Annotated in this window: 46 protein-coding genes (2 of these 46 cut by a window edge); 23 read left to right on the top strand and 23 right to left on the bottom strand. The window is 61.6% G+C overall.

The features are described from left to right. Positions 1 to 227, bottom strand: partial view of an acylphosphatase gene (locus CRI93_RS06765; RefSeq protein ID WP_098061867.1) — the 5' portion only. It extends 70 nt beyond the left edge of the window; 227 of the gene's 297 nt are visible here — the first part of the coding sequence; its start codon is at positions 225 to 227; its stop codon lies off the left edge, out of view. 132 nt (positions 228 to 359) lie between these two features. Between CRI93_RS06765 and CRI93_RS06760 the strand changes: the two genes are divergently transcribed. Beyond that, a complete protein-coding gene (locus tag CRI93_RS06760) occupies positions 360 to 749 on the top strand; it encodes a hypothetical protein (RefSeq protein ID WP_141491601.1) in 390 nt (129 codons plus the stop codon). A 17-nt stretch (positions 750 to 766) separates the two neighbouring features. Here the strand turns inward: CRI93_RS06760 and zapE are convergent, their stop codons facing one another. Continuing rightward, complete coding sequence (zapE, locus tag CRI93_RS06755; RefSeq protein ID WP_098061865.1) at positions 767 to 1801, bottom strand: AFG1/ZapE family ATPase; 1035 nt, start codon at positions 1799 to 1801, stop codon at positions 767 to 769. Between the two features lie 199 nt (positions 1802 to 2000). Between zapE and CRI93_RS06750 the strand changes: the two genes are divergently transcribed. The 9 genes from CRI93_RS06750 (at position 2001) to CRI93_RS06710 (ending at position 15184) form a co-directional block, all read left to right on the top strand. Then, positions 2001 to 3386: an RtcB family protein gene (locus CRI93_RS06750; RefSeq protein ID WP_098061971.1), complete on the top strand. Its 1386-nt coding sequence runs from the start codon at positions 2001 to 2003 to the stop codon at positions 3384 to 3386. Positions 3387 to 4079: 693 nt separating this feature from the next. Then, on the top strand, positions 4080 to 4394 hold the full coding sequence (locus tag CRI93_RS06745) for a DUF4783 domain-containing protein (protein WP_176521744.1): 315 nt from the start codon (positions 4080 to 4082) through the stop codon (positions 4392 to 4394). 116 nt (positions 4395 to 4510) lie between these two features. Then, the gene (locus CRI93_RS06740; RefSeq protein ID WP_098061863.1) at positions 4511 to 8620 is read left to right on the top strand and encodes a sensor histidine kinase; all 4110 of its coding nucleotides are present in this window, start codon (positions 4511 to 4513) and stop codon (positions 8618 to 8620) included. Between the two features lie 120 nt (positions 8621 to 8740). Further along, complete coding sequence (bcp, locus tag CRI93_RS06735) at positions 8741 to 9220, top strand: thioredoxin-dependent thiol peroxidase (RefSeq protein WP_098061862.1); 480 nt, start codon at positions 8741 to 8743, stop codon at positions 9218 to 9220. A 135-nt stretch (positions 9221 to 9355) separates the two neighbouring features. After that, positions 9356 to 10918, top strand: a complete 1563-nt coding sequence (gene gatB, locus CRI93_RS06730) for an Asp-tRNA(Asn)/Glu-tRNA(Gln) amidotransferase subunit GatB (protein ID WP_245850375.1) — start codon at positions 9356 to 9358, stop codon at positions 10916 to 10918. Positions 10919 to 10968: 50 nt separating this feature from the next. Next, positions 10969 to 12381 (top strand): peroxiredoxin family protein, encoded by a 1413-nt coding sequence (locus tag CRI93_RS06725; RefSeq protein WP_176521743.1) that lies wholly within the window; start codon positions 10969 to 10971, stop codon positions 12379 to 12381. 88 nt (positions 12382 to 12469) lie between these two features. Beyond that, positions 12470 to 13027 carry a class I SAM-dependent methyltransferase gene (locus tag CRI93_RS06720; RefSeq protein ID WP_098061859.1) on the top strand — a complete coding sequence of 186 codons (558 nt, stop codon included), beginning with the start codon at positions 12470 to 12472 and terminating at the stop codon, positions 13025 to 13027. A gap of 46 nt (positions 13028 to 13073) precedes the next feature. After that, positions 13074 to 13844: a triose-phosphate isomerase gene (tpiA, locus tag CRI93_RS06715; RefSeq protein WP_098061858.1), complete on the top strand. Its 771-nt coding sequence runs from the start codon at positions 13074 to 13076 to the stop codon at positions 13842 to 13844. A gap of 338 nt (positions 13845 to 14182) precedes the next feature. Beyond that, positions 14183 to 15184 (top strand): beta-ketoacyl-ACP synthase III, encoded by a 1002-nt coding sequence (locus CRI93_RS06710; RefSeq protein ID WP_098061857.1) that lies wholly within the window; start codon positions 14183 to 14185, stop codon positions 15182 to 15184. A 209-nt stretch (positions 15185 to 15393) separates the two neighbouring features. On the opposite strand, the gene CRI93_RS06705 is transcribed toward CRI93_RS06710, so the two are convergent. Both CRI93_RS06705 and idi read right to left on the bottom strand, forming a co-directional pair. Continuing rightward, the gene (locus CRI93_RS06705) at positions 15394 to 15735 is read right to left on the bottom strand and encodes an FmdB family zinc ribbon protein (RefSeq protein WP_098061856.1); all 342 of its coding nucleotides are present in this window, start codon (positions 15733 to 15735) and stop codon (positions 15394 to 15396) included. Between the two features lie 176 nt (positions 15736 to 15911). Continuing rightward, a complete protein-coding gene (gene idi / locus CRI93_RS06700) occupies positions 15912 to 16523 on the bottom strand; it encodes an isopentenyl-diphosphate Delta-isomerase (RefSeq protein ID WP_098061855.1) in 612 nt (203 codons plus the stop codon). Between the two features lie 422 nt (positions 16524 to 16945). Here idi and CRI93_RS06695 point away from each other — a divergent pair, with 422 nt between their 5' ends. Continuing rightward, positions 16946 to 19795, top strand: a complete 2850-nt coding sequence (locus CRI93_RS06695; protein WP_098061854.1) for a UPF0182 family membrane protein — start codon at positions 16946 to 16948, stop codon at positions 19793 to 19795. A 609-nt stretch (positions 19796 to 20404) separates the two neighbouring features. Here CRI93_RS06695 and rlmN read toward each other — a convergent pair. The 5 genes from rlmN to CRI93_RS06670 all read right to left on the bottom strand — a co-directional run bounded on the left by rlmN (position 20405) and on the right by CRI93_RS06670 (position 25410). Beyond that, positions 20405 to 21463 carry a dual-specificity RNA methyltransferase RlmN gene (rlmN, locus tag CRI93_RS06690; RefSeq protein ID WP_098061853.1) on the bottom strand — a complete coding sequence of 353 codons (1059 nt, stop codon included), beginning with the start codon at positions 21461 to 21463 and terminating at the stop codon, positions 20405 to 20407. A 137-nt stretch (positions 21464 to 21600) separates the two neighbouring features. Then, positions 21601 to 22386, bottom strand: coding sequence for an ABC transporter permease (locus CRI93_RS06685; RefSeq protein WP_098061852.1), 786 nt, complete (start codon positions 22384 to 22386; stop codon positions 21601 to 21603). A gap of 18 nt (positions 22387 to 22404) precedes the next feature. Beyond that, entirely contained in the window at positions 22405 to 23364 is a 960-nt protein-coding gene (locus tag CRI93_RS06680; protein WP_098061851.1) for an ABC transporter ATP-binding protein, read from the bottom strand. 18 nt (positions 23365 to 23382) lie between these two features. After that, positions 23383 to 24327: a heme o synthase gene (gene cyoE / locus CRI93_RS06675; protein ID WP_098061850.1), complete on the bottom strand. Its 945-nt coding sequence runs from the start codon at positions 24325 to 24327 to the stop codon at positions 23383 to 23385. A 66-nt stretch (positions 24328 to 24393) separates the two neighbouring features. Then, positions 24394 to 25410 carry a COX15/CtaA family protein gene (locus CRI93_RS06670; RefSeq protein ID WP_098061849.1) on the bottom strand — a complete coding sequence of 339 codons (1017 nt, stop codon included), beginning with the start codon at positions 25408 to 25410 and terminating at the stop codon, positions 24394 to 24396. A gap of 185 nt (positions 25411 to 25595) precedes the next feature. Here CRI93_RS06670 and glmM point away from each other — a divergent pair, with 185 nt between their 5' ends. Continuing rightward, positions 25596 to 26999, top strand: a complete 1404-nt coding sequence (gene glmM, locus CRI93_RS06665; protein WP_098061848.1) for a phosphoglucosamine mutase — start codon at positions 25596 to 25598, stop codon at positions 26997 to 26999. Between the two features lie 264 nt (positions 27000 to 27263). Here the strand turns inward: glmM and CRI93_RS06660 are convergent, their stop codons facing one another. The 5 genes from CRI93_RS06660 to CRI93_RS06640 form a co-directional block, all read right to left on the bottom strand. Beyond that, the gene (locus CRI93_RS06660; RefSeq protein ID WP_098061847.1) at positions 27264 to 29957 is read right to left on the bottom strand and encodes an AAA family ATPase; all 2694 of its coding nucleotides are present in this window, start codon (positions 29955 to 29957) and stop codon (positions 27264 to 27266) included. 43 nt (positions 29958 to 30000) lie between these two features. Continuing rightward, positions 30001 to 30423, bottom strand: coding sequence for a PIN domain-containing protein (locus tag CRI93_RS06655; RefSeq protein ID WP_098061846.1), 423 nt, complete (start codon positions 30421 to 30423; stop codon positions 30001 to 30003). A gap of 3 nt (positions 30424 to 30426) precedes the next feature. Continuing rightward, positions 30427 to 30645, bottom strand: a complete 219-nt coding sequence (locus tag CRI93_RS06650; protein WP_098061845.1) for a hypothetical protein — start codon at positions 30643 to 30645, stop codon at positions 30427 to 30429. Between the two features lie 191 nt (positions 30646 to 30836). After that, positions 30837 to 32081, bottom strand: a complete 1245-nt coding sequence (locus CRI93_RS06645; protein ID WP_098061844.1) for a metallophosphoesterase family protein — start codon at positions 32079 to 32081, stop codon at positions 30837 to 30839. A 45-nt stretch (positions 32082 to 32126) separates the two neighbouring features. Then, on the bottom strand, positions 32127 to 32912 hold the full coding sequence (locus CRI93_RS06640) for a DUF481 domain-containing protein (RefSeq protein WP_098061843.1): 786 nt from the start codon (positions 32910 to 32912) through the stop codon (positions 32127 to 32129). 351 nt (positions 32913 to 33263) lie between these two features. Here CRI93_RS06640 and CRI93_RS06635 point away from each other — a divergent pair, with 351 nt between their 5' ends. Together CRI93_RS06635 and CRI93_RS06630 are read left to right on the top strand one after the other, a co-directional pair. Next, positions 33264 to 34706: a glycine--tRNA ligase gene (locus CRI93_RS06635; RefSeq protein WP_098061842.1), complete on the top strand. Its 1443-nt coding sequence runs from the start codon at positions 33264 to 33266 to the stop codon at positions 34704 to 34706. 268 nt (positions 34707 to 34974) lie between these two features. Beyond that, the gene (locus tag CRI93_RS06630) at positions 34975 to 37689 is read left to right on the top strand and encodes a TonB-dependent receptor plug domain-containing protein (protein ID WP_098061841.1); all 2715 of its coding nucleotides are present in this window, start codon (positions 34975 to 34977) and stop codon (positions 37687 to 37689) included. A 281-nt stretch (positions 37690 to 37970) separates the two neighbouring features. Here the strand turns inward: CRI93_RS06630 and CRI93_RS06625 are convergent, their stop codons facing one another. The 3 genes from CRI93_RS06625 to CRI93_RS06610 all read right to left on the bottom strand — a co-directional run bounded on the left by CRI93_RS06625 (position 37971) and on the right by CRI93_RS06610 (position 40812). Beyond that, the gene (locus tag CRI93_RS06625) at positions 37971 to 38309 is read right to left on the bottom strand and encodes a BrnA antitoxin family protein (protein WP_098061840.1); all 339 of its coding nucleotides are present in this window, start codon (positions 38307 to 38309) and stop codon (positions 37971 to 37973) included. 151 nt (positions 38310 to 38460) lie between these two features. Next, positions 38461 to 39489, bottom strand: coding sequence for an alcohol dehydrogenase (locus tag CRI93_RS06615; protein WP_098061838.1), 1029 nt, complete (start codon positions 39487 to 39489; stop codon positions 38461 to 38463). Between the two features lie 138 nt (positions 39490 to 39627). After that, positions 39628 to 40812, bottom strand: coding sequence for a CaiB/BaiF CoA transferase family protein (locus CRI93_RS06610; RefSeq protein WP_098061837.1), 1185 nt, complete (start codon positions 40810 to 40812; stop codon positions 39628 to 39630). 204 nt (positions 40813 to 41016) lie between these two features. Here CRI93_RS06610 and CRI93_RS06605 point away from each other — a divergent pair, with 204 nt between their 5' ends. The 5 genes from CRI93_RS06605 (at position 41017) to CRI93_RS06585 (ending at position 45535) form a co-directional block, all read left to right on the top strand. Further along, the gene (locus tag CRI93_RS06605; RefSeq protein WP_245850373.1) at positions 41017 to 41499 is read left to right on the top strand and encodes a single-stranded DNA-binding protein; all 483 of its coding nucleotides are present in this window, start codon (positions 41017 to 41019) and stop codon (positions 41497 to 41499) included. A gap of 51 nt (positions 41500 to 41550) precedes the next feature. Then, positions 41551 to 42084: a single-stranded DNA-binding protein gene (locus CRI93_RS06600; protein ID WP_098061835.1), complete on the top strand. Its 534-nt coding sequence runs from the start codon at positions 41551 to 41553 to the stop codon at positions 42082 to 42084. Positions 42085 to 42370: 286 nt separating this feature from the next. Beyond that, complete coding sequence (locus CRI93_RS06595; RefSeq protein ID WP_098061834.1) at positions 42371 to 43909, top strand: acyl-CoA dehydrogenase family protein; 1539 nt, start codon at positions 42371 to 42373, stop codon at positions 43907 to 43909. A 249-nt stretch (positions 43910 to 44158) separates the two neighbouring features. Then, positions 44159 to 44875, top strand: coding sequence for a phosphoribosylformylglycinamidine synthase subunit PurQ (gene purQ / locus CRI93_RS06590; protein ID WP_098061833.1), 717 nt, complete (start codon positions 44159 to 44161; stop codon positions 44873 to 44875). 6 nt (positions 44876 to 44881) lie between these two features. Further along, a complete protein-coding gene (locus CRI93_RS06585; protein ID WP_098061832.1) occupies positions 44882 to 45535 on the top strand; it encodes a rhomboid family intramembrane serine protease in 654 nt (217 codons plus the stop codon). 17 nt (positions 45536 to 45552) lie between these two features. Here the strand turns inward: CRI93_RS06585 and CRI93_RS06580 are convergent, their stop codons facing one another. The 6 genes from CRI93_RS06580 to CRI93_RS06555 form a co-directional block, all read right to left on the bottom strand. After that, positions 45553 to 46251, bottom strand: coding sequence for an HAD family hydrolase (locus CRI93_RS06580; RefSeq protein ID WP_098061831.1), 699 nt, complete (start codon positions 46249 to 46251; stop codon positions 45553 to 45555). A gap of 168 nt (positions 46252 to 46419) precedes the next feature. Next, positions 46420 to 47565, bottom strand: a complete 1146-nt coding sequence (locus CRI93_RS06575; protein ID WP_098061830.1) for a hypothetical protein — start codon at positions 47563 to 47565, stop codon at positions 46420 to 46422. 85 nt (positions 47566 to 47650) lie between these two features. Beyond that, the gene (locus CRI93_RS06570; RefSeq protein ID WP_098061829.1) at positions 47651 to 48937 is read right to left on the bottom strand and encodes an aminotransferase class I/II-fold pyridoxal phosphate-dependent enzyme; all 1287 of its coding nucleotides are present in this window, start codon (positions 48935 to 48937) and stop codon (positions 47651 to 47653) included. A gap of 559 nt (positions 48938 to 49496) precedes the next feature. Further along, the gene (locus CRI93_RS06565; RefSeq protein WP_141491600.1) at positions 49497 to 50150 is read right to left on the bottom strand and encodes a DUF5683 domain-containing protein; all 654 of its coding nucleotides are present in this window, start codon (positions 50148 to 50150) and stop codon (positions 49497 to 49499) included. A 44-nt stretch (positions 50151 to 50194) separates the two neighbouring features. Then, entirely contained in the window at positions 50195 to 51157 is a 963-nt protein-coding gene (locus CRI93_RS06560; protein ID WP_098061827.1) for a ParB/RepB/Spo0J family partition protein, read from the bottom strand. A 75-nt stretch (positions 51158 to 51232) separates the two neighbouring features. Continuing rightward, on the bottom strand, positions 51233 to 52171 hold the full coding sequence (locus tag CRI93_RS06555; RefSeq protein WP_098061826.1) for an AAA family ATPase: 939 nt from the start codon (positions 52169 to 52171) through the stop codon (positions 51233 to 51235). 347 nt (positions 52172 to 52518) lie between these two features. On the opposite strand from CRI93_RS06555, the gene CRI93_RS06550 reads away from it, so the two are divergent. From CRI93_RS06550 to CRI93_RS06535, 4 genes are all read left to right on the top strand, one after another. Beyond that, entirely contained in the window at positions 52519 to 54630 is a 2112-nt protein-coding gene (locus CRI93_RS06550; protein ID WP_098061825.1) for an ATP-dependent helicase, read from the top strand. Positions 54631 to 54669: 39 nt separating this feature from the next. After that, positions 54670 to 55125, top strand: a complete 456-nt coding sequence (locus tag CRI93_RS06545; protein WP_098061824.1) for a GNAT family N-acetyltransferase — start codon at positions 54670 to 54672, stop codon at positions 55123 to 55125. A 99-nt stretch (positions 55126 to 55224) separates the two neighbouring features. Beyond that, positions 55225 to 56472 (top strand): ABC transporter permease, encoded by a 1248-nt coding sequence (locus CRI93_RS06540; protein ID WP_098061823.1) that lies wholly within the window; start codon positions 55225 to 55227, stop codon positions 56470 to 56472. 61 nt (positions 56473 to 56533) lie between these two features. Further along, positions 56534 to 57671, top strand: partial view of an ABC transporter permease gene (locus tag CRI93_RS06535; protein ID WP_098061822.1) — the 5' portion only. 92 nt of this gene lie beyond the right edge of the window; only the first 1138 of its 1230 coding nucleotides appear in the window; the start codon lies at positions 56534 to 56536; its stop codon lies off the right edge, out of view.

The raw sequence follows: 57671 nt of genomic DNA, 5'->3' as shown, positions 1-57671 counted from the left end.
ACACGTGCCGGACGCGGTCCGTCGTGCACGGCATCGAGAAGCGTTTCGAGATTAGCGCGCGGCCCCTCGGCCTCCAGCCGAACCGAGCCGTCGGGCTCATTGCGCACCCAGCCGGTAAGCCCGTGCCGCTGTGCGGTGGTGCGGGTAAAGTGACGAAAGCCCACGCCCTGTACGCGTCCGGTAACGCGTGCAGACAAGCGCTGTGTTGGCGTATCCGAATGACTCATAATGCGAAACCAAGTTGGTCCAATGGATGATGACCGACAGCGCGAAACGATTTGCGCTCTGGACAGCTTCGTTGTATCATAACGAACGGTATTCCTTTTCGTTGTATGCATTCACTGCTCGCATCCCCTACTATGACTGCTTACGCTGCGCGTCTTGGCTGGATATGCAGGGCTGTGCTGGTGGGCGCTCTGCTCGTGCTGGGCGGATGCGGCTCCTCGGCCCCCGACACCGCTATGCCTGCTGACACCCCAAGTCCTGCTGATGAAGACGGCCCCAACCCCGAACAGCTGGTAAGCACCACCGGCACCGTTGTCTTTATGGAGATGGAGGGCGGCTTCTGGGGCATCATTGCCTCCGACAGCACGCGCTACGACCCGGGCGGCTCGCTCCCCGATTCGCTGCAGACCGACGGACTTGCGATTCGCTTCCGAGGCGAGGAAAAGCCCGGCCAGCCCTCCATTCGCATGTGGGGCACGCCCATCGACCTGCTGGAGGCCATGCCTGTTGATGGAGCTGAGTAACACCTCTTACGGATTCGCTATCGTTGTTTTGTGGGCTGTTTTGGAGATGCGCGGGCCACGTGCTCAACCGTGCAGAGCGCATGCAAGCGTGACACGGTACGCGTAAACTTCTTGGCGATGGCCTGCGCCAGTCCAGCAAACTGCTCGGGCGCAAACCAGTCGTCGGGCGGTGTACGGGCGGTCATGTAGAGCACCGGGGCGGCGTCGTGCGTATACAGCGCATCGACAATGCGGAGCAGGCGCAACGCATCATCGGTCGAGTCGAGCGCTACGTCCTCCACCGCCAAGCAGTCGGGGGCCACCAATTCGTCAACGAGCGCGTCGTGAGCCGTGGTGCGGCTGCGCTCGCGAAGCGCATCGAATGAGAGGCGGAGTGCAGTATCGTGCGTCTGGCACGCCGCATCCAGCCGCTCTCGCGTGGCATCGGGGGGCCCAACCCAGATGGTGCCGGTCTGATTATGCTGCACCGCCCTATCACGGCGGTAATCGGGGCCCTCTACGGGCTGTAAGGCATAGCGCTGTCCGAAAGCGTTGCGCAAGAAGTGCTCAAAGCGTGTGGGTCCCACATTGGTTTTGGCAAACGCCTCGGGCCGCACGTTGCTGGAGGCGAGCAGGTAGACGCCGACATCGTCGAGCGCCTGCAAGGTATGCACCAGACGGGCCTCGTTGGCGGGGTCGTCGATCTCCACTTCATCGAGACACAGCAGCGTGCATTGATCGGCAATCGACCGGGCTACCGCCTGGGGCGAGGCCGTCTGCTGAAAGAGCGTGCGGCTGTGCACAAAGCCACAGGGCGTTGCAGGATGCAGCGCCTGGTACGCAGCCGCCATCAGATGCGTCTTGCCAGTGCCTACCGGTCCCACCAGATAAAGCCCGCGCTGCCGAACGGTGCCCGCATGGCGATTCCAGATCGTCCGCATCCAGCTATCATCCCACGGTGCAGTGTCTACAAACGCCTGCACCGCCCGGCACGCCTCTGCTTGCGATGTAGTTGTCGGCACATACGACACAAACGTAGCCGATTCAAACCGAGGCGGAAGCGACAGATCCATAAGGCGTATAGTGGGCGCTAAATGCCAGTGAAGGCGGCACGTCTCTCGGATGCAAACGCAGGGTACATGCCGCCGTGAACGGAACACATAAAATGTTACAGAGGTTAAACCGGACTGTAGATATTTCGCTCATAACCCAATATACGCACGCGTTGCCTGTGTGGTATAGCACAGACTCGACGCGTGTATGCTGATGCGTATGGATCGTTCTGATGTGGCGCAAATCGATGACTTTACCTGGGAGCTCCCGGCTTCTGCTGCCCCTGACATGCGGGTGCCGGTGCGGTTTCTGGCCAACGAGGCGCTGCTCGAACGGATCCTGTTAGGCCCCACAGCCGACCAGATCGTTCAGACGGCCTCGCTGCCGGGACTGGTGGGGCATCTCATGGTGATGCCCGATGTCTCGCCTGGTAAGGGTGCCCCCGTCGGCATTGTCGCGGTGTCGAAGTACCCGGTAGGAGCCATCGCCCCGGCTGCGATTGGACGCGACATTAACACCGGCGTGCGGCTGCTGGGCTCGTCCATCCGCCTGTCGGATGTAGAGGGCAATCTCGATAACTTCCACGATGCACTGTCCGAGGCCATTCCCTGCGGCGACGATGCCGAAGGCTCCCTGCATCTGAACAAAAGCGAAGTCGACCATGTCGCCCAGTCCGGAGCCCAGTGGGCGCTGCGTAGCGACATGGCGCGCCAGGATGACCTGGTGCGTGCCGAAGAGGGCGGACGCCTCAATGAATCCAACCCAGACAAAGTAAGTGCAGCAGCGCGTGCTGCCGGGGCCCGCCAGCTGGGTACGCTGGGCAGCGGCGCACACTTCATCGAGGTGGGCGTGGTCGAGGAGGTGTACAACCGCGCAGCAGGACTCACTATGGGACTGCGCGAAGGACGGCTTACGGTGCTCATCCACTGCGGCTCGCGCGGATACGGGCGGCAGGTATGCGACGATTACATTGAGCGCTTCCGCGAGGCCGGCTCCAAATACGACACCACCCCGCCCTCCGACGACCTTTCGTACATGCCGCTCGACGTGTCGGAGGCCGAAGATTATATCGGGGCCATGCGGGCCGCCGCCAACTACGCATACGCGAACCGCCAAGTGCTGGCCCACCGCGTTCGCGAGTCGGCAGACGACGCCCTCGGCGGGCTGGGCGATCGCTTGCGCACGGTGTACGATGTGGCCCACACGCTTGGCCACGTCGAAATGCATCAGGTGGAAGACCACCACGCGCGCTGCTTTGTGCACCGGAAGGGTGCGGCACGGGCCTTTGGGCCGGGCACGCCCGGCATCTCGCTTCCGTACCGCGCGCTGGGCCAGCCGGTTATCGTGCCGGGCGAGCGCAACAACACCTCATTCGTGATGCTGGCCACGCGCGACAGCATGCAGAAAAGCTACGGTTCGGCCTGCCACGGCGCCGGGCGCACCATCAGCGCGCAAGAGATGCCAGCTCAAGCCTCGCTCGACAGCAGCGAAGGCGGCGTTCAAACCAAAGACGACGTTGAAGCCGTGGTTGACACCGTGGTCGGCGCCGGGCTCGCATCAAAGGTCGCTCGGATCCGTCCGCTCTCGGTTGTCAGTAGCGACTGACCAGGGCGATGCCTCTCTTTTTCGTCCAGGGGGTTGTATATAGAGCGCCTGCCTCCAAAATACGCCGCCGTCTTGGCACATACTACGAAGCCGTCTGTCGTCCTGTATAAGGCGGTGGACGGCTTTGGATTTGAACCGTATGCTATAGAAGACGCTTGCTGCTGAACCTGGCTCACAAAACAGAACCACGCCCGCCGCTTGTCCGCATCAGGCTGCTGATGCAAGATTCACGTGCTATGCCTCGCATACAGTTGCATGCGACCTGCGTACCGATAGTCGGTAGGCTGTAGCCCCCAAAAGCTTCTAACAGTCCCTCATTTGAAGGGATCGTTTGACTTGCGGTCGTATACCGATGACGTCAAACCATCGCCCAGGCGGCAGTTTGCCCCCGCAGCATGCACGTCCCGCACTGTGGGTACAATCCTTGCGCTATGCGTACCCAACTGGCTACTGTGCAGCTTGGATGCGAAGGCCGTGTTCTTATCCCCATGCCGTTGTACTGCACAGGTGCTTCCTTGCACTCGAATGCTTCACGCTATGGTGGTACCGACACGAATTGCATCGGCGATACAGTGCCCACGCTTGCTACCGCTACTGGTTGCGGTACTACTAAGCTGTATACCCTACGTTGGCACTGCGCAGCCCACATCTCCTGCCGACTCGTCTGCGAATGAAGCTGCGGTGCACCGGGTCATGCAAGCGTTCGAAGAGGGCATGCCCGAAGCCCTGTTCACTCCTGCCGCCGACCGCATTGACGTCAGTCTGCTGGGATCGCGGTCGTACTACAGCCAGTCGCAAGCGTTTTACGTGATGCGCGACTACTTTCGCCACCATGCCCCCCGATCGTTCTCTGTTGACCGCACCGCCCATGCCGACGCCAGTCTGTTTGTCATGGGCACGTACCACCATGCTCAGGCCGATGCACCGGTGTATGTGATGGTACGTTTCGATGAAGGCTCTACAACGTGGGTTTTGCACGAAGTGCGAATTGAAACAGCCTCTCCATAAGTCTCCGTAGCATGCAGCCCGGCCGCTGCAGTGCTATGTGCTGCGATGCTATGTGATATGCCGTATGTTGTGCAGCCCCTGGTCGTGCCGCACACCGCTTCTTCCAATGTTAGCATATGCCCATTTTCTCGTCGCGCTCACTGCTATATTGGATAGTTGCCGGTATTCTTGGGAGCAGCGCTATCGTGCTCGTGGGGATGCAAGAGCGCCTGACTTCCAGCGAGGTCGCGGGGCGCGATACAGAACAGATTGCCGAGGTGCGCACGGCTGTATCCACGCAGTACCAGGCACTGCGCACCGACCTGATCACCCGTGCCGAAATGCTGGCGCGCGATTCGACGATCATCCAAAGCCTCGATGCCCTTCGGCCCGGCGATCGTCCGCGCCGTCTGGTTGACCACCTCGCACAACTCAACGTCCATCCGCGCCGCGCAGTCGAAGTGTACGCGCCTACCCCCCGCCTGCTGGGATGGACCGGGTTTAGCATGCCGCTCGACCAAGCGCCCGACCAGGAGGCCTTTCTGCAGGATACACAGGTTGCCGTGGCCCGCAGAGGCGATGTGCAGACGGCCCTCGTTGCCTGGGCCCCTGTGCGCCTTGATGGACGTGCTATTGGCGCCGTGCGTGTCATGCAACAGGTGTATGTGGACCCTCCGGTTCAGAACCGGTTCATTCAAGCATACCGGCTGAGCGCGGAGTGGGGAGCGCCGCTGCCTCTTCCGATTAGCATAACCTGGGAGCCTCCTCGTACGCTGGCTGACTCGGCCACCACGCTGCTGCTTAATGACCTGCACGGTGCCCCGCTGGCCCACGTGCGCGTCGTGCGTCCACAGCCTGAACAGCTGCTTCGCATGGAGCGAGAGCGCATTGGAAATGTGCAAGGCGCTGCCGTTGGACTCCTGCTGGTGTGGCTGCTTGGCGGTCTCGCTTATCGGTTTTACCACGCCTGGCGGCGGGCCTGCCGCTCCGATCTACGTAGTCTCGCAACAGCCACGGGATGGATGTTCGGGGTCGCGGTGGGCATTGTTATGCTACGCTACAGCGCAATTGGGCTCGACCTGCCCGCCCGGTGGATGCACGCAGGCAGCGCAGCCGCTCCGCTGTTCGACCCAGCCCACCTGGCCTCTGGCATCGGCCGGGGCCTGATGCGCTCTATCGGCGATCTTCTCATTACAGGATGCCTGGGCGCTCTGCTTGGCGGTGGGCTGTTCATGCTGGGCCTGCGGTACCGCCTGCCAGTGCCCTGGCGCGATGCCTGGACACACCGCTACACGCTACCGCTCTCCCGGCGCTGGGTGGTGCTCGGCACGACCATAGCAAGTATCGTTCTGGTGACTCTTGGACTTGGTTCTTCGCTCGCGGTTGCCCATGTGGTGGAGCATGCAGTGCTCGATAGTACGCTTAACTTCTTTGCCCGTACGGGCCTGCTTCCAAATCTGCTGGTCTTTACCGTTTTCAGCAGCCTGGCTCTGCTCCTCGCAGGGCTCTTTGCAAGCCTGGTTGCGCTTTGGTGGATTGCTACACGCCTCGTGCTGCTGGCATGGCCCGCGGCCTATCCGCCCACCATACTTGGCCTCATAACGCTGGGCAGTGGCGGACTCGCAGCCGTTCTCCTCATTATTGGGTTTCACCCTGCCGATGCTGTTGCTCCTACGGTATCCATTCTGCTCTTTCTGGGCGCGGGCGGCGTAGCTTTCGTTGGGCGCACCTGGCCGCACAACGGGCGCAGCCAGCTTACCATTCAGCGGCTGCTGCCAGCAGCAATCATCCTGGCCACGGCCCTCTATGCGCTGCTCTACGTGGGCATGGACGCCCAACGGCGCAGCCGCATGGCCGAGGCTGCCCAATCATTTGCGGAAGGCCGCAACCCCCGACTCCTGTTTGCCCTGCAGCAGATTGTGGAGGGCGTACGCACCGACCTCGATCGCTGGCAAACACCGTCGATTACAGCCGACAGCCTCGACGCCATTGCAACCGATGCATTGCGCGGCTCCTTGCTCACGTCGCTCAGCCCGTACGAGTCGCGCCTTGTCTTGCTCGACTCACTGGGCACCCCCCAGGCGCAGTACGCCACGCCAGGGGTACGTCCAAGACGGGTGCAGCAGATGCCGGAAGACGAACGCATCTTCCGGCGGATGCAAACGCTGTACACCCTCCGCGGAGGCACCGAACCCGTGGTTACTCCGCTCCCTGACGACATCCGGCGCGATCTTCGTAGCGGCTCGGCGGTGGAGTATGTGGGGCTGCAACGACTGCGTGGCCCTGGACCGCTCCACTGGGCTATGGTGCGCATTGAGCCGCGGGCCGGCATCGTGGGCAGCGGCAGTGACATTCCACGGGTGTTCTTACCCGACGGATCCTATAGCGACCTCTACGCTGACCTCTCGCTCGCCGTGTTCACAGATGGCATCTTGCGCCGCAGCCAAGGCCCCGATGTTGGCGTGGGACGCCTGCCCGATGATGTGCGCTCGCGCACGACCCAAGCCGCTCCGGTGTGGACCCGCACCACTGACCGGGGGGCAACATACCTTACGTACTACGCTCGTAGCTCTGACAACCGCGTGGTCGTGGCCCGGCTGCCTACGATCATGCCGTTCGACCACCTCTACTACCTCTTTCGGATTACAGTAGCTGTTCTTGTGCTGGCAACGCTGGCCTATCTGGTGGGCGCGCTGATGCGCTACCGGGCCGGGCTTCTGCCTGCTCCACGCGTGCGCTTCCGCGACAAGGTACTGAATGCGTTTTTGGGCGTGGGGGTGGCCGCCGCACTCGCCGTGGGCGTCTTGGGCGTGCATGTGGTGGAGGCCGAGGGCGACCGTGGCGTGGAGAGCCAATTGGCCGACGCCCTCGCACGCATTGAAGAAGCGCTTGCCCTTCAGGCCCGCAGCGGCGAGCGCATCTTTCGCGTAGTCGACCGCACCGATATGAACGCGCTGGCCGTGCGCATGGGAACGGACCTGGATGTGTACGAGGACGGCCTCCTCACCGAAACCAGTCGCCCACGTCTCGTGCGCGACGGCCTCGTAGAGCCGCGCTTGCCCATGGAGGTGTATCAGGCCTTGCATCTGGAGAACCGCCGCTTTACCACGGCGCGCCGTTCCATTGGCTCCTTCACCTACCGCGTTGGCTACCGGGCTCTTACCGATGCCGAAGGACGGACCCGCGTGGTGGTGGCTGTGCCTACCCTGTCGGAGCAGGAGCAGCTTGAAGAGGAGCAGGCCCGCACCCTGGCCTACCTGTTCGGCGCGCTTCTCATGCTCGTTGTGGTGGTGATGGGCACCGCCTCGCTCGTGGCCAGCGCAATCGCCCAGCCCATTGCCCAGCTGCGCGAGGGCCTGGAGGCGGTTGGCGAGGGGCGCTTCGCTCGCATCCTGCCCGTTACCACGCGCGATGAGATCGGCGAGCTTGTGCAAACCTTCAATGAGATGCGCGCCCAACTCGCCCAGCAACGCCGTAAGCTGGCGCAACAAGAGCGCGAGCTGGCCTGGCGCGAGATGGCACGGCAGGTGGCCCACGAGATCAAGAATCCGCTTACGCCCATGAAGCTCTCCATCCAGCACCTTAAGCGTGCCTTTCAGCGCCGGGGGGAGGCTACGGCCAATGCTTCGGGCAGTACGTCTCCGCAGGACGCAGACGACAGCCAGTTTGCTGAGTTGTTTACGCGCATTACCGATACGCTCATTGACCAGATCAACACGCTCACGCGCATTGCCAATGAGTTCTCCTCGTTCGCGCGCCTGCCCACTCGTGTATTGGAGCCGCTCGACGTAAACGAGGTAAGCCGCGAGGCCGTGCAGCTCATGCGCGAAGAGGCCCCCAGCAACGCCATCACAGCCAACTGGCACGAGGCGCCCCTCGTGGTTGAGGCCGACCGCGAGGAGCTGCGGCGCGTGTGTATCAACCTACTCAAAAATGCACTGCAGGCGATTCCGGACGACCGCACGCCCAATATCCACGTTGCCACCATGAAGCAGGCGCCGACCGCTTCGCATCCGCAAGGCTGCGCCGAGCTTACCGTGCGCGACAACGGCACCGGCATCTCTACCGACGAGCGCGACAAGATCTTTCAGCCCAACTTCTCCACAAAAACCAGCGGCACCGGCTTGGGCCTGGCTATTGCGCACAAGACCATCACCGAGCTGGAGGGAAGCATCACGTTTACGACCACCGAAGGAGTCGGCACCACCTTTCGCATCCGCCTGCCCTTAACGCAGCACGAGTCGTAACCCTCGACCGTACACATGGCTGGCGAGAAGAAGTCGCTACAGCCGCATTCCGGCGGAACGCACTGCCCTATCCGAAGTGAGAGCACGCGTTCGCTTCTCTACTGACCCACCCGCTACCGTATGCCTCCGACCATCAACCGCCTTGCTGTAGGCACAGAAGCGCCCGACTTTACCGCCGCTACGCAAGACAACGAACCGCTCACGCTCTCCGACTATCGTGGAACGTGGGTTGCGCTGTACTTCTACCCGAAAGACAATACGCCCGGCTGCACCAAGCAGGCCTGCACCCTGCGCGATGGCTACACCGAGCTGCAGGACAACGGCATTGCCGTGATTGGCGTCTCGGAAGACGGCGTCGACTCGCATACCGACTTTGCAAGCGAATACGACCTGCCCTTTCCACTTGTGGCCGACCCCGAGCACGACATCCTTACGGCATATGGCGTGTACGGCGAGCGCAACCTGTACGGCAACACCGTGGTGGGCACCAAGCGCACCACCTACCTGATTGACCCCGACGGGGTGATTCGTCACGTGTTTAAGCGTCCGAAGACGGATGCGCACGTCGAGGAGATCTTGGGAAAGTGGGAGGCCCTGTAAGCTGAAGCACAGTTCGTGCCCCGCCCGGACTCTGCTTCCGGTTAAACCACCGCGTGATGCACCGCGCGTTGAACAATGCGCCGGTGGTTAAGTTAGCAGTCAGGTGGTGCCCCCTTCGGGGCACTGCGCTGCTGTATGGTTTCCGGTCTTTCTGCCCCCTACGCCCGTTTTATGCTGCACGAGACGTACGAGCCCGTCATTGGGTTGGAGGTGCACTGCCAGCTCCAAACCGAGAGCAAGCTATTCAGCCCCGAAGCCGCCGCGTACGGCGCCCCGCCCAATACGCATGTTGACCCGGTGAGCCTGGGTCATCCGGGCACGCTGCCCGTTCTCAACGAGACCGCCGTCACGCACACGCTCCGCATGGGGCTGGCTACGCACTGCTCCATTGCCGAGCGTTCGTTCTTCGCCCGCAAGCATTATTTCTACCCCGACCTACCCAAGGGCTACCAGACCTCGCAGTACGACACGCCGCTGTGCTACGGAGGCTATCTCGAAATTGATGCCGACACCGACGCCAGTGGCACCAATGATACAGACAGCGCCCGCCCCTCGCGCAAGCGCATCGGCATTACGCGCATCCACCTTGAAGAGGACGCCGGCAAGTCCATCCACGATCAGGGCGAAGCCCACACGCTGCTCGACTACAACCGCTGCGGCGTGCCGCTCATTGAGATGGTGTCTGAGCCCGACCTGCGCTCCCCGAACGAAGCCTACCGCTACCTCCAAAAAGTGCGACAGCTGGTCCGCTGGCTCGGCATTAGCAATGGCAACATGGAAGAGGGCTCGCTCCGCTGCGATGCCAACGTGTCGGTACGTCCTAAAGGGCAGACCGGGCTCGGCACGCGCACCGAACTGAAGAATTTGAACTCGATCCGCAACGTAGAGCGCGCGCTCGAATACGAGATCAACCGCCAGATCGTGGCGCGCGAACGTGGCGAGGCTGTGCAGCAACAAACCTTGCTGTGGGATGCCGATGCGCAGCAGACGCGCACGCTGCGCTCGAAAGAAGAGGCGCGGGACTATCGCTATCTGCCCGACCCGGATCTTCCACCGGTCGTGGTGCCCGAAGAGCGCGTCGAGGCGCTCCGGGATGACCTCCCCGAAATGCCGAATGCCCGCTGCCACCGCTTTGTTGACAGCCTGGGGCTACCCCCGTACGATGCCGAGGTGCTCACCGAAGACCGCGCCGTGGCCGACTATTTCGAGGAGGCGCTCTCCTCGCTCTTCAAACGCACCAAAGGCGGCGACACCAACGCCCAGGCCAAAGAAGTGGCCAACTTCGTGATGGGCGACGTGATGCAGACCCTCAACGAAACCGACCACACGCCCCAAACGCTGCCCGTTACGCCCCGGCGCCTGGCCCAGCTTGTGTATCTGCGCCTTGAAGACAAGGTCAGCTCCAGCGGCGCGCAGGAGGTATTCAGCCTCATGCTCGACCACACCGACGCCTCCGCAGGTAAGATAGCCGACGACCACAACCTCATCCAGATCTCCGACCGCAGCCACATCGAACCTGTTGTCACGTCGGTACTCAACGAGCACTCCGACAACGTAAAACAATACCTGAATGGCAAAGACGGGCTGCTGGGCTTCTTTATCGGGCAGGTGATGCGCCGTATTGACGGCTCGCCAGATCCACAACTGGTGCGCACGCTCCTGACCGAGCATCTCGATGCGCGGTCTCAGAACCAGTAATGCGCGTCGTGTCAACGCTTTGCCTCCCCCCAACCACCCCACGTTGCCCTGTGCCTATCCTCCATCCGTTCTCGTTCGCTACGGCGTCCACCGGTCTCCTTGCCAGCCTGCTGGGCACGCTCTTGCTCATAGCAGCCTGCGGATCGAGCCCCGCGCAAGACGACCCCTCCATTGCAAGTGTGCTACAGGGCACCATCACCGTAAACAGCGAGGTCGACCCCTCAGGCGATTACAGCGGATTCAGCGTGCTCGTTATTCAACCGGTGGGGCGGCAGGTGGATACGCTGGGCATTGCTCGAACGGACACCTCGGGCGCATTCGAGATGACGGTGCAAGCCCCCGAACGAGCCATCTACCCGTATGTGGTGCAGCGGCGCGGCAACACGGTGCATCGTGGCGAGCTGGTTATTGCCGACGGCGATACCGCCTCGCTGCAGATGGAATTGCCCGTGCGCCGGTTACCGCGCATCCGCTCGCCTGAGAACGACGCGCTGATGGCGTATCGCAATACGATGACGCTGCACCGCCAGACCATGGTGCGCAACCTGCAAGAGGACCTCGACCAAACGCGCATGGGGCAGAACATCCGCCAAACAAGCAGCATTCTGTGGCGCCTACGCGAAACGTTTCCTGGATCTTATGTGGGCGACCTGGCAGCCGTTGAATCCATTTCGATGATTCAAGGCTGGAACGACTCGCTCACGGTGGCCCGCACCCAGGCGCTGGCGCCCACCAACCCGCGCTACGCCGAGGCCGTGCGTGTGGCCCGGCAGTCACAAGCGCAGCTTCATGGGCAAGACGCTGCCCTCGCGCTGCTACGCGACGCCATCAGTCGCTCCGACTCTGCCAACGCATCCACCAATGTGCGCGCCAGCCTGCAGGCCGAGGTAGTACGCGCGCATCTCGATAGCCTCAACCGCGACGCGGCCCAGAGCGCCGCCCGTACGCTACGCGACACCTACCCCAATACCGAGTGGGCCGAGTGGGCCACGCGCGCCGAGTACGAGGCCGAGAACCTGCTGCCCGGCAACATGGCTCCCAACATCAGCATGACAACCACCGACGGCGACACGATTTCGCTCGAATCGCTTCGGGGCCAGCCGGTGCTATTGGAGTTTTACCGGCCCGAAAGCAGGCTCTACCGCGAGCAAATTCCCACGCGCAACGCTATCTACGAGGGTACTGAAGCCGAAGACTTGCAACTCATCTCCATATCGCTTCAGCCCGACTCGGTGCTCAACACCGCGTTTCGCGACGGACGCTCGCTGCCTGGTCTGCATGTCATTGCCCCTGAAGGCGTTGAAAGCCCGCTCCTTGAAACGTATAACATTGCCTCCTTGCCTACGCGCGTCTTAATTGATGCGGAGGGGCGCATCGTGGACAAGTATCTGGGAACAGCGATTGTATCGCTCCAAGATGATCTACGCGCGCTTTCCTCCTCTGCTTCTGCAGAGATGCCGTAGCGCGCGCCCGTTGCGTACGAGGCCCGTGGAGACGCGGTCTGCAGGGGTCCGTGCGTTTTTATTTCTGCTCACTGACTTTTTTGCTTGCATGGGTACGCTCTCCTACATCAAAAACTTCATCAAAGACCGTGACGTGGCCGCGATTACGCCGTCGTCCTCGTACTTGGTCAAACGCGTGTGCCGCTGGATCGACTTCGATACGCCGTGCACCATCGTAGAATACGGCCCGGGCGATGGCGTCTTTAGCCGCTACATAGCTCGCAATATGCATCCCGACTCCTCGCTCGTGCTCATTGAGAGCAATGACGGTTTCGTAGAGGACCTGGAGTCGTTTCAGGCGCAGAACACACAGGTTACGGTTGTGCACGACCGGGCCGAGAATGTAGAGTCCATTATCGAGGGGCATGACCTCGACCCCGTCGACTACATTATCTCGGGCATCCCGTTCTCGTTTTTGGATGATCCCATCAAGACCGAACTCATCCAGTCCACGTTCGACGCGCTCCACGACGACGGCAAGTTCCTGGTGTATCAGAACTACAACCACATGGAGCAGCCCCTGCGCGATCAGTTTCCTCGTGTTGAGAAGGAGTACGTGCTCTTCAACATCCCGCCGATGTTTGCTTACGAAGCCCGCAAGCGATAGCTCTCCTGCGGATCCCTCTGTTCTTCTTGCCAACTGACCCGTTCTTATGCTGATTGCTGGAAACTGGAAGATGAATACCACGCTGCCCAACGCGCAATCGCTGGCGCAGTCCATTGCTACGGGCTACCTGGAACGCCAGGATACGCTCGCTCCTATCGATATGCTCGTGTGCCCGCCCGATGTGAACCTGCAGGCGGTGGGGGGCGAGCTTGCCGAAACGCCCGTTGCGCTGGGCGGCCAGCACATGCACCACGAAGATGCTGGCGCCTTCACGGGCGAGGTATCCGCTCCGATGCTGAAAGCAGTGGGCTGCACGCACGTCATCGTTGGCCACTCCGAGCGGCGCCAGCTCTTTGGCCTCTCGGATGCCGACGTAAATGCACAGGTCAAGCAAGCGCAGGCGCACGACCTGATTCCGGTCATCTGCGTGGGCGAAACGAAACCTGAGCGCGATGCCGGAAACGCCAAAGACGTGGTGCGCACACAACTGCACGCAGCGCTCAACGGCGCCTCGGTCGCTGCTGATGATGTCATCATTGCGTACGAACCGGTGTGGGCGATTGGCACGGGCGACTCGGCCACGCCCGAGCAAGCTCAAGAGATGCATGCGTTCGTGCGCAGCGAACTCGCAGCGCTACACAGCCCCGAAGACGCCTCGGGCGTCCACGTGCTCTACGGTGGCAGCATGAAGCCGCATAACGCCGAAGCCCTGCTCGGCCAGCCGGATGTAAACGGCGGCCTGATTGGCGGCGCCAGCCTCACCGCCAGCGACTTCCTCACCATCGCTGAAATTGGCGCGGCTGAAGTCGCCAGCTAACCCCCGTAGCAGCCCAAACCGCCACCATCCCCCAGTGCTCGTTTACTGGGGGCCGTACGCTGGAACCGCTTCCGGCGTTGCAACACACAGCACGCCTCGCTCCTTTCCGCAATCGGGAGTAGGTCAACGCTACGAGATGAAGAAACGACACCAGTAGCTGGAGAACGTGCACCGAATGCTATCGGTGCTGGGAGCGCCACCCGGCGCGGAAGTCTCCGGCGTGGGCGAACGGGGTAACTTGTGCCGAATGCTTTCGGTACCGTTCGCCCCAGGAAAAGTTGTTATCAGAAAGGTTACCATTTAAGATCTCACCACTACCCCGCAATCTATCTGCCTATATGCGCACCGCAAGCATCACCGGCTGGGGCCACTACGTGCCCGAGCGTGTGGTCACCAACGACGAACTCGCCCAGCACATGGACACCAGCGACGAGTGGATTCGCTCGCGCAGCGGCATCCGTGAGCGTCGCTTTGCCGCCGATAACGAAACCACCGCCACCATGTCCGTTGAGAGCGGGCGGCGTGCCCTGGAACGGGCCGGTGTAGACGCTGCTGAGGTCGACCTGCTCCTTGTGGCATCGTCTTCGCCCGATTACCTGACCCCGCCCGTGTCGAGCCAGGTGCAAGAGGGACTGGGGATGCCTACGACCGGTGCCATGCAGCTGACCGTGGGGTGCACGGGCTTCGTGTATGCGGTGGTGACGGCGCAGCAGTTTATTCAGACGGGCGCATGCGACACCGTACTCGTTATCGGCACCGAACTCGTCAGCCGATGGCTCAGCTGGAACAACCGGAGCACCGCCGTGCTCTTTGGCGACGGCTCGGGGGCGGTTGTGATGCAGGCCACCGACACCGGCGGCGTGCGCAGCCACGTCTTGGGCTCCGATGGGACCGGCGCCGAGCACATCATTGTACCCGCAGGTGGGGTAGCGGAGCCCATCACCCATGCCCGTGTCGACAATGACGAACCGACGCTGGAGATGAACGGACGCGAGGTGTTCAAATTTGCCACGCGCATCATGCACAGCGCGGTCACCGAAGCGCTGGAGGCCTCGCCGTACACCACCGCAGACATCGATCTGCTCGTGCCCCATCAGGCCAACGCGCGCATCATCCGGTACGCCGCTAAGGAGCTTGGCCTTACCGATCAGCAGGTCTACATGAACGTAGACCGCTACGGCAACACCTCGGCCGCCAGTGTCCCGCTGGCGCTCTCCGAAGCGCTCGAAACAGGCCACGCCGGCCCTGGCGACACGCTGGCGCTGGTGGCATTTGGCGCCGGCCTCACATGGGGCGCCACGATCATCGACTTGCCCGATACGCTTCCTACGCCCGGCTAACCTGCTATTTGCACGTACAATCTCTGCATCCCAACAAAAAACCCCGAGAGCCACACCACGCAGCTCTCGGGGTTCATATATGTACCTGTTGCGCACCATCAGGAGGATACGGCATGCCAAGGCATTCACCACAGGCCGGTAGCAAGCGTAGCCGTTCGTGCCCTGGACCCTGCGCTGCTTCGGGCGCGCGAATTTTCTGCGCTCAATCGTCAATCAGCATCCCCAGAGGCCGCCGCCTTCGACTCCGAGGCAGTGCTCGATTCCGAGGTGCTGCTCGTTCCATTGCTGCTGTCGCCGCTTGCGCTTCCCGACGACGCGTCTGAACTGCTGTCCGTACCATTCGACGGACTACTGGCGCCCGACGAGCCGTTGCTGCGCTTGTAGTCGGTTTCGTAGAAGCCGCTACCCTTAAAGATGAGCCCTGCTGATCCGCTGATGATGCGCTCCACCGGTTGCCCCGTTTCCGGACACGTTTCGAGCGGATCGGCGGTAATGGATTGTTTGATTTCGAACTTCGTTCCGTCTTCGCGACGGTAGACGTAGGTAGGCATACAGAAAGACAGCGTTACCAGTGAGACAAAAAATCAGGGCGCCTGGAGGTTGTCAGCTCGGGAGCCCTGCCAACGCGCCGCAACCATCCACACGCGTTGTGCTGCCTTGTTCCGGTAGCATAGCGCGCAACGCAAGGCGGCCCGATTAGATCGTGAATGGCACCTGCAAACGGGTATTACGGCATCAGCGACGAGGTCATATTTTCGCCGGTCGCATAGTCGAATCCTGCGCGCTGCACGGCTTCGTCGAGCGCGGGCACCACGGTGGGATACTGCTCGTGCGCATGGGTAAGGACACGCTCCACGGCCATGCGGAACCATGCCGTATAATGCTCAGGGTGCGCCGCCACATCGGCCATAAGTTCGTTGGGCGCCATCCACCGCCAGTCTTGCACCTCATCGGCATTGGGCCGCACAGTCGGCGTATCCTGCCCAATGAGCACATGGTCGTACTCGTGCTCGATCATCGTATCCGACAGTACCGCGCGGTAGGTGAACGTGAAGGCATCATCGAGCGGGCATTGGAAGCCCATCTCCTCATGCAGGCGACGCTGCGCAGCGTCTTCCACGGCCTCTCCAGGATGCGGATGGCTACAGCACGTGTTCGACCACAGCGCGCCGGAGTGGTATTTGTTCACGTTACGCTGTTGAAGAAGCAGCCGCCCTTTAGGGTCAAATACAAACACCGAGAACGCCCGGTGCAGCCATCCTTGCTCGTGAGCTTCGAGCTTGTCGGCCACGCCCACGGGCTCGTCGTGCGCGTTTACCAAAACGACTTCAGCAGACATATCAACGGTGCATTTTGAATAAATGAGAGGTTCGCTTCATAATATGCAACGAGCGGATATGGCATAACACCCTTCTGGACAGCAATTACGCGTTTATTTCAACTGACGCTGTCTTGACAAAACACGCGTATGCAGGGCACAATGGGTTGCCTCGTTACTGGTCCCGTGTGTATCATTTCTGTGTACGTGCGGTCTTATCCCTTGTTTGTACAGGCAATGGTCGTACAGAAACCGGCGTGGCATAGGATGGTCGATCATCTCACGTTAGGATTGTCGAAATGTACACACCCGTAGCGCTCTCATGTCTCTTCCAGGCGAACCGAGTGTAGGGCGTCTGCATTGCTATACGTCCCCGGTATTTGCACATCCTTAAGCGATGTTGCCGGTCGCTGCCCCCTTTTTGCTGACGCGTGCTTGTGTTTATGTCCCTGATACGATCAAACCGATGGGTGCAGAGCGCCCTGCTCCTGCTTGGGCTTTTCCTTACCACGCTGCTAATTACCCCCGGCCTCTTCGTTGAATATCTGTGGCTGGGCGAGTTGGGGTACACCAGCGTGTTTTGGACCAAGCTGGGCTTCCAAGTTACCCTGTTCGGCCTCGTGTTGTTGGTGGCCGGATCGTACTTTGGGACCAACATTGCCCTGTTTATGAACCGCTTGCCTCCGTACTGGATGCAGCAGTTCAGCTCGGGCGAGGGGCCTGCACAAATGGGAGGTAAACCCCTCACCGAATCGCGCCTGCGTCGCTTTGGATGGGGCCTGGCATCCGTCTTCACCTTACTCTTTGCACTTGGCTTTACCGGACGCTGGAACGAACTGCTGCGCTACTGGCACGCCCAGCCTTACGGACGCGCCGACCCGGTCTTTGGCAACGATCTGGGTTTCTACATGCTGGAGCTGCCATTCATTCAATCGCTACAGAGCGGATTCGTAGGCTTAGCCTTTCTGAGCCTGCTCATCCTGATTACCGGGTATGTGCTTGTAGGCGCTATTGGCGTGCGCAACAACCAGCTGCAACTCCGGCCGAGTGCGCTGCAGCACATTGGCGTAAATGTAATGCTGCTCCTGGCAGGCTGGGCCTGGGGGTTCTACCTGGACCGCTATAGCTTGCTTATGGAACGCAGTGGCACCGTCTTTGGCGCGAACTACACCGACATCAACGTGGTGCTGCCCGCTCTCTGGGTCATGATTGGCATGACGCTCTTGCTTATCGGGCTGCTGGCGCTCAACCTGAAGCGCTTTCGATTTCGGCTGGTGTCGTACGGCGTTGGGCTCTACGTGCTTGTGCTCATTGCCAGCATGGTGGTGGCGCCCCGCGTGGTCGACCAGGTGCGCGTAGTGCCAAACGAACTGCAGGTTGAGAGGCCATACATCGAGGATAACATCGAGTTTACGCGCGAGGCCTTTGGCATCAACAACGTGGTGGAACGTGATTACCCGGCTCGCACCGAGCTCGATCCTGAGCAGTTACGTGACAACGATGACGTGGTGCGTAATATTCGCCTGTGGGATCCACGGCTCCTGGTGGATACCTACGTGCAACTGCAGCAGATTCGGCTGTACTATCAGTTCTACGAGGTCGATGTGGATCGCTACATGATCGACGGCGAGTACCGGCAGGTCATGCTCTCCCCGCGCGAGCTCACCCAGCGCCTGCCCTCGGGCTCCGACACGTGGTTTAACCGCCACCTACAGTACACCCACGGCTACGGCGCTGTCATGAACCTGGTGGCACGCGAGGGCATCGAGGGCTCGCCCGAGTTCCTGATGCGCGACCTACCACCCCAGGTGGCCGACTCTACGCTGGACGTGGATAACCCCAGCATCTACTACGGCAGCCGCACGCCCACCTATCGCATCGCGCCCTCCAGTGCCGAGGAGTTGAACTATCCCGCTGGCGATGAAAACGTGTACACCTCGTACGACGGTGACGGCGGCATCTTGCTCGACTCGTTCTGGAAGCAGCTCCTCATGGCCTACTATCTGGGCGACTACAACATCGTGCTGTCGCAGTACCTGACGGAGGAAAGCCGCATCCAGATCTGGAATAATGTGTCAGAACGCGTAGAGCGCGTAGCTCCGTTCCTGGCATTCGACCAGGACCCGTATTTCGTTGTAAATAACGATCGCCAGTACTGGATCCAAGACGCGTACACAACCAGCCGGTCGTTCCCGTACAGCGAAACGGTGGAGGGCTACGGGCGCTACAACGGCATCGAGTACATTCGCAACTCCGTCAAAATGGTGGTAGATGCATACGATGGCGATGTCGACTTGCATGTCGTAGACTCTGACGATCCCATCGTGCAGACCTATGCTTCCGCCTTTCCTGAGCTGTTTCAGGAGTTTGAGGCCATGAATCCGGGCTTGCAAGACCACGTCCGGTATCCCCAAGACCTGTTCGAAATTCAGGTCGATAAGCTGAACCGCTACCACATGCAGAGCGCGCAGGTCTTCTACAACAATGAGGACCTGTGGACGCGCCCCATAGAAAACTACGATGGCCGTCAGATGCGTATGGAGCCGTACTACATCATGACGCGGCTGCCGGGCGAGGATGAGCTGCAGTTTATGCTCATGACGCCCGTCACGCCTGACAACCGCGACAACATGATCGCGTGGATCGCCGCGCGCTCAGATCCGCCCAATTACGGTGAGATCGTCTCGTACAACCTACCGAAGGACCGCCTCATCTACGGGCCTAACCAGATCGAGTCGCGCATTGACCAGGACCCCGAAATCTCACAGCAGATTGCGCTCTGGGATCAGCGCGGGTCGAGTGTGCTGCGCGGCAACCTGATTGTGGTGCCCATTGAGGACTCGTTCCTCTACGTGGAGCCTATTTTCCTGATTGCCGATAACATTCGCATCCCGCAGCTCCAACGCGTGATTGTGTCGTACGACGAGTTCGTGGTGATGGAGCGCACGCTGAATCAGGCGCTCAACACCATCTTCGGGGAAGAGGTCATCGAAGCAGAAGGATCGGTTGTGGCGCAGATGCAAGATACTCCACAACAGCCCATCGACCTGTCGGGTGCGCCGGGCGTAACAGCCGAAAACATTGGTGAAGCGCGCCGTTTGGTGCAGGAAGCGCGCGAGGCCCTGCAGGATGGCGACTTTGCTGCATTCGGCGAGCGCTTCAACGAGTTAGAGTCGCTGCTGGAAGAAGAGATTGAAGTGCCCGCTGCGCCCGCCAGTGCACCAGCCCCGGCTGATACGTCAGCGGTGCCTCCGGCTTCGCAGACGCCCCCGCCCCCGAGTCCAGAGCAGTAATACCAAGCCCGGTTGCAGCATGGCCGTGCGGGTGCCCAAGGTGGGGCTCACACACGTCATCTCGTCGCGGGGCTCTGCCTCGGCATCCGTTTAGTGGGCTTCGATGATCGCCCGGGATATCCGCTACGCTCCTGATCCCGGGCTAAGGTTTCTTTACTTATACTCGTCGCATGGCTCTGCCGTGCGACGCAGGCTGTTCAGGGGCACAACAGGCATGACCCTTCGGGCCCCTCTGCCCCGCTAACTTTTAAACATTGGGTAGCGGTTCAATGGTAAGTGATTGTCATATGGCCGACATCATCGGAGCCAGACAACCCCCTCTGTCTATCGACATCTCCCCCTTGGAAAAGGGGGAGAAACCCGAAGGGAGAGGGGGTTCGAATAAGACAAACCTACATTCTACGATAGCCTTATCACTTAGCGTCTACCCACTACCAAACATTGCTCAAGATCTCCGTTGCACTCCCAGTGCCGATAGCATTCGGCACTGGGAGCCGGGGGACAGGACGCTACACACGTATCCGCCTCGTGACGTGAGGATGGATGTACGTATGGATGGAAGGACGTTCTCCTCGTTCACCTTCCCATACCTCCACCCTTCTACCCCTATTAGGCATTGGCAAGCTGGCCACAGGCTGCGTCGATGTCTTGCCCCCGGCTCTGGCGTACGGTGACGGTCACGCCTTCCTCAACCAGCGCCTGCACAAAGCGGTTGAGCTGCTCGGTTGTGGTGCGCTCAAAGGGAAGGGAAGGCACCGGGTTGTACATCAAGATGTTAACCTTCGACGGCGCCCACCGTGTGATCTCGGCCAGGTTCTTGGCGTCCTCTACCGCATCGTTTACGCCTTCGAACAGGCAGTACTCGTACGTGATGGGCCGCCCGGTCGTGTCCGCATAGTAGCGAATGGCAGCTTCAAGCGCATCCAGGCTGGTCTTCTCGGACTGGTTGACGGGCATGATGGCGCTGCGCTGCTCGTCGGTGGGAGCGTGTAGCGACACGGCCAGATTAGTGCGCGGATCGTCGTCGGCCAGGTCGCGGATGCGGCGGGCCAGCCCCACGGTGGAAATGGTGATGCGGCGCGGCGACATGTTGAGCGTGTCCTCATCAGTGAGCAGCGCTACGCTCTGTAGCACCGCATCGTAGTTCAGCAGCGGCTCGCCCATGCCCATGAACACGACGTTGGACACCGCGCGCCCGTAGCGCTCTTGGGCTTCCTGGTTCATGACCCACACCTGGTCGTAGATCGCGCCGGGCGAGAGGTTTTCCTGGAAGCCCATGAGTCCCGTTGCACAGAACGAGCAGCCCATGGCGCATCCTACCTGACTCGATACGCACACCGTAAGGCGCTGTGCCGTGCCGAGGGCGTCGAAGCTGGGGATGAGCACGGTTTCGGCTTCGCGTCTGGAGGGCAGCGTGAAGAGCGCCTTGGAGGTGCCGTCGTCGCTCTGCTGCATGCGTTTCACTGTGATCGACGACACCTGGGCTACCTCGCCCAGGCGGCTGCGCAGCGATTTCGACAGGCTGGTCATTTCGGCGAAGTCGGTTTCGCCGCGGGCATAGATCCAGTTGTACAGCTGGCGCCCCCGATACGATGGTTCATCCAGCGTTTCGACGAAGGATTCCAGATCAGTGCGGCCCATCGTCTTGAGGTCGACCCGGTCGGCCATGGTACAGCAGGGGCTTGAGAGAAAGTCAAGTGCAAAAGAGGCTAACGTGCACGCTTGCCCACGCGTTTCTGGAGGCGTGCCGCTGTGCTGTGTATCCTCCCAACTAAACCCGTGCCGTTTGCGCTATGCCGTTTGCGCTATGCCGTTTGGTAGAGCGGACGGTGCACGCTCCACACGGCGATGCCGACCATCACGGCGGCAAAGCCCCAGGTGATGGCCATGCACAGGGCTGGATCGGCGAGCACGGCAGGAGGATCGGGGTAGAGGCCGTGGCGGAGTCCGCTTACGGCGTAGGAGACGGGATTGGCGTACATCAACTCGCGGAGGCCGGGGGCGGCGCTGTCGAGGGGAAACATGGCGCTCGACAGAAACCAGAGCGGCAGCAGAAAGAGGTTCATGATGGCGTGGAAGCCGCGGGTGGTATCGGTGCGCCAGGCGATGGCGCTGCCCAACGCGGTAAACCCGATGCCTACGCCCAGGCAGATGGCGGTGACGTAGAGCACGCCGCCCACGGTGAGTCCGGGCCCGACCCACGGCCACACGGCGACAAACAGGAGGGCCTGTACCGAAGCCAAAAGAGTGCCGCCCAGCGCGTTGCCGAGTACGATGGCGGTGCGCGAGGTGGGGGCGATGAGCACGGTCTGCAGGAAGCCAGAGGCCCGCTCTTCCACAATAGAGATGGTGGAGAAGATGGCGGTGAATAGCAGCACCAGGGCCAGAATGCCGGGGAAGAGAAACTCGACGTATCCGACAGCTCCAACGGGCGAATTGGGCATCTGGAACGCGCCCTGGAAGCCGAGTCCGAGCAGCAGCCAGAACGCCAGCGGCTGCACGAGCACACCCGCCACGCGGCTGCGGTCGCGCACGAACTTCAGGATTTCGCGGCGGCAGAGCGCGGCAATGGTCAACAGAGCGGTAGGCATGAGCGGGGTGAGCGGGGGTTACGCAGAGTAGGCGGGAGCAAGGGAGGCGCGGTCGGCATCGAGGCGGGTGCCCGCGTGCGCCATGAACACGTCTTCGAGCGTGGGGGGACGCACGGTTGCGCTCTGGATGCGGTCGCCAAACGCGGTGTAGAGGGCACTAACCAACTGGGTCGCGTCGTCGTGCAGGAGCTGCACGCCCTGGTCGAAAGCATGCACGGTGCCGCCAAAACGGGCATTCACATCGCGGGCCAGGTCGTGCGGAGCATCGGTGGCCAGCCAGAGCATTTCGTCGCCCAGGGCGGCGCGGAGCGTGGCGGGTTGGCCCTCGACCACAAGCTCGCCCTCTGAGAGGATCGCGACCGCGTCGCAGCGCTCGGCTTCGTCCATGAGATGGGTGGCCACGACCATGGTGGTGCCTTCGGTAGCCTGCAGCGTGCTCACTGTCTCCCAGAAGGAGCGGCGCGCCATGGGGTCGAGTCCGGCAGTGGGTTCGTCAAGAAGGAGCAGGTCGGGCTGATGCAGCAGGCCGCGCGCCAGGTCGGCACGGCGTGCGAGTCCGCCCGAGAGCGTATCGACGGCGTCATGGGCGCGGTCGGTGAGGTCGACATGCTGAAGCACCGTGTCGATGCGTGCGCGCAGAGCGGCGCCATGGAGTCCGTAGAGCGCGCCCTGAAAGGCCAGATTCTCGCGGATAGTGAGCGTGTCGTCGAGGGCTGGCGACTGGAACACCACGCCGATTCGCTGACGCACAGCGGCGGCCTCGGTCTCTGTAGAGGCCCCAAACACCTTTGCAATGCCTTTGGTGGGCGTAACGAGCGTGGCCAGGATGCGAAAGAGCGAGGTCTTTCCGCTTCCATTAGGGCCTAACAGCCCAAAGAGCGCCCCTTGGGGCACAGAGAGGTGCACGTGTTGAAGCGCCTGCTGCGCGTTGTTGTAGCGCAGCGACACGTTATCTACATGGATGGCGGGGACAGACATGCCAGAGGCGGCGCAAGACTACAGAAACCAGTCGATTGTAAGCAGCGCCACAAGTGCCGGAATGTACACAATGGACGCCTTTAGTACACGACGCGCACGGATACCGGTGCGTTCGCGGTGGAACTGGAGGGCCGTGTAAAGAAACCAGCCACCCAACGGAAGCACGCCCGCCAGGTAGAGCCATCCGGCGGGACCGAAAGCGGTGGGCAGCGCGCTGGCTCCCAGAAGGAGCACGGTAAATGCAATGGTTTGATACGCCGTTGAGTCGCCCGAGGGTTCTTCGACGGGCAGCATGGCGTAGTTGCCCCGGGCGTAGTCGTTGCGATACATCCAGGCCAGCGAGAGGAAGTGTGGCATCTGCCAGCAGACCAGAATGGCAAAGATCGCCCATCCGGCGGCGCCGAAGGTGCCTGTGGCCGCTACGTATCCCCCCAGTGCCGGAAGCGCGCCGGGAATGGTACCGATGATCGTGTTGTACGTGGTGTGGCGCTTCAGCGGGGTGTACACGTACAGGTACAAAATCGCTGTGAGGGCGGCCAGCACGGCGGTCGGCGGATTCACGAGCGGACACAGAATCCCCACGCTGGCCAAGACCAGTCCGGTACCCATCCACTGTGCGTGTGCCAGCGGAATGCGTCCGGCAGGAATGGGGCGGTCGGCGGTGCGCTTCATGGTGGCGTCGAAGCGGTGCTCCATGCAGTGGTTCAGCATACCGACACCGCATGCACACATGCCCACGCCCAGCAGCGTGATGAGCAGTGTGCCCCCATCGAGGCTTGTGGGACTGCCCAGCAGAAAGCCCGCAAACGCCGACACCGTCACCAGAAACGAGATTTCGGGCTTGGTCAGCGTCAGGTAGTCGCGCAGCACCTGGCGCCACGGACGGGCGGAATAACCGGCCTGATCGGCTGTGGCGGCACGCACCGACGGGACATCTGAAGAGGCAGAAGAGCGCTCAGGCATGAACGGGGGGATACGATGGGAAAGACGAAGATGGCAAAGGCAGGTAGCACATGGAAAGTGGCGGACTTAGGCAGGAGTCGACCGCTCAGTGAGCACGGGTTCGCTTTTGGGAGCCCCCGTGTCGCCCGGAAAGTCGGATGCAGCAGCCGGAGCCAGGCGGTGGCTCCACAGCGCCAGTGCAATGGTAGAGGCAAAGAGCGCTGCACCCACCACCAGATGAGCCACCGTGAGCACCACCTGTGCGGTGCTCCGTATCTGCAGGGCCGACTCGTGAATCAGCACCAGGTACGCGGCCAGTCCAAGAGCAAACTGCACACCTACGGCCCCCAGCACCACCCAGGCGGTACGCCGCAGCGGGCGGTACGCTGTCCAATGCTTCTGCACGTAGACAAACGCCGCAAAGAGCAAGCCCGTCACCACGAACGCACCCGCAATGTGCAAGATTGCGAAGCTGCCCGAGAGCACCTGTGTGGAGTGCCGCAGCATGGCGCCAATCACAATTTGCAGGTAGACGCCTGCCGCGGCAGCCCACGCCAGTATGCGCATGGTGCGTCCGCGCGGCCCATCCGGCAAGATCGAGCGGCGCGAGCGCCAGGCATCGGTTGTAAAGACCGCCATGCTCACCAGCAGGGCGAAGAAGAGTTGTGCTGTACAGGCATGTACCGCTGCAAGCGTCGAGGAGATTTCGGTGACGCGCAGCCCGCCCAGCACGCCCTGCGTGGTAACCAGCACCACGGCAAAGAGGCCCAGTTTACGCATCCAACTGCGCGGATCGGCCCACCATGTCCACCCGGCCAGGGTCAACGTGAGCATTCCCACAAGCGCGCCCAAGAGCCGGTGGCCGTGCTCCGCCAGCACCGGAATGTTGCGCCACCACCGCACGCTGGGATCGTTCGGATCGTACATGCCCGTGCGGAACGGATCGTACGAGCCAAACGTCGCGGGCCAATCGGGCACCGCCAGCCCGGCCTCAATGCTCGTTACCCAGCCGCCCCACGAAATGAGCGCAGCCGTCACCGCCAGCGTCAGATAGGTAAAGCGCCGACGCCATGTCCAGCGCCAGGGAGCCGATTCAGTCGTCATAATGCACCGTTGCAGCGGACGATAAAAGAGTGGTGTTTGGAAGCAAGGATACCTTCACAATTGGATGCCCGTTCCATTAAGAGCGGTCGAACGAGCACGCTGGTACCGAACAAGTACGGACCTCATGCCTACGTTGAAGCGCCTTTTCGCATCCAACCGATCCGTTCTACAAACGACGCATTCACATGGCTTCCTCCTCCGTTCTCATTGAGTCCGTTTCGGGTATTCGGGGTATCATCGGACGCGGGTTCGACCCTGGCGTAATCGTTCGGTACGGCATGGCGTTTGGCGCGTGGTGTCGTGAACAGGCCGAGGCCCTGGACCGCGAGCCGCTCGTTGTGGTGGGCCGCGATGCACGTCCGAGTGGCGCAGCATTTCAGCGTATCCTCATGGGCACGCTGCAGAGCATGGGCTGCGATGTGCTCGACGCGGGCTTAGCGCCTACGCCCACCGTTGAGATGGGGGTGCTGCAGCACAATGCCGCAGGTGGCGTCATCCTGTCGGCCTCCCACAACCCACTCGACTGGAACGCGCTGAAGCTGCTCGACCATAACGGCGAGTTTTTGGATGCCGAGGCAGGAGCCGCCATGAAAAAACGATCGCAGGGGGATGCAGCAGCCGTCGTCTCGCACGACAAGATGGGCACATACACCCAGGCCGATCTCGTGCCCGCCCACATTGAAGCCATCCGCGCCCTGTCGTACATCGACCCGGCATCCATCGCAGCGCGCGACCTTACCATCGTCGTCGACGGATGCAACTCCGTGGGCGGGGTGGCGCTTCCGCTGCTCCTCCAGGAGCTGGGCGTCCGCGACACGCAGATCGTGCGGCTGTTCTGCACGCCCAACGGACAGTTCGAGCGTCCGCCCGAGCCGCGCCCGGACCATCTTACCGCACTGGCTGAAGCCGTGACCAGACACAACGCCGACCTGGGCCTTGCTGTGGACCCCGATGCCGACCGCCTGGCCCTGGTCGATAACAAGGGCCGCATCATCCTCGAAGAACTCACCCAGGTGCTGGCGGCCGATTTCCTGTGGCGGCGACGCGAAGGCGCATTCGCCACGAACCTCTCCTCCTCACGTGCTATCGACGACGTGGCCGTGCAGTACAACCAGCCGGTGCATCGGTCGGCAGTCGGCGAGATCAACGTGGTGCAGGCCATGAAGGCGCACAACGCCATTCTGGGCGGCGAGGGCAACGGCGGCGTGATTCTGCCCGAACTGCACTACGGGCGCGATGCGCTCGCAGGCACGGCCCTCATCGTGCAGCACCTGGCGTCCACCGGAAGCACACTCGCCGAACTCCACGATGCCATGCCCACCTACGCCATGGCCAAAGACAAACTGCCGCTCGACGGCCTCGATGTGGACGCGCTCCTTGCCACACTCGAATCTGCATACGCGGGCGTCTCCAATGCCTCCCTCGACACGACCGACGGCCTGAAGATTGATCTGCCGGAAGGCTGGGTGCATCTTCGCGCCTCGAATACCGAACCTATTCTGCGCGTGTACACCGAAGCCCCCACCCAAGACGACGCACAGGCTCTTGCCGATCGCTTCAAAAAGGAACTGCAAGCACTGAATACATGATTCGACACGGAGGGTCGGACGCAGGAGCGTTCTCTTCCCTATCGCACCGACGGAGGACCGTCGATGCCAGGTCCTGTGATTAATCTCGCAACCCCACACTGCCTCGCGACGAGCGGGAGAAGAAAGAGAATCAACACCTCGTCGCATGGCTCCGCCGTGCGACGAAGGCCATTCAGGGGCTCTGCCCCGACTCCGTGCAAGAAATAGCGGAGGTCCGGATCAGGTGCGTGCCCCCTATCAAGTCACGCCATCGGGAGCTTCGCGTTACGCATCAGGCGGAGATGGCATCGTGATGACGTTGGCGTCGAGCGCCTCGCGTGCTTCCTCCACGAGCGGGCGGTGACACGTAAAGAGGAAGACCTGGCGCGTATCCTCCCACGCTCGCAAGAGGCGGTAGCCAGCCTGGCGGCGCGTGGTGTCCCAGTTCACGAGCACCTCATCCAGGCACATCGGCAGCGGCTCATGGCCCGCGTCCAGGTGGTCGACCAGTGCCATGCGCAGCGCCAGGTAGATCTGGTCGCGCGTGCCCCGGCTGATAGGCGCGCTCACCGGCTGCGGATCGGTGCGGTCTGCCGCGTAGACAACGAGGCGGTCGTCGTCTTCGCGCCACTCGATGCGTGTGTAGCGCTCTTCGGTCAGGGTCGACACGTAGGTCGAGGCCCGCTGCATCACATCGGGCTGATGCCGCGTGCGAACGGCGCGGTCGGCCTCGCGAAGAAGCGTAGCCAGAAGCGTCAGGCGGTCGCGCTCGGTGCGTACGCGCTCCAGTTCGGCATCAATCGAAGCAATGTCGCTTTCGATGACGGCCATGGTGGGCTGATCGGCCAGCTCGCGCAGGGTGCGGTCGTGTTCGTCTTTCTTGGCACGGGCTGTTTGTAGCGCCTCGGCCACCGCGTCGAGACGCTCGCTACGGGCTACGCGCTCCTCATCTGTAGCGGCCAGCGCGGCCTCGGGATCGTCGAGCGCACGGATTTCGTCGCGTAGCTCTTTCCAGTTGGGGTGATGGCGGCGCATGCGTTCGTGGGCCTCGCGGGCCCGCTCAGCGGCAGCACGTCGGGAAGCAAGTTCGGCCACGCCATCGTCCCAGTCGCCCGCGCCCAGGTCTTCGATAAGTGCGCACAGCGCATCGTGCTCGGCCTGCTGCGTGTCTTGCATCGACTGGAAGCGTTCGATGCGCGCTTCGACCATGGGCAGCACGGGCTCGGCATCTTGGGCGGCCTGGATGCGCGCTTTGGCATTGTCGAGCCGGGCTTGCAGGGCGTGCACCTGCGCACGCCAGTCGTCGTGCGTGTCGGTGATGTCGGTGCTGTGGGTGGTGCTAAGCAGATCGGTCCAGGCGCTGCGCTCGTCGGCCAGGCGCGTGCGGCGCTGCTCAACGCGGGCCTGCGCCTGCTCTACGTCGCGCACGGTCTGCTGCAGCTGTTGCAGGTCGTGGGCCAGCGCCGGGGTGGGGGCGTCGAGGCGTTCGTCGGGAAGCGGGAGCGCGTCGAGCAGCGTGCGTACGTCGCGGGCACGGGCTGTGGCCTCGGACTGCTTCCGCTCCAGGTTGAGGGCGTCGAGGCGCTCGGCGTGTGCGGTGGCACGCTCTTTGGCATGCCAGCCCCAGACCCCTGCCGCAACAAGGAGCGCTCCGGTTACGGACAGGGCCAGCGTAGATCCGGTAAGGATGTACGTGAGCAGCAGGAGCCCTCCGCTTCCCCCTAACGCCCATACGGGCAGCATGGAAGCGGTGCGATCGGGGTGCAGCGTCTCGGCTTCGGCCCGGGCTTCGCGCAGGATAGCGGCGGCCTCGGTGTACGCCTGGATGCGCGTGCGCAGCTCGGACAGGCGCAGCGTTTTGACGGCCTCCGCGAAGTCATCTTGCCACGACTCGCTGAGGCATTCGGCGGCCTGTTCGCGCTCGGCACGGGCACGGCGCACGGCCTCGCGGTCGTCAGCCAGCGTGGCACGTTCGGTTTCAATGCGCTCCATGCGCTGCGGCCATGCAGCAATGTCGGCGGCATGGCGAACAAGAGCGTCATCTGCTTCGGTACGCGCATCGAGCGCCTTCTGGTGCGTGGTACGCTGCTCGCGGAGCTGCTCCAGCTCGTCGGCACGGGCGTCCAGGTCGGTCTCTAACGCAGCACGTTCCTGCTCAGGATCGCCGATGTGGTCGTACGGCGAGAGGTCGCCGGCCTCAGCTTCGTTCTGTTCGATCTGCTTCAAGAACGTGTAGACCGGACGCAGGCGCTCATCGCGGTGCTGGGCGATGCGAAGCTGGGTCTGCTCGGCCTCCAGGGTAGCAATCTGCTCCACGCGGTCGGCGCGCTTCTGGTGCACGGTGCGCATCTCCTCGTCGCGGGCACGGGCTTTCTGGAGATCACGGTAGAGGCGCTCGCGGTCGGCATGCAGCGCCTGGGCCTCGGGGGTGCCGCGCTGGTCGGCTCGCCACAGCGCGTTGGCCTCGTCGTCGAGTTCGCCAATAACGGCCCGCGCCGGGCGCACCGTGTCGACGCTGACGGCGCCGAGCAGGCGATCCTGGATTTCGGCCCAGGCGTTCTGCTCGTGCAGCGTCACCAGATCGCCGAGCGTGAGGGCGTACACCGTCTCGTAGACCGAGCGCGACACGTGCGTAACGGGGGGCAGCGTTTCGTTATTCAGGATGCGCGTGTGGCCTTCGTCATCGGTAAGCTGGCCCTGCGGACTGCTCTGCAGGCGGCGTTGCACCGTAAGGCGATCCCCGTTTTGCAGGCGCAGCCCGGCCTCGCCGCTGATGATGGCCCCACTGTGAGGCGCATACGGATGGCGATCGGGCGCGGGCGGGTACAGCCCGTACAGCATGGACTGCACAAACGAAAAGAGCGCGGTTTTGCCAGCTTCGTTGGGGCCGTAGACGATGACAACCGGCGCATCCAGCGCCTCGAACGTGCAGTCGCGCAGCGGGCCGTAGGCGTCGATGGTACAGTGGGTTAGGTGCATACTGACGACGTGACGATGGGGGAATGCGATTGGGTGGGGAGGATTACTGACTGGGGCTTGGATCGAAAAAGCGGTCGAATCCTTGTGACTGGAGTCCCGCTTTCAGACGCTTATCCCCCGTCCACAGAAGCCCGTTCACCTCGATTGTAATGGCGACGTGCGGGGCGTCGGTTTCGTCTATATCTCGGCAGAGCTTGTACGCTTGTTTTCGGACTTCTGGCGAGATCAAGTCCTCCCTGTACAGCTCTACCCTTCGGATCAGTCTATAATAGAGTTGGGTTATCGATTCATCACTCAGCCGACTCACCTGGGCGATTTTCTCTCTATGATGAAATAGCTCAGTTAACACGAGTTCGTTGACGACAAACCGGTGCTCTCCCTGCAAAATTGTATCTGCAAAGAGCGTATCTGCCCTCAGGAGAGCCGAGAAGAGTATGTTGGTATCAACAACAACAACGGTGGGCACGACTTATTCAGTATACTTTTCTTTAACCTGATTCCACACCGCTGCATCAACTTCATCAGCGAGCACGCGGATTTCTTTTGGAGTGATCTCGCTCTCCGTTTGCAGCGCGTTGAGTTCTATGTAATCCAGAAGACGCGACAATGCCGACGAGTCGACTAATTTACGGTTGAATCGGACGACAATTTCTTCTTTGTCATGCTCAATGCGGAATGGCTTCGACATAGCATCCAAGGGTTCTGGCAGTAGGGGAGCACATCGTGATGTATTGGACCCGTTGCTCATGTGCGAGTTCAGTTTTCCGGGATTTGGCTGGCGCTCGGCACCCCCGCGATCCAGCGCAGAGGCGTGTGGTGGAACGCCTCCCGAATGCTTTCGGGGCCGTTCGCCACAGGAGCACGACGTTAGGTGGAAGGCTACTCTGCATCCACCAGCAGCCGAGTGAGCGCCTCGCGGTCGAGGCCCATGAGCAGGCCGCGCAGGTAGGCGCGGCGGGCGGCGGGCGTGGCGTGGCCGGGATGCGCCCACGAGATGCGCTCCGCCAACTCGTTCAGGTAGTCGTCGTCGGTGCGAATGTCTTCGATAAGCGCAAGGACTTCGCCCGCCAGATGCGGCTCGTCTTCATGCGGAGCGACTTCTACCGGCGGCGTGAGCATGTCGGGCACAAGCTCCACATCGAGCACATTCAGGCGGGCGGTCAACTGCTTGGCGAGGGCGCGGCGCTCCCGCTCGTCGTGTAATGCATTGGCCATGGGACAGGCCCCACGCAGGCGGACGCGCACCATCCACTCGGTCGTCAGCGCCTGCGTGTGCACCGCCTGAAACGCGTCCTCGATGCCTCCCGCCAGCGCATCAACCGACGCCACATGCGCCAGGTCGTCGAGCACAAGCGTATGCCACCGGATGGGCGCAAACGGCTGCACGGTCACATCTGGCAGGCCATCTGGGGGGATGCGTACTAGCAAGCCGCCCTTGACGCCGGTTTCGGTTGGATTTCGTCCTTGCAGATTGCCCGCGTAATAGGCGGGCACATCCGCATTGACCTGCTGCCCCCGGTGGACGTGTCCCAGCGCCCAGTAATTGTATCCTGTACGCTGCAGATCGGCCGCCGTGCAGGGCGCGTAGCGGTCGTGGGCCGCTGCGTCCTCGGCGTCTTCCAGGTGCGCATGCAACAGTCCCACGGTTGGCACATCGGCCTCGGCCTCCGGAAAGCGGATGGCGAGATTCTCGGAGACCTGCGCCCGCGGATGCCCGACAGCCACCACCTGCCCAATGCGCTCCCCATCATCATCGGTCAGGGGGATGACACGCGGTTCGGCGCTCCGAACCAGATGCACATTCGCAGGCCAGTCGATCGAGGCAGCACGTCCGCGCGCCGGACCCGGATCGTGGTCGCCGGTGGCATAGACAACCGGGATCGATGCCGCCTCCAGCCGGCGCAACTGGTCGAGTAGGGCACGTTCAGTCATGAGGCCGAGCCGGTCGGCATCGAACAGGTCGCCGGCAATGAGCACCGCGTCGACCGGCTCCTCAATGGCGCAGTCCACCGCGTGCTCGAAGGCGGTCTGCTGCGCCTCACGCAGACGGCGACGCAGGTCGAGCGTGCGCCCGGCGTAGATCGTGTCGAAATGAACGTCGGCCAGATGCAGCAGCGTGAGCATGAACGAAAGCGGTTGACAACACAGAAGAGAGGCAAAGGGCGGCGCTTACCACGTAAAGGTAATGCCGTTCGTCCACGACAGCGTCCAGTCCGACACCTCGCCGGGCGGGCGGCTGTCGTAGCGCGTGTTCAGGGTGATGCGCAGCATAAGCGCCTCGGTAATGCCCACGCCCAGGCGCGTTTCGTTGAGCAGCCGCACATCCGCAGGCACAGCCACCCAGGGCTGCACATACGTAGTGCTTATCAGAAAGGTGCGGTCGCTCAGGCGCAATCGGGCGTTCAGGTACTGGCTGATACGCAGGGCGTTCGTTCGAGCAGGATGCGCCCCCACCCGTTCCGCATCCAGCCGCTCGCGCTCAAACATAGGCGTGATACCCAGAAAGAGGCGCGCCGGTTCGGTATTCAGCAGGCGGAGGCGAAGCCCGGTGCCCACAAGCGCACGCAGATTCAAGAGCGCAAAGCTATCGCGTTCGAGCTGCGTAAACGCCTCAGCCACAAGCGGCCCGCTAAACCGGTAGTTGTAGCGCAAATGCGCAAAGGCCGCATCGCGGAAGCGGCTTCCGTCGCTCTCGCCGTAGCGCACCTCGCTCACAATGAAGGCGTAATGCGGCGCATGAAGCACATCGAGGCGGGCGTCAGCCCCAACTTCGATGAGTTCGGTGTTGCCACTCTGTATAGCCACCGATCCGCCTACGGCCCCGCCAATGCCATCGGCTTCCAGCTTGCGCATGCGCTCGGTGTTGACTTGCGCGTTGGCGGGATGCGCAAGAAGAATGCCCGCGAGCAGTATAGCGGCAGCACACCCCCATCGGTATCCCATGAAATCAAGCATCAGGCAAACTGGGCAATGAGGGCAAGGCCGCCAATAATCGCGGTAAGTACAAGCGCAGCGATGATGATCTGTCGTTTAATGCGTCGGTTCATAATGTGAACACGATTCGTGGGAAGCACAACGGAGTCCAGACCGACTACCGCGTATGACACGCGATCTGGAGACACAAGATCGGGCGTAGTTGCACGTTTTGCAAGTGAAACCTGCCCACTTGCTGTCTGGTGCTGCACCGGCTTTTCAACGTGATGCGTTGCATCCCCTGCCCCAAACGCCTACGTTATAGGCTGCACGGCGCATACGTGCGCATTGCTTTGTTGTGTTTGGCCTTTTCGAATCCCTCTTGATACCGATATGAGCGATCTGTTCGACACCATCGTGTCGCTGTGCAAGCAGCGCGGCTTCATCTTCCAGTCGTCCGAAATCTACGGCGGACAAGCCGCCACGTACGACTACGGTCCACTGGGGGTGGAGCTAAAGCGCAACGTCAAAGACCTGTGGTGGCAGGAGATGGTGTACGGCCACGGCGATGTGGTGGGGCTGGATGCGGCCATTATGATGCATCCGAAGACGTGGGAGGCTTCGGGCCACACCGAAGCCTTCAACGATCCGCTGATCGACGACAAGGCGTCGAACCACCGTTACCGCGCCGATGAACTGATTGAAGACCACATCCGCGACCTCCGCCAGGACGGCGACATGGAGCAGGCCGAGGCGGTGTACGAACGCCTCGTGGCCGCCCTCAACAGCGACGACATGGCGGGCAACCTGTACGACATCATTCAGGACGAGGAGATCCGCGCCCCTCGCTCCGGCGCCTTCGACTGGACGCCCGTGCGGCAGTTCAACCTGATGTTTGAAACCCACGTGGGGCCCGTTGCGGAAACCGGCGACCGCATCTTCCTGCGTCCGGAGACGGCCCAGGGCATCTTTGTGAACTTCCAGAACGTGCGCGAGCCGGCGCGCCAGCACGTGCCGTTTGGCATTGCCCAGATCGGCAAGGCCTTTCGCAATGAGATTGTGGCGCGGCAGTTTGTCTTCCGGATGCGCGAGTTCGAACAAATGGAGATGCAGTACTTCGTGAAGCCGGGCGAGCAGCTCGACTTCTTTGCGGAGTGGCGCGAGAAGCGCATGGCGTGGCACAAGCGCCTGGGCGTGCGCCCCTCAAAGCTGCGCTTCCACGAGCACGAGCAGCTCTCGCACTACGCCGACGCCGCCGAAGACATCCAGTACGAGTACCCGATTGGCTGGAAGGAGGTGGAGGGCATCCACTCGCGCACCGACTACGACCTGAAGCGGCATCAGGAGTACTCGGGCAAGAATATGACCTACTACGATCCGTTCGAGCAGGAGAAATACATCCCGTACGTGGTCGAAACCTCGGTCGGGCTCGACCGCACGGTGCTGATGCTGCTCTGCGACGCCTACGACGAGGACGAGGCCAACGGCAACGAGCGCACGGTGCTGCGCTTTCACCCCGAGGTCGCGCCCATCCGCGCCGCGATCTTCCCACTCTCGAAGAAGAAGGGCCTGCCCGACATCGCCCACGACATCGAGGCCGACCTGCGCCCGCACTTCAACGTGATGTACGACGAGCGCGGCTCCATGGGCAAACGCTACCGCCGCATGGACGAAGCCGGCACGCCGTTCTGCATTACGGTGGACTTCGACACGCTCGACGACCAGCAGGTCACCGTACGCGACCGCGACTCGATGGAGCAAGACCGCGTCGCCATCGACCAGCTTACCGCCTACATCAACGACCACTCCACCGGCTGGAGCCGCGAGGACGTATAGCCTTTCGTATAGGTTTCAGGTACAGGGGGATGCGTGGGCTTCCGCCCGCACCCACTGATGCACACGACACGACGCATAGCCGCTCTGATGCTGTGTCGCTCTCCGTAGCGACCACCGGAGCGGCATGTGCATGGGAGTGCCGCCTGTCCGCACCGCCCATCTTCATTCCTGGGATGCCGAGTCATCCTCTCTGTTGTATTTACCTAACACCCACAACGCGCTTTTTATTTAGCGATCTCTTCCCCTTCATTCTTACATTCTATCCCATATGCAAAATTGGAACGCACCATTGAGCCTCGGACTGCTTTTCGGCATCCTGCTTGTGCTCATCCCTTCAACAACAATCGCCCAACAAGCCCCCAACGCCCCCGCCACTTCGGTGGCCGACACATCCAATGCGACGCCCGAATCCCTGCAACGGGGATACGCGGGTGCTGTCGTTGACAGCACGGACTTTGGATACACGGCGTTCTCGGTCAACCGCGCCCTGCAGGGCAAAATTGCTGGCGCCTACATCACGCAGACTAACGGCAACCCTGCAGGCGGGATGTCCGTGCGGATGCGCGGCCCCAGCACGATTCTCGGAAGCACCAGCCCGCTCTACGTGCTGGATGGCATTCCCATTAGCAATGCCTCTCGCGAACTCATTGACCTGGGCGGACGCACTCAAAACCGCCTTATCGACCTGGCGCTGCACGATGTGGAACGCATCGAGGTTATGAAAGGGCCGGCCGGCCAGGCGCGCTACGGCGCCCGCGCCAGCAACGGGGTCGTACAGATCTTCACCAAGCAGGGTACCCCCGGCGCGCCCCGCGTTACGTTCTCAACGCGGGTGCAGACCGAGGCGGTGCGCAACACGCTGGATGTGAACATGGCCCAGAACGAACAGGGGCAGTTTCTGGACAACTTCGGCGACCCGCTCCCCGAGGGCGAGCGCCGCTGGGACTGGCAAGACTTCATCTACGACCGGGCCTATGGCACCGAGCAGGCGCTCTCGGTATCGGGCGGATTCGGCGACACGCGGTACCGCGCCTCGGGCTCCCATTTTGCCAATCAGGGAATCGTTGAGGGCAACAGCTTTCGTCGCCTAAACGGACGCCTGCGCTTCGACCAGACGCTAAACGACTGGGCCACGCTTACCGGCAGCGCCACCTACGCACGCAGCACCACGCAAGACATCCCGAACGGTGATTTCAATCGCTCCTATGGCGCTCTGAGCGATTTCATCTTAGGCCCGAACACGTTTGACCCGCGCCCCGCTAACGATGGCACCTTTCCCAGTCAGGGCTTCGGGCTCAATCCGCTGGAAGTCATTGACCGATTTGACTTTACGCAGACCACCAACCGGTTTATCGGGAGCGCGGCACTGAATCTACGCCCGACCGAGCATCTAACCGTCGATTACGTGCTGGGCCTGGATACGTATGAGCATGATGCAATGGCGCTCATACCCGCAGGCATCACCTCGTTTTCAGAGGCGTCACGCGACTTCCCGCCCCGATCTGACCGAAACATAATGCACACCCAGCAGCATGTGAACAGCCGCTTGGACGTGCGCTATGTCGCAGATCTTTCTTCTACGCTCCAGTCCACCACGCACGTAGGCGGTGCCCTACGCCATGAGACCGGAACGAGGAATGAAGAGGAGATTCAGGGTATGCCTGGAGACCCACTTTTTTCCATCGATGCCAATACGTTCGAAACCGAGTACGATGTGTACAGCGGATTCGTGCAAGAGACGCTAACCTGGAAGGACCGCCTCGTCCTTACCGGGGCCGGGCGCGTTGCTTCGTATCCCTCGTTCGACGACAGCGGGCTCGCATTCTACCCGAGCGCGCGCCTTGCACACACGCTCTCAGAGCAGTCGTTCTGGAGCGAGAGCGGTCTGAATCGCCTGTTTCCGCGCTTTACGCTGCGGGCTGCAGTCGGCTTTTCGGGTGGACCAGCATCCGTCGCTCCGTTTTACCGAAGCCGGTTTACAGGCGTGACGCCCGAGCGCACCCGTGAGGTAGAGATCGGCGCAAACGCACACCTGCTTAGCGACCGCGTGGCCGTGGACGCCACCTACTACAGGCAGCGCACCAGCGACCTGCTGGTGAGCGTGGGGCTGGAATCGGCCCCGGAAACAAGCGCCGGCTTTCCGGTCTTCTCGAATGCAGGCACGCTCACCAACCGCGGTATCGAGCTCTCGGTGCAGGCACAGGTCGTGGATCGAGCCCGTACGAACTGGACCTCCACCATCAACTTCAGCCGCAACCGCAACGAGGTCCGCGATCTGCTGGAAGACATAGCCTACTTTCCTAACTCGTTCGAACTTTCGGGAGCGACAGATGGAGAAGCATTGGGCGTCTTTTACGGCACCACATTTCGCCGCGATGCCCAGGGCAATGTGCTTGACATCGCCGGAAATGTCCTGGTCGAAGACGACGGCGTCTGGCGAGTCCGTGACCCGTCGGCCCCTGATGCAGCAGGGCGCGGCATCCCTGTGCCTGATGCTCCGGACATCATTGGCGATCCCAATCCCGACTTTGTGGCGTCGTGGATCAACGAGGTGGGGATCCGCAATTTCGACCTGCGTATGCAGTGGGATGCGGTGGTGGGTCACGATGTCTTCAACTACTCGCGATTCGCAGGCACACAGCCCATAAGCGGCACCTCCTCCATCTACGAACAAGAACTGGAAGGCACAGTGCCGATGGGATATTCGCAACAGGCCTTCAATATAGATGAGCACTGGGTGGAAGACGGCTCGTTTCTGAAGCTGCGAGAAGTCAGCGCCGCCTACACCGTGCGTCCGGCCGCCGCGCGCATCGAGCGCGTGCGCTTCACCCTCACGGCCCGCAATGTGCTCTCCATTGACGGCTACAACGGCTACGACCCCGAGATCAACATAGGTGGACAACGCACCGGCGTTCGCAGCCTGGATCTGGCTACAGTCCCCGTTCCGCGCACCTTTTCGCTTGGGCTCACTGCCGTGTTTTAGAACCTGTTTTGATTTCTTATTTTGGGCTCTGAGCGGCTCCGCTGGGCTGCAAATTGCCCCTAATCTCGGCCCGTAGCCCCAGCTACGAACCTCGATTGGGGTCCAATTTTCGCCTCAGCGGCCCTCGCTCTCGCCGTCAAACCAAAACCCAAACAGGTTCTTAATGTGTTTGGGGGATGCGCAGGCACTGCCTCCTGCTCGCTGCTCCGTCGCATCTCTCGTAAATGCTTCAACGCCCGAAGGGCCGCCCTCTACATGGAGCGGCCCTTCATCGTTTGGGGTTAGGGCGAGCGCGAGGAACGCTCATCCTGTATGCGCTTGGCAATTACGAAAGTTTTGAGCACATCGTTGATTCGGCTCTGATAGCCGTCCCCCTCGCGCTTGAAGTATGCGATGATGTCTTCATCAAGCCGTATCGTGATGCGCTTCTTTGTAGAGGAAGGCACCACCGACTGTGCAACCTGAAACCAGTCCGCATCTAACGCATGCGCATCGGGGTCGGCAGCTATATCTTGCTGGATCTCAGCATCCGTTTTCGCTTGAAGGGCCTTCCAGTCGGTCTGGCTTTCCATTTCCTTCAACTCGTCATCAGACACTTTTGTAGTAGTGTTCTCGCTCATAGTCTCGTGCGCGTCTTGCTGAGATAATTCGATAACGGCCGTCGCGTAATGTGTACACAACCACAGCGAGTGGTCCTGACCAGCGCTCAGGAATGCTCTCGGGACCGTTCGGCTCAGGCTCAGGGCACCGTACATGATTGAGCCGGAAACGCTATGCGCTCAGGGGCGCGTCATGATCCGGCACGAGTACGACCCGAAAGCGCGCCTCGTTGTTGATCATACGGTCGTAGGCAGCGTCGGCCTCCGAGAGCGGGTAGGTCTCAATCATCGGAGCGACGTCGTTCAGGGCGCTAAAGTCGAGTGTGTCCTCCGAGTCGGCGGCGGTGCCGCTGGGCCAGCCCGCTACGGACTTGCGTCCCATGATGAGATCGAGCGGCGACACCTCAATCGGTTCGCCCGTAGCTGCTACCACGAGCAGTTGGCCGTCGCGCCCAAGACCGCCCACCAGTTCGGAAATTGCCTTGCTGTTGGGTGCCGTCGCCAGAATCACGTCGGCCCCGCCCAGCGCTTGTAGTGCCTCCGCCGGGTCGTGCGCCGTTGTGTCGATGTAGTTGTTCGCACCGAGCCCGTATGCCAGCTCTTCCTTGTCGGTACCGCGGGAGAGCGCCGTCACCTCGCATCCAAACTGACGCGCATACTGCACCGCCAGGTGCCCCAGTCCGCCAATGCCCTGCACCGCCACATGGTCGCCCGGCTGCAGATCGCCATTGCGGAGGGCGTTGTACGTGGTGATGCCCGCGCATAGGAGCGGCGCCGCGTCGGTGTAGTCGAGTCCGTCGGGCATCGACGCCACCGCTTCCTGCGGTGCGACCATGTATTCGGCATAGCCGCCGTCGTAGGAGATGCCGCAGATCTGCCCGTTTTCGCAGTTCACGAAGTCGCCCGCGCGGCACGCCTCGCACTCGAAGCAGTGGCCGCCGTGCCAGCCTACGCCAACGGACTGCCCAACCGCCCACTGCGATACATCGTCGCCAACCGCGTCGACCACGCCGGCTACCTCGTGCCCTGGCACACGCGGATACTCGATACCGGGCATGGCACCGTCTTTCACGAACGCGTCGCTGTGGCAGATGCCGCATGCATGCACTTTCACGCGCACCTCGCCCGGACCCGGTTCGGGAATGGGCTGCTCAACGACTTCGAAATTGCCCCCGGCTTCAGGGACTTGTACGGCTTGCATTGTAGACATACGACGTGTTGGATGTAGGGAAGTAGAGCAACGAGTGTAGGGCCTGTAATTTGATGCTCCATCGCGCCGTTCCGCACTGTGGATGCTTGTAGCAGATCTGTTGGAGATCCCTCCACACGCCCTGCGCAGTTATGCTATTTGGATGACGCCCTCCTTCTCCAACGCATCGATTGCTCCCCGCGCATACCCGTTTGCTTGCAGAACCGACGTGGTATCGGCTCCGAAATGCGGAGGCGGCCCCATCTCTTGTGCTACATCCTCAACGGCTCCGGGCATCGTTTGTCGGAGTCCAGCGGGATGCGCGGCATCGCCTGTACCCAGCGTCATCGCGGCAGCGTGCGGGTCGTTGAACACCGCCGGAAGGACACGTACCGCTCCTGCAGGTACCCCGCGTTGGTGCAAGGCGTTCAGCAGCGCATCTGCCGACTGCTCGGCCAGCCTGGGGCGCAGAACGTTGTCCAGCGCTGCGCGATGCTGCACGCGGGCAGCGTTGGTGGCGAAGCGCTCCTCCTTGGCCAGCGCCGGACGGCCCAGCACGTCGCAGAGCGCCGCAAACTGGCGATCGGTGCCCACGGCCAGCACGACCGGCGTGTCAGCGGTGGCGTACGCCGTACCGTACGGCGCAATGTTCGGATGCGCCGAGCCCATCCGCTGTGGCACATGATCCGTGTTCAGGTAGTTGGTCGCCTGATTGGCGAGTCCGCTCACCGCCGCCTGCATAAGCGAAACAGGTACATATGCACCCTGGCCGGTTTGCGTGCGGCGCAGCAGTCCCACGAGCAGGGCTTCTTTCAGATGGTGCGCGGCCAGCACATCCATGAGCGCCACCGGCATCTTGGTAGGCGGCCCATCGGCAGATCCGTTCATCGCCATGAACCCGCTTTCGGCTTGAATGACGGCATCGTAGCCCGGACGCGGGTTGTCCGGTCCGTATCCGGTGATGTGTCCATACAGCAAGGCCGGATTGAGATCGCGCAACGTGTCGGCATCAGCCCCAAGTGCTGCGGCCTGCCCCGGACGGTAGTTTGCAATCACGATGTCGGCTTCCGTAACCAGCGTGTGCAGCACATCCTGTCCACGTTCGGTACGCAGGTCGAGCGCGACCGACTGCTTGCCGTAGTTGCAGCAGCAGAAGTAAGCCGAGCGGTCGTCGGGCGGGGTTTCGTGCGGCAACGTCCACCGCCGTGTGACGTCGCCTTGCGTACGTGGGTTTTCGACTTTGATGACGGTGGCGCCGAGTTCGGCGAAGAATTGCCCGACACTGGGCCCGGCCAGTACACTGGCCAACTCGATGACGGTGCACGATTCGATCATAGCACGACGTGGGATCTACAGGAGGAATCTACACAAGAGGGATGCGCAGACGTGTCAACGACTCCGATGGAGGGCGCCGTTCCGCAGCATTGCGTCCGTGCAATGTCCTCAGGCCCCTATCATTCACGTTATGTTTATACGCGCGATGTGTCTACAACGTCCAGGCCTTAATGTGCAGTGTGGCTTGCCCGTCTACTTCTTTCTATGCAACCTTCTAATCCTATGGCACGTGGCGTAAACAAAGTCGTCTTGGTGGGCCGACTGGGTCAGGATCCCGAACTCAAATACACCAACAGCGGAACCGCAGTGTGTACGTTCTCGGTAGCAACCAATGATTCGTACACCAACCGCGACGGCGAGCGCGTTGACACCACTGAATGGCATAACATTGTGGTGTGGGGCCGCCTGGCGGAGATCTGCGACGAGTACATCGACAAGGGGCAGCAGGTGTATCTGGAAGGCCAGTTGCAGACGCGCTCTTGGGAAGACCGTGATGGCAACAAAAGGTACCGTACCGAAGTCAAGGCGCAGGATGTTGTCTTTTTAGGTGGATCTGGCACCGGAGGATCGTCAACGCAGTCGAAACAGCGCTCGGAGGCCGTGCATGAGCCGATGGATGAAGATGAATACGCATCCTCGGAGAAGGTACCTGCTCCGGATGAACCCAACGGCGCTCCACCGTTTTAACGAAACCAGATAGTACGTATCTTACCTGTTCACACAACGCAACCACCCACTATGGCACGCGGCGTAAATAAGGTCATCCTGGTCGGGCGACTGGGTCAGGATCCCGAACTCAACTACACCAACAGCGGCACAGCAGTGTGCAACATGCGCATGGCTACCGGCGACTCGTATACCAACCGTGACGGCGAGCGCGTCGATACCACTGAATGGCACGATGTGGTCGCGTGGGGCGGACTCGGCGAAACCTGCGGCGAGTACCTCGAAAAGGGCCGCCAGATCTATGTGGAAGGCTCGCTCCAGACCCGCTCCTGGGAAGACCGCGACGGCAACAAACGCTACAGCACTGAAGTGAAGGCCCGCGACGTGATCTTCCTCAGTGGCGGTGGCGACGGCGGACGACGAGGGGGCGGCTCGGGTGGAAACAGCAACCGCATGAATCAAGACAACGGGCCCGGCAACTTCGACCAGCGGCGCCAACCGCGTAAGGGGCAGCAGCAGCGCTCCCAGAGCGGCGGCAACCAGGGCGGCGGGCAAAGTCAACAGCAGGACGATTCGTTCGAGCCCGACGACGACCTGCCGTTTTAAGGCCAGTCGTGCAGTCGAATGCGCAGCAAGACACGTGCAGTAACGCTGTCTTGCGCGTCCCCTGTACTTATTGCTGATACCGCATGTGGGGATGCCCGTCCGGGCCGTCCCCACTTTTTTGTGGGAGACCGTTGCTTTCGGCATGCAACCGACTGCTATTCCTTAATAAATCTGCGATTATTTCGAGTTTGTCGAGTATCCATTGGAAATGTAGCGATCTTTCGACGCTGCATCTGGTACCGTTACATATGCGTACCATATTCCGATGATTGCGGCCCCGTAGCTCATGAGTATTGCCCCCTACCTTTCGGACGACATCCGTTCGTCCGTTGACTTTGATTCGTTTCTTGACACGTTTCGCGACAAGCTGCGCACGGTCTTTCGGGAGCGCAGCGATGCCGATGCGGTGAGCCTCACACGGGGGCTCCCGCCCTACATGATGCGCGAAGTGCAGTCGGCCACGCCACTGGCCACCTTCATCCCCGAAGAGTACGGCGGGCGCGGCGGCCATGTGCATGAGTGCCAAGCCATTCTGGCAGCCGCCTCGTACGAGTCGCTCGCGCTCTCGCTTACCTATGGCATCAACGGCGCGCTATTTTTGCAGCCCGTTACGAAGTATGCCAACGAGGCCGTGAAAGGCCCGATCTTCGAGCGCTTCCTGAAAGACAAGAATATGGGCGGGCTCATGATTACCGAGCCCGACTACGGCACCGATGCGCTCAACATGCAGACGGCGTATACCGAAACCGAGCAGGGCTACCAGCTCAACGGCACCAAGCACTGGGCTGGGCTTACCGGATGGGCCGACTTCTGGCTCATCACCGCACGCCGCCAGTCGGAAAGCGGGCAGCTGAGCCGCGATATCGACTTCTTCATCGCCGACATGAACCAGGCCGAGCAGATGGTGGAGGTCGAGGAGGTGTACCAGAACCTGGGGCTCTATCTCATTCCGTATGGCCGCAACAACATCGATCTGACGGTGCCCCGCACGCACAAGCTGGAACCGGAAAGCACGGGCATTAAGATGATGCTCGATACGCTGCACCGCAGCCGCATCGAGTTTCCAGGCATGGGCATGGGCTTCCTGCAGCGCATCCTCGACGAATCCCTGGCCCATTGCAAAAACCGCCATGTGGGCGGACGCTCGCTCTTCGAATACGACCAGGTGCGCAAACGCCTGGCCTGGATTCAGGCGGCCTTCACGGCGTGCTCCGCGATGTGCCTGCATACCAGCGAAACTGCCGCTCTCGAAAACAACCTGGTGGGCGACAACCTGGGGCCGAATTCCACCAAGGCCGTAGTCACCGACCTCATGCAGGATGCCGCGCAGTCGTTCCTGCAGCTCTCGGGCGGACAGGGCTACCGCCTCGATCATCCCGCCGGGCGCGCCACCGTCGACAGCCGCCCGTTCCAGATCTTTGAGGGCTCAAACGACGTGCTCTACCAGCAGATCACCGAAACGGTGCTCAAGCACATGCGTCGCGCCAAGGTCAGCAATGTAGGCGCGTTCCTGCGCGACTTCGCCCCCACTCGCCGCGCCGCCGATCGCTTCGACGGGGCCTTCGACTTCTCGGTCGAGGCGTCGTCGCTCTCGCAACGCAAAAGCGTAGAGCTGGGTCGCGCGCTGGGTCGCGTGGCTGTCATGGAGTATATCGTGGAGATGGGCGATCGGGGCTTCCGCAGCGACCTCATCTCGAACGCGCTCCACGTGTTCACCCAAGAGGTGCAGCGCCTACTCTGCTCCTACCACACCACTCCAGAGCCGCTGCCCATCGAAGCCTACGACGATGCCGAGAGCAGCTGGCTCAACTTTGTGGATGCATAGCGTATATCGGGGTTGTTTGGAGAGATGCATGGGCCTGTGCTCAAGCGTACAAATCCACGCATCCCCTACAGCTTCAGTCCTCACGCACAATCCCCGTTCTCCGTGTCGGGCAGTTACTCCGTAGCGGGCGGCTGCCTGGCGCATGTGGGGGCCTCATGCGCTTTTCACGTGCGGGTGCTGCGCATCCGCCCCACCTGTTCGCTACGTTGGTAGACGCCCATTGCTCTTCCGCTTACGCCCTGCTTAGCCATGGCCCGATTTGGCATCGTCACCTTTCCCGGTTCAAACTGCGACCACGACGCGTATCACGCAGTAAAACACGTACTTGGGGAAGACGCTACCTTTGTGTGGCATCAAGACACGGATCTGAGCGCGCTGGATGTTGTTGTGCTGCCCGGTGGCTTTTCGTATGGCGACTACCTGCGCTCGGGGGCCATTGCCCGGTTCTCGCCAGTCATGGATGCCGTCGTCGACTTCGCAAACGCGGGCGGACTCGTGCTGGGGGTGTGCAACGGGTTTCAGGTGCTGTGCGAGGCGGGGCTGCTGCCCGGTACGCTAACGCGCAACAACTCGCTGCGCTTTGTCTGCAAGCCTACCGCCGTGCGCGTTGAGCGCATTGACGCGCCGTTTACAACGCAGTATGCACCGGGGCAGGTGCTTTCGCTTCCGGTGGCGCACGGCGAAGGCCGATACGTAGCCGACGATGCCACCCTCAACGCGCTTGAGTCCAACAATCAGGTGCTGTTTCGCTACACTGACGCCGACGGGCGCATGACCGACGCGGCCAACCCGAACGGCTCAATGCGCAACATTGCAGGCATCTGCAACGAAGCCCGCAACGTGCTCGGGCTCATGCCACATCCCGAACGACACGTCGAACTGCTCCTGGGCTCCGATGATGGACGCCCGCTCTTTGAATCGCTCCGTGCATCGGTCAACGATGCGGTGCCCACGTCTGCTGCGTAATCTGCTATGGTCGAGATGCCGTTCGAGGGTCCTATTTCGCTTGTTGATGTGCCTGTTACCACGGCACTGCTCCTGGCCAATATTGTGGTGAGCTGGTATGTGCTCTATCGGAATCCCCGGCTGCTTGACCCGCTCTCGTTTCAGCCGTATCGGATTGCTAACTACGGCGAGTACTACCGCTTCTTAACGGCAGGCTTTGTGCATGGAAACGGCGCGCACCTGGCCGTCAATATGATCACGCTCTTCTTCTTTGGCCCTGTACTCGAAGGACTGCTGGGAGCATTTGGGTTTTTGGTGCTGTACGTGCTCTGCGAGATTCTGGCGCATACGGTAACCTTCACTTATCATTATGACGATCCACAGTATGCCGCAATTGGCGCCTCGGGGGCAGTAAGCGGGGTTGTCTTTGGCTTCTGTCTCTTCTTTCCCCTGGAGCTGCTCTACCTCTTCTTTATTTTGCCTATTCCCGCTGTGCTGTTTGCGGTGGGATACGTGGTGGGATCCATCTACGCCTCCAACCGAAACCAGCGCGCCGGGCAGCGTGGCGGTATTGCGCACGAGGCGCACATCGGTGGGGCCATTGCAGGGATCATTGTCACAATTGCGCTCGACCCGCGTGCACTCGACTCGTTTGTCCAGACGATGTCTTCCCTGTTGTAGTCGATCCGTGCGCTTTTCTAAAGCACACGGCGAAGCAGATCAGACCAGTCGGAGAAGGTGAATCCGTGCGCAACAGACGTGTGCGGCGCGGTGTGTGGCGTGTACCAGGCCATCTGCCAGCCCGCACGAGCGCTGCCTTTCACATCGGAGGTGTACGAGTCGCCCACGTACAGAATCTCGCCAGGCGCAACACGAGCTTGCTCAGTGGCATGGGCAAACACGGCGGGATGCGGTTTGAGGTGACCCACTTCTTCGCAGATAATCACGGAAGCGGAGGCGCGGCGTAGCGCTGGAAACTGATTCATTTTGCGCTGCTGGGTCTCGCTGAATCCGTTGGTGAGAATGCCGACCCCATATTGGTTGGCGATCTGGGCAAACGCCTGCTGCGCCCCCGGCATGTACTGCCAGTGTGCGCCGTAGCGCTGGAGGTACCGCGTGTGCACAACAGATGCTTGCTCTGTGCCGGCTCCAAGCGCGTCGAGCAGGCGGTGAAAGCGCTGCTCCTTCACAGTGACCTTGTCAATGTCGCCCTGGGCGTAGGCCTGCCACAGCGGCTTGTTGATGCGATGGTACGTATCGTGCACGGCATCCAGATCGTGCCCGGTGAAGAGCACCGGGAAGTCGTCGATTACATCGCCCAGGGCGGCGCGTTCGGCGTGACGATGGTCGAGCAGGGTGTCGTCAAGATCGAAGTAGACAAAACGGATGGGCGGCATTCCGATGCGAACAAAATGAAACAGACACGTGAGCCATCAGCCCGTGAAGCTGGGCGGGGTGGTGGACGAAGCACGGCGCTTCGCTTTCCTCTACATCTCGAATGCATTGCGGCTCGTCATTAGACGCGAACGGAGGCCTCTTGGCTACAGAACGGGATTCTGCACGGGCTACTGCAGGGCGATTTCGAAGAGAGCATACTCTTTGTCGCGGATAGCACCGATGGACTCAATGGCGTTTTTAAGGCGTTCGTTGGTGTCGAGCACCCAACTGGTTTCGCAGGCGTCGTAGCCATATTCGGGGCCGCGCTCCATCGTTTCGAGCACCATGAGGGCGTCGATTCCTTTGCCCTGATAGGCTTTGCGGATGCCCATAAGCGGCATGCGCAGTTCGCTGATGCCGTAGGTGGTTCGCATGAGCAACGTCCACCATCCGGTGGGGAAGAGGCGTCCGTCGTCAAGGTGGCGCAGCGCCTGGTTGATGTTGGGCAGCGAGAGCGCAAAGGCCACGGGCTCGCCCTCGTGCTCGACGAAGTAGACCAGGCGCGGGTCGTATACCTGCTTGAGGCTATCGACGAGCTGGGTGAACTCGGCCTCGCTCATGGGCACGTGGCCCCAGTTTTCGGACCACGCTTCGTTGTAGATGTCGAGCAGGGTGCGCGCTTCATCGTACAGATTGTCGGGGTCGATGGTGCGGAGCGACAGCCCCGGCGTACGGCGCTTTACGATATCGACGCCGCGCCGCAGCCGGTCGTATTTGGCGTAGCGCTTGTGGGCGTAGTAGGCCCACATCGTCATGGAGCGCTCGAAGCCGTAGTCGGTGAGCAGATCGGCGTAGTACGGCGGGTTGTACGGCATGAGCACCGAGGGACGCCGGTCGAAGCCGTCGACGAGCAGGCCTGAGACGTCGTTCAGCGACGGGTTGGTGGGTCCGCGCATCCGAATGCAGTCGCGGGCGCGCAGCCACGACTCGGCGGCGTCGAGCAGCGCCTTGGCAACGGCGGGGTCGTTTTCGGTCTCGAAGAAGCCGAAGAAGCCGGTGTCGTCGTCGTACTTCTGCAGGTGCATCCCGTTGATGATGGCGGCGATGCGCCCGCACACCTGTCCGCTGGCATCTTCGGCGAGGAAGAGCTGCATCTCGCCGTGGTCAAAGAACGCGTTTTTGTCGGGGTTGAGGGTGGCGTGCTCTTCGCGGCGCAGCGGCGGGACCCAATTCGGATAGCGTTCGGGGTAGAACTGGTATGGCCAGTCCACGAACGCATCGCGGTCGGCACGCGAGGTGACGGGACGAATTTGAATGGGAGCAGAGGCAGCCATAGGGCACAGGGGCAAGCATCAAACACCGAGGCGCGACCCTGCAGGGAGCAGCGCCGCGCCTCGTGCAATACGAAACAGCAGAATGTTAGTGGACTCCGTTCGAGCCAATCACGCCGTGGCGGGTACCTACTTTGTAGAAGGCCTCCAGGATGCGGTCGAGGTCCTCGTCGGTGTGCGTGGCCATGTAGGACGTGCGCATGAGCGACTGCCCTTTCGGTACGGCGGGTGGCACGACGGCATTTACGAACACGCCCTCTTCGAGCAGGTCGCGCCAGAAGCGAAAGCACGTTTCCATATCGCCCACGACGACCGGAATGATGGGCGTTTCGCTATCCCACACGTCGAAGCCTTGCTCGCGGAAGCCCTCGCGCATGTAGTCGGAAACCTCCCAGAGGCGCTCCAGGCGCTCGGGCTCTTCTTCGAGAATGTCGAGGCACTTGAGCACGGTGGCCACATTGGCGGGCGGCATCGAGGCGCTAAAGATGTGCGGCGAGCTTTCGTGACGCAGATACTCGATCACGTCTTCGTCGCCCACGCAGAAGCCGCCCAGCGAGGAGAAGCTCTTCGAGAACGTACCGGTGATGAGATCCACGTCTTGCAGGCGCCCGTAAGTTGAGGCCGAGCCCTGCCCTTTGGGCCCAATGACGCCGATGGCATGGGCGTCGTCGAGCATGAGCGCCGCGTTGTAGGTGCGGGCCAGCGAGATGAGGCGCGGCACATCAGCAATTTCGCCACTCATCGAGAACACGCCATCGGTGGCAATGAGCTTGCCCTTGTCGGGGTGGCGCTCATGCGCCCGCTCCAGCATCTGCTCCAAGTGGTCGAGGTCGTTGTGACGGTAGCGTCGCGTTTCGGCGTAGCTCATCTGCGTCCCCGCCACAATGCACGCATGATTGTCTTTATCGGAGAAGATCATGTCGCCCTTCCCGGCGATCGCCTGCACGACCCCCATGTTGGTCATGTATCCGGTAGAATACAGGATGCATGCCTCGGCCTCCATGAAATCGGCCAGACGCTCTTCAAGCTGCAGGTGCAGGTCGAGCGTACCGTTCAGGAAGCGACTGCCCGTACAGCCCGTGCCGTAGGTCTTTATGGAAGAGGCGGCTGCTTCTTGCACGCGCGGGTCGGACGTGAGGCCAAGGTAGTTGTTTGATCCCGCCATAACGACCTCTTCGCCATTCATGATGGCGCGGGCCCCGTCGTTTCGCTCAATGGGGCGAAAGTACGGATACAAGTCGGCCTCTTTCGCCTTAGCATAGTCACCATCCGGATCAAAAAACTGATGGCACTTATCAAACAGCGAAGGACGCGCCGCAGCATCGTTAACGGTATCGGTTGGGGCGGTTGGGGATGACGCAGAAGTATCTGACATACAGTTGGTTGCAACGTGTGGCAATAGCGGTGCGGCGAGCACGAGGCTCCGCTTCTCTTGTCCGCTTCTATGCGTCTTTATAGCGGTCGCAAATTAGCACGAAACGCTTGCATGACGCGGCATGCGGCTGTAAAGGAGTGGGGGTAGAGGCCCCGCGGTTGTGGGGGTTTGCTCGGCGTACCGAGTGCGTGTGGTATGTAGCCGCCCGCATTACACGGAAAGTAACAACCGCTCGGTACGGATGTCCTGGTGCGCGTTGCCCCCTCGTGCTCAGGCGCAACTTCTATGCGGCAACAGGACTGTACATATTGAGCGCACGTTACAAGGATTCGTTGTCTGCACCGTCATATACAACGTATACGGAAAATCACGGAGGAACGGCTCTCTTTTTCGCACGAGCTATATAACGGACTCGAAATGTACTGTTCGTTCTGATGCCAGTCCCTGACCTTCCCAAAAGCCTCTTCACAATGTATCTTGAAGCGGCTTTCATGATCATCACGTGCGCCAAACCCAACGATTCCCCCATGCTACCGTCACACGTTTACTGTGCGGCTACCTACCGAAATCGCCATGTGGCCCGCAGTCCGGGCGTCCGCGTTGTGGGCACCAGTGTGGGCTGTATCCGCATGGCCAGGCCGTCGCCCACGTCGAACGTGAGCAGGTGCGCACTTACATACGCATCAACGATGGTGAGTGCGTAGAATGCGCCTGTACCGATAATCATGAGGTTGCGCTGGCGCTGAAATGCATCGCGCTGCCGACGAATCAGATTGGCTGACGCGCCCTGGCCCAGTTCGCCAAGTGCTTCGTTGTACTGCGGCTCGTACTGCGCAAATGGATTACTACCGCCGTTTTCTTCAGCTTCGTTCTGCCCCACAGCAAACTGATTCGCGCGCCGGTAGAGCATATACCGATTCTGATTTCGGATCGCGTTGTAGATAAACCCACCCAGCCCGGCGTATACGAACGGGAGTTTGATGTACTGACGGTTGTAGACTTGCCCCCAGCCCGGCAGTGCCGCCGCCCGCCACAGCGCCCGGCGGGGCGTGTGATTTTCCGGGTAGCCCTGTGCACGCAACCGCTCGGTGCGCACACTATCGGGCTGGGCATGAGCCGGATGCGCCGTCATGCCTCCAAGCGTGCCCCCGACAAGCACGATGCCCAGTAGTGCCCCCAGGATCGTGCGCCAGCGGCCTGATGCAACAAGCATGGTGCGGCCTACGGATTCAAAGATACACACGTGCATCAGGGACCTTACGCATCCAAGACTTCAAGCAGGCGCTCCAGATCTTCCTCGGAGTAGTAGGCGATCTCAATGCGGCCCTCGCCTTCGTTTTCTTTATGGTGAATGTGTACCTGCGTGCTGAGGCGCGAGCGCAGCCGTTTCCGGTAGTCGTTGAGCTGCAGCTTGGTGCGGCTGGGCCCTGTATCCGTTTCTGTATCGGGCGCCGCTTCTTCCTCCTCAGACTCCTCTGCGGCTTCTTGGGTGGCGTGCCAGGCCCGTGCACGCGCCTCCACGTCGCGCACCGACAGGCTCTCTTCAATAATCTTGCTGAGCAGCTCTTTCTGCGCATCCAGATCGTCGATTGTGACAAGGGCGCGGGCATGGCCCATGGCCACCTCGCCGTCGCGCAGGGCGGCCTGCACCACGGGGGGCAGACGCAGCAGACGCAGGAAGTTCGCTACCGAAGCGCGGCTCTTGCCCACTTTTTCGGCGACTTCGGACTGCGTGAGCCCCACTTCGTCCATAAGCCGATGGTAGCCCAGCGCCACCTCAATGGGGTTCAATTCTTCGCGCTGCACATTCTCCACCAGCGCCATCTCCAGCATCTGCTCCGAATCCGCACGGCGCACGAACGAGGGCAGATGCGTAAGACTGGTGCGGCGGGCCGCCCGCCAGCGGCGCTCGCCCGAGATGATCTCGAACTCGCCGTTGCCGAGCGCGCGGACCGTAATCGGCTGAATAATGCCCATCTGTTCGATAGACGCCGCCAGTTCATCGAGCGCGTCCTCGCTAAAAGATTGGCGCGGCTGGTAGCGGTTCGGACGGATCGCGTCAATGGCCACGTCGGCCACGCGCCCCACCATGCGCTCCTCGTCGCTGTCGAACTGGTAGAGTTGACTCTGGCGCACGGTGCCGTCGCGCTCGCCGTCATCATCACCGTCAGCGGGAAGGAGCGCGTTCAGTCCGCGTCCGAGTGCAGAGTTGTTAGCCATAGCAAAGTGGGGTTAGACCGAGATGCGCCTCGTATCCACAAGACCACGGGCGCATCCCAAGAAAACGAGTGCGAGTTACGAGTTGGAGAGCGAGAAGCCGTTGGCCGGGGTCGACGAGCGACGGGGCGGCGCGGGCTCTTCCGAGTCGGGCGTGGGGATGCCGTCCGACGCATCGCGGGCGCTCTCAGGAGCGGGTTGGGCATCGGTATCCGCGGTGGGGGTGCCATTGGAAGCCGAAGCCGATTCTTCTGCTTCATTGGCCTCTACGATCTCGCGGGCCAGCGCAATGTAGTTGCGCGCGCCCTTGCTCGACGCATCATACAGAATGACAGGCTTGCCGAAGCTTGGCGCCTCCGAAAGCCGCACGTTGCGCTGCACAATCGTCTCGAATACCTGATCGCCAAAGTAGCGGCGTACCTCCTTCGCCACCTGATTCGACAGCCGCAGTCGCGTGTCGAACATCGTAAGGAGCACACCCTCAATCTCCAGGTCCGGATTCAGGTGCTTGCGCACAATCTTGATGGTGTTCAGCAGCTGCCCGAGTCCCTCCAGCGCAAAATACTCGGCCTGCACCGGAATGAGCACCGAGTTGGCCGCAGTAAGCGAGTTCAACGTGAGCAGTCCCAGCGAGGGCGGGCAGTCAATCACCACAAAGTCGTACATGCGGCGCAAGCGCGTGAGCACCTTCGACAGGATGCGCTCGCGCTCATCCACCTCAATCATCTCGATCTCGGCCCCCACCAGGTTGATGTGGCTGGGCATCAGATCCAGAAACGGGATGTCGGTCGTCACGACCACATCCTCTGGATCCACCTGCCCGGTAAGCGCATCGTAGATCGACGCATTCAGGTCTTTCGGCGCTACGCCAATGCCCGAGGTACAGTTCGCCTGCGGATCAATGTCGAGCAGCAGCGTCGAGTACTCGGTCGCCGCCAGCGACGCCGCCAGGTTAATCGCCGACGTGGTTTTGCCCACGCCGCCCTTCTGATTCGCAACCGCGATGACCTTTCCCATAGAAACCCGCTTTACTCGATGCAACTGCGTTGAGGTATGCGTACGGTGTAACCTACAACACACTGCCCCGCAATGTCCACCGTCCCCCACTCATTTTTCTCGAAAGGATGGTGGAGCAGATCAAGGCACTCCATCATCTCGGTCCCCTGCAGATTGAAAAGTCAGGAGGAAGCCCCGCTTCATGCCCGCTCCAGCATATCGTCCGGACCGCCGGAGGGCGCGCGGCTACGCCTCGGGATCACCCATGCGCGGGCGTAAGTTAGGGCAATCGCCCTGCCGGGGATGTGTACCGGTTTGGACTGTTCTGCTGCCGCTGCTCCTTCTGCTGCCTCATCCGTCGCTGCTCCATGGCCCGCCGCATCACGCTCGAACCCACTGGCTCTGGCACCGCCCCCGAGAACCTGACCGTTGACTACCGGGCCGAGCTGAACGATCAGCAGTACGCTGCCGCCACGGCCAACCCCGGTGCGCTGCTCATTGTAGCAGGCGCAGGCACCGGCAAGACCCGCACGCTCGTCTACCGGCTCTCGTATCTGGTGGAAACCGGGCTCGACCCGCGCTCCATTGTGCTGCTCACGTTTACGCGCCGCGCCGCCCGCGACATGATGACGCGCGCCGCCTCGCTCCTCGACGGACGCTGCCAGCGCGTACGGGGCGGCACCTTCCACAGCTTCTGCATGCAACTGCTGCGCACGCATGCCCCGGCGCTCAACCTTTCGCCCGACTTCACCATCCTCGACGCCTCCGACGCCGCCGACGTGCTCTCCATGCTGCGCACCCGCGGCGGATACCCCGACCGGGCCGACCGCTTCCCCAACAAGGGCACGCTGCAGTCCATGTTCTCGGACACCGTGAACCGAGACCGCTCGCTCTCGGAGGCCCTGAACGACCGCTACCCGCAGTTCACGCATCTGCACGACGACCTGCGCGAGCTGCAAGACACCTACCGCGCGTACAAAGCCGAGCACCACATGCTCGACTTCGACGACCTCTTGCGCCGCACGCACGAACTGCTGTCGCAGAACGACACCGTACGCCAGCAGGTGGCCGCACGCTGCCGCCATGTGCTCGTGGATGAGTACCAGGACACCAACGCGGTGCAGGCCGATCTCGTGCAGCAGTTTACCTCGGTCCACGGCAACGTCACCGCGGTGGGCGACGATGCGCAGAGCATCTACCGGTTTCGGGGAGCGGACTTCCGCAACATCTTTCGCTTCCCTAAGCAATACGACAACGCCCGCGTGCTGAAGCTGGAGCAGAACTACCGCTCTACACAGCCGATCCTGGATCTGGCAAATCACCTCATCGACCACGCCAACCGCTCGTACGACAAGACGCTCTTTTCGGACGCCGACACGGGCGACCTTCCGGCTATCGTACCTGCCGCCGACACCGCCATGGAGGCGCGTTTCGTTGGACAGATGGTGGCGCAGCTTCGTGAGCAGGGCGTGCCACTCCGCGACCAGGCCGTGCTCTTTCGCAGCAGTCACAACAGCTACGATGTCGAGATTGAACTGGGCAAACGCAACATTCCATATGTCAAGTACGGCGGCACAAAGCTGAGCGAGGCCGCGCACATCAAAGACGTGCTGGCACATCTGCGCGTGGCTGAGAATCCCGACGACGCCGCAGCCTGGAATCGCATCTTGCAGCTGATTCACGGCATCGGTCCAAAAACCGCGCAAGACCTCATCGACTGGCTCACCGACGACGACCACAGCGCGTTTGTGGTCGACGAGCAGGGCCACTTCGCCCAGCGCTACCTCGACACGCTCACGCAGCTGCTGAACACACTCCGCAGCATCCGCCCCGACGAGCAGCCGCTTACCGAGCAGATGGAAGCGGTGCTCACCTACTACCGTCCGCTGTTCGAGGAGGCCTACCCCGACGACTACCCCAAGCGCGAGTCGGATCTGGAGCACCTGGCCCCGCTCGCGGCCCGCTACGACAGCCGCCAGCGCTTTCTGGCCGATCTTACGCTCGACCCCATTGAGCTTACCGCGCTCGACCAGGAAGGCGCCACCGACGACGAGGCCCCGCTCGTGCTCTCCACCATCCACTCCGCGAAGGGCCTCGAATTCCACAGCGTGTTTCTCATCCACGCGCTGGACGGCACACTGCCCTCGCAGTACGCGCTCGACGAACCTGGCGGTCTGGACGAGGAACTCCGCCTGCTGTACGTAGCCGTAACACGGGCCGAGGAGAACCTCTTCATCTCGTACCCCATGCTGCAGACGAGCCGGTACTACGGCGATACGATGGCCTCGCGCAGCCGCTTCCTGGAGAACGTGCCCGAGTCGATTCTGGAACCGGTGGAGTTGGTGGAGGCCCCGCCCGAATCCACCTCCGACGCGCTGCCAGAGTCCCCGGAGCCGGAGGCGCTGCCCACGCCCGACGACGACAACACATCCGCACCGAAATCTGACCTTTCGGAGCCTGAGGACGGGTTGCCGTTTTGACGTCGTCCTATCGCATCCCCCTGTTTACTCTGCTCTTGCATGACCGCCCCCACCGACCTGCGCATTGCATCCATCTCGCGCGATGAGCGTCCGCTGATTCGCACGCTCAACGAGTCCATTTTTGGGGATACGGAGGTCATTCGCACCTTCGACCGCGCCGACCTGATGATGCTGGTGGCGTGGCTGCGTGGTACGCCGGTTGGCTTTAAGGTGGGCTACCAGCTTCAGCCGCGTGTTTTCTACAGCGCAAAGGGCGGCGTTGTACCCAAGGCGCGGCGGCAGGGCATTGCGCGGGCGCTCCTGCACGCCATGCTGGAGCGGGTACAGACGAGCGGCTATCGGCGGTTTGTATTCGACACGTTCCCGAACAAGCATCCCGGCATGACGATTCTGGCGCTGAACGAAGGGTTTCGGGTGATTCAGGCAGGCTACAACCCCGAGCACAGCGACTACCGCCTGCGCTTTGCCCGTTCGTTTCCGCCTGCCGACGAGTGAAAACGCCAACAGGCCTGTTGATGCGGCAGGCTGTAACCATCGTTCGCGGCCATACGTACGTGGGGTGCTGTTGCCTCTCGCATCAACCTGTACTGCTCTGTGCGTCGTTTTCTATTCGACCTGGTGGAAGGCCTTCGTATTGCCCTGAACGCCATCTGGGCCAACCGTCTGCGGGCGGTGCTCACCACGCTGGGTATTGTGATTGGCATTGTGTCGGTCACCCTCATGGCCGCGCTCATTAATGGCGTAAACAACGAGTTCGAGGAGACGCTCTCTACGCTCGGCGCCGATGTGATGTACGTGAGCAAGTTTCCGTGGGGCGCCAACGTGAATGTGGACTGGTGGGAGATGGCCAACCGTCCGGCCATTTCGCCTGAGCTTGTGAACACTATTCAGGAGCGCTCGGACTATGCTTCGTTCGTAGCCCCCATGACGAGCACGGGCCGCACGGTGTCGTACCGCAACCGCTCGGCCCGGGCCAGCGTGACGGGCTCCTCGCCCCTGTACGGGCAAATTCGCGGCGTGGAGCTGTCGCAGGGCCGCTTCCTTACGCAAAGCGATGAGCGCGGCGCTCGCACGGTGTGCGTGGTGGGGGCCTCAATTGCCGATGAGCTGTTTCCGAGCGGAGCCGCCCTGGGCCAGCCGGTACGCATGGGCGCGGCCTCGTGCACCGTGGTGGGTGTTATTGAGCGCGAAGGCGCCGGCCTCTTCGGCGGCGATGGGAGCCACGACAATACGGTTATCATCCCGTTCAGCACGTTCGAGCGCCTCTTTGGCATCAGCCGGTGGCGCAGCATCACCATTATGGTGAAGGTAAACGGCACCGAGATTATGGCTCCAGCCGAAGATGAACTCACCGGCATCTTGCGCACGGCCCGGCAGCTCGATCCGACTGAGGCCGACAACTTCGAAATCAACCAGCAGGACCAGGTGCGTGCGTCGTTCTCTACGGTGCGCATCGCCATTTACGGCGTGGGGCTGTTTCTGACGGCGCTGGCGCTGGTCGTGGGCGGCATTGGCGTGATGAACATCATGTTCGTGTCGGTCAAAGAGCGCACCAAGGAGATTGGCATCCGTAAGGCCGTGGGGGCAAAGCGCTTCACCATCCTGCTGCAGTTTCTAATTGAGGCCGTGATTGTCTGTCTCATTGGCGGACTCATTGGCATTGGCGTAACCGCGGGCCTTACCACGCTTATTAGCAACACGCTGGGCATTGCGGCCCCGCTTTCGCCCCAGGTGGTTGCCATTGCCTTTGTCATCTGTGTAAGCGTGGGCGTGCTCTTTGGCATTGCCCCCGCCTGGCAGGCTGCCCAGGCACGCCCCATCGACGCCCTGCGCTACGAGTAGCCGTCATGGGCTGCCGCGTCGCTGCCGTTCACAATCTGTTTCTTGAATCCTCCTGTTTGCCGTGAACCTGATTGAAGCGTTTTGGTCGGCCCTCCGCGCCTTGCGCGCCAACCTGACCCGTTCGGCCCTTACGCTGCTTGGCATGGTCATTGGCGTGTTTGCCGTCATTGCGGCGGTGACGGCAGTCGATGTAATCGACACCTACTTTAAGGAGTCCATCCAGCAGTACGGCACCAACACGTTCTCCGTGAAGCGCCACGGCGACCAGTTTGTGGGGCCGCAGCGCGGACGCACGTATCGTCCGCCGGTAACTTACAACCAGGTCGAAACGCTGCGCGAGCGGGTAGGCGGCACCTACGACGTGAGCGTGCTTGAGCAGTTCGCCTGGCGCGAGCGAGCCCAGTCGCGCTTCGAAGAAACCGAGGCCGCCATCGAACTGCACGGTACCGATGCGTTCTTCCTCGACAACTACGGCTTCACGCTGGAGGCCGGGCGCCCCTTCACCGTTCAAGACGTGCGCAACGGGCGGCCCGTCGCAATGCTCGGTGCACCCGTGGCCGAGACGCTCTTCCCCAACGAAACGCCCATCGGCAAAACCGTGCGCATCGGGCGGGTGCGCCTGGAGGTGGTGGGCGTGCTCGAAGCCAAAGGCGGCTTCCTGGGGCTCGATCCTGACTCGCGCATCTACGCCCCCATCACGCATCTTCTGGCCACTTACGGCGACGGCGGGCGCGATATGAACAGCGTGAGCGTGCGCGTAGGAAACGAAGCCCAGATGCAAGCTGCTCAAGATGCTGTCATCAGCCAGATGCGCGTCATCCGCCAAGTCGATGCAGGGGCCGAAAATAACTTCGAAATTGAAACCAATGCCTCCGCCCGCAGCACCTTCGACACGTTCACCGCTACGCTCACCATCGCAGGCGCCGGCATCGGACTCATTGCACTCGTCACCGCCGGCATCGGCATCATGAACATCATGCTGGTGTCTGTTACCGAACGCACCCGCGAGATCGGTGTGCGCAAGTCCGTGGGCGCCAAAAAGCGCGACATCCTGGGGCAGTTTCTGCTGGAGGCGGTCGTGCTCTGCCAAATCGGTGGGCTGCTTGGCATTGGACTCGGCGGGGCCTTTGGGAACCTGGTGGCCGTCTACTTCGATATCGGCATGTCCTTTCCATGGGGATGGGCCGTGGGTGCCGTCA

The organism is Longimonas halophila, from assembly GCF_002554705.1.
In the GTDB taxonomy this organism is placed as follows: Bacteria; Bacteroidota; Rhodothermia; order Rhodothermales; family Salinibacteraceae; genus Longimonas; species Longimonas halophila.
This window is presented reverse-complemented; position numbering and strand designations above follow the sequence as displayed.

Excerpts from the sequence above, each read along its gene's own strand:
- bcp (WP_098061862.1), top strand. The coding sequence starts at position 8,741 with ATGCCTCCGACCATCAACCGCCTTGCTGTAGGCACAGAAGCGCCCGAC.
- CRI93_RS06545 (WP_098061824.1), top strand. The coding sequence starts at position 54,670 with ATGACCGCCCCCACCGACCTGCGCATTGCATCCATCTCGCGCGATGAG.
- CRI93_RS06595 (WP_098061834.1), top strand. The coding sequence starts at position 42,371 with ATGAGTATTGCCCCCTACCTTTCGGACGACATCCGTTCGTCCGTTGAC.
- CRI93_RS06685 (WP_098061852.1), bottom strand. The coding sequence starts at position 22,386 with ATGCCTACCGCTCTGTTGACCATTGCCGCGCTCTGCCGCCGCGAAATC.
- CRI93_RS06645 (WP_098061844.1), bottom strand. The coding sequence starts at position 32,081 with ATGCTCACGCTGCTGCATCTGGCCGACGTTCATTTCGACACGATCTAC.
- CRI93_RS06640 (WP_098061843.1), bottom strand. The coding sequence starts at position 32,912 with ATGCTTGATTTCATGGGATACCGATGGGGGTGTGCTGCCGCTATACTG.
- CRI93_RS06635 (WP_098061842.1), top strand. The coding sequence starts at position 33,264 with ATGAGCGATCTGTTCGACACCATCGTGTCGCTGTGCAAGCAGCGCGGC.
- idi (WP_098061855.1), bottom strand. The coding sequence starts at position 16,523 with ATGTCTGCTGAAGTCGTTTTGGTAAACGCGCACGACGAGCCCGTGGGC.
- CRI93_RS06580 (WP_098061831.1), bottom strand. The coding sequence starts at position 46,251 with ATGCCGCCCATCCGTTTTGTCTACTTCGATCTTGACGACACCCTGCTC.
- CRI93_RS06605 (WP_245850373.1), top strand. The coding sequence starts at position 41,017 with ATGCAACCTTCTAATCCTATGGCACGTGGCGTAAACAAAGTCGTCTTG.
- purQ (WP_098061833.1), top strand. The coding sequence starts at position 44,159 with ATGGCCCGATTTGGCATCGTCACCTTTCCCGGTTCAAACTGCGACCAC.
- CRI93_RS06610 (WP_098061837.1), bottom strand. The coding sequence starts at position 40,812 with ATGATCGAATCGTGCACCGTCATCGAGTTGGCCAGTGTACTGGCCGGG.
- cyoE (WP_098061850.1), bottom strand. The coding sequence starts at position 24,327 with ATGCCTGAGCGCTCTTCTGCCTCTTCAGATGTCCCGTCGGTGCGTGCC.
- CRI93_RS06680 (WP_098061851.1), bottom strand. The coding sequence starts at position 23,364 with ATGTCTGTCCCCGCCATCCATGTAGATAACGTGTCGCTGCGCTACAAC.
- CRI93_RS06630 (WP_098061841.1), top strand. The coding sequence starts at position 34,975 with ATGCAAAATTGGAACGCACCATTGAGCCTCGGACTGCTTTTCGGCATC.
- CRI93_RS06625 (WP_098061840.1), bottom strand. The coding sequence starts at position 38,309 with ATGAGCGAGAACACTACTACAAAAGTGTCTGATGACGAGTTGAAGGAA.
- CRI93_RS06555 (WP_098061826.1), bottom strand. The coding sequence starts at position 52,171 with ATGGGAAAGGTCATCGCGGTTGCGAATCAGAAGGGCGGCGTGGGCAAA.
- CRI93_RS06720 (WP_098061859.1), top strand. The coding sequence starts at position 12,470 with ATGGGTACGCTCTCCTACATCAAAAACTTCATCAAAGACCGTGACGTG.
- CRI93_RS06740 (WP_098061863.1), top strand. The coding sequence starts at position 4,511 with ATGCCCATTTTCTCGTCGCGCTCACTGCTATATTGGATAGTTGCCGGT.
- CRI93_RS06760 (WP_141491601.1), top strand. The coding sequence starts at position 360 with ATGACTGCTTACGCTGCGCGTCTTGGCTGGATATGCAGGGCTGTGCTG.
- CRI93_RS06585 (WP_098061832.1), top strand. The coding sequence starts at position 44,882 with ATGGTCGAGATGCCGTTCGAGGGTCCTATTTCGCTTGTTGATGTGCCT.
- rlmN (WP_098061853.1), bottom strand. The coding sequence starts at position 21,463 with ATGGCCGACCGGGTCGACCTCAAGACGATGGGCCGCACTGATCTGGAA.
- CRI93_RS06550 (WP_098061825.1), top strand. The coding sequence starts at position 52,519 with ATGGCCCGCCGCATCACGCTCGAACCCACTGGCTCTGGCACCGCCCCC.
- gatB (WP_245850375.1), top strand. The coding sequence starts at position 9,356 with ATGGTTTCCGGTCTTTCTGCCCCCTACGCCCGTTTTATGCTGCACGAG.
- CRI93_RS06695 (WP_098061854.1), top strand. The coding sequence starts at position 16,946 with ATGTCCCTGATACGATCAAACCGATGGGTGCAGAGCGCCCTGCTCCTG.
- CRI93_RS06660 (WP_098061847.1), bottom strand. The coding sequence starts at position 29,957 with ATGCACCTAACCCACTGTACCATCGACGCCTACGGCCCGCTGCGCGAC.
- CRI93_RS06670 (WP_098061849.1), bottom strand. The coding sequence starts at position 25,410 with ATGACGACTGAATCGGCTCCCTGGCGCTGGACATGGCGTCGGCGCTTT.
- CRI93_RS06600 (WP_098061835.1), top strand. The coding sequence starts at position 41,551 with ATGGCACGCGGCGTAAATAAGGTCATCCTGGTCGGGCGACTGGGTCAG.
- CRI93_RS06705 (WP_098061856.1), bottom strand. The coding sequence starts at position 15,735 with ATGCCTACCTACGTCTACCGTCGCGAAGACGGAACGAAGTTCGAAATC.
- CRI93_RS06745 (WP_176521744.1), top strand. The coding sequence starts at position 4,080 with ATGCAAGCGTTCGAAGAGGGCATGCCCGAAGCCCTGTTCACTCCTGCC.
- CRI93_RS06750 (WP_098061971.1), top strand. The coding sequence starts at position 2,001 with ATGGATCGTTCTGATGTGGCGCAAATCGATGACTTTACCTGGGAGCTC.
- CRI93_RS06615 (WP_098061838.1), bottom strand. The coding sequence starts at position 39,489 with ATGCAAGCCGTACAAGTCCCTGAAGCCGGGGGCAATTTCGAAGTCGTT.
- CRI93_RS06560 (WP_098061827.1), bottom strand. The coding sequence starts at position 51,157 with ATGGCTAACAACTCTGCACTCGGACGCGGACTGAACGCGCTCCTTCCC.
- CRI93_RS06575 (WP_098061830.1), bottom strand. The coding sequence starts at position 47,565 with ATGGCTGCCTCTGCTCCCATTCAAATTCGTCCCGTCACCTCGCGTGCC.
- CRI93_RS06650 (WP_098061845.1), bottom strand. The coding sequence starts at position 30,645 with ATGTCGAAGCCATTCCGCATTGAGCATGACAAAGAAGAAATTGTCGTC.
- CRI93_RS06570 (WP_098061829.1), bottom strand. The coding sequence starts at position 48,937 with ATGTCAGATACTTCTGCGTCATCCCCAACCGCCCCAACCGATACCGTT.
- glmM (WP_098061848.1), top strand. The coding sequence starts at position 25,596 with ATGGCTTCCTCCTCCGTTCTCATTGAGTCCGTTTCGGGTATTCGGGGT.
- zapE (WP_098061865.1), bottom strand. The coding sequence starts at position 1,801 with ATGGATCTGTCGCTTCCGCCTCGGTTTGAATCGGCTACGTTTGTGTCG.
- tpiA (WP_098061858.1), top strand. The coding sequence starts at position 13,074 with ATGCTGATTGCTGGAAACTGGAAGATGAATACCACGCTGCCCAACGCG.
- CRI93_RS06565 (WP_141491600.1), bottom strand. The coding sequence starts at position 50,150 with ATGCTTGTTGCATCAGGCCGCTGGCGCACGATCCTGGGGGCACTACTG.
- CRI93_RS06710 (WP_098061857.1), top strand. The coding sequence starts at position 14,183 with ATGCGCACCGCAAGCATCACCGGCTGGGGCCACTACGTGCCCGAGCGT.